Consider the following 55,928-nt stretch of genomic DNA (forward strand, 5'->3'; position numbering starts at 1 on the left):
ACGCCGCATCGCGCATCAGGTCGCGGCTGACGGAAAATGGTGAACACGGGGCAAGGCCAACGCGGCACATGGACCCCTCCGACGGGTCGTGAAACGCGTCCACGACACGTACCATGTCGTCCAGAATAGCGGCTTCGTTTTCCACCAGGTGATCCGGCGGCAAGCCCCCGTCGCTCTCGCCGATGCTCATCGCGCCGCGTGTCGGATGAAACCGCATCCCCAACTCGGACGCGGCCGCGATCGTATCCTCAAGCCGCGCGCCGTTGGGATAGAGGTAAAGGTGATCGGAACTGAGCGTGCACCCCGACAGCGCCAGTTCGGCCAAACCGATCTGAGCCGAGGTGAACATTTCCTCCGGCCCGAAACGCGACCAGATCGGATAGAGCGTTTGCAGCCACCCAAACAGCAGCGCATCCTGCCCGCCCGGCACCGCCCGTGTCAGGGTTTGGTAAAGATGGTGGTGGGTATTCACCAGGCCAGGCGTCACCAGACAACCTGAAACATCATGCACCTCACCCTGTGTTTCCAGTCGCTGCCCGATCCGGGCAATCTGCCCGTCGCGGACCAGAATATCGGCCTTGGACAATTCCTGCCGGGACTCGTCCATCGTCAGGATCAGATCAGCATTCTTGAGTAGGGTTTCCGTCATTTCGCGCTCCTGCATCTGCCCGTCTCATGCAAGAAGTGCGTCGGCCGGTGGAAAACGGGCGCAAGAACCGGCCATCACCGGTGTAGTTGCCTTTGATGCGCCGGGCAACAGAATTCAGAATTGGCGGAGTATCTCAAGCGCTGCGGCGTGAAGGTCAGCGTTTGCTGCAGCCAGGGCCCGGCCGCCTTGATGTGCGGGGCCGCCCTGCCAATCGGTCACAATACCGCCGGCCGCCTGAATAACGGCAATCGGCGCTTGGATATCATAGGAATTCAAGCCCGCCTCGATCACCAAATCCGCCTGCCCGGCAGCCAGAAGCGCATAGGCATAGCAATCCATTCCATAGCGCGTCAGCTGTACCTGCTCGGACACCGCCTGAAACCCTGCGCGGTCCTTCGGGGTTCCAACCTCAGGGAACGTGGTAAACAAAGTCGCCTGATCCAGCGCCCTGGTATCGCGCGTTTGCATTCTTCTGGTGCCCTGCGGACCGGTCATGTGAGCACCGGAAGACGATCCGACAAAGCGCTCTCCGATATACGGCTGATCGATTACACCCATAAAAGGCCCGTCCTGATCACTCAGCGCAATCAGAACACCCCAGGTTGGCGTGCCGCTGATAAACCCGCGGGTCCCATCGATGGGGTCCAGTACCCAGGTGCGGCCACTGGTGCCCGTATGCGCGCCGAACTCCTCGCCCAGCACACCGTCATCCGGGCGCCGCCGCGCCAGAACGTCCCGCATCGCCTGTTCAGCCGCACGATCAGCCACTGTGACCGGGTCGAACCCATCGGCCAGCTTGTTCGTAGTTTCCAGATTTGTTTGACGAAAAAAGGGGAGTATGGCCTCACGCGCAGCTTCGGCCATTTCTTCGGCAATTTCGATATCGCTCTGTGTCGTCGGTTGCATGACCCTGAGGTGCGAGCAATCCGCGACAAAGTCAAGTCAGTCAGGCAACGTCGCTGAGAACCCGCGCCAGCTCGAACAGGCGGCGACGCTGATTTTCCGGAATCGCATAGTAAGAGCGCACCAGATCCAAAGCCTCTTTGTCACCCATCAAGTCGGCAGGGACGGATTTCTTGTCCGCATCGCCTTTCTGGGCTTCTTCCAGACCTTCGAAGAAAAAGCTGACCGGAACATCCAGCGCCTCGGCGATGTCCCACAGGCGGGATGCGCTGATTCGGTTGGCACCGGTCTCATATTTCTGGATTTGCTGAAACTTGATACCAACTTGCTGCGCCAACTGCTGCTGGGTCATCCCAATCAGCCAGCGGCGATGCCGAACGCGCTTGCCCACATGGACATCGACGTGATGAGTCATTGGTATTCTCCTATACTACACAAACATCTGCACGGGATTTTGCGACGTCCGATATCGCAGTTTTAGAGAGCTCCCCTTAACCGCTCCCTAATACGGACTGTACCGCCCCCCGTTTACAGCACTGATTATCTATAATGCCGGTTTTGAGATTTTTTTCAAGCTGGTTGAATCGAACGCCCCTGACAGGGATTTGTGGTTGTATTACCCAAAGCCTTTTCAGAACCGTGTTCCTGCAACTGAATCCTCCTTCAAAATCGGGTGCCTTTTGCGCCCGCGCAGCAAACGGATTGACTTTTCTGACGGCACACGCGCCTATGTCGGAAACTCTTGAGGAACAATATGCGGGCCTATTGCATTCCATCCGACGGGGCGCCTGCCCAGCTTTGTGACGTGAAAATACCCGAGCCGGGCGAAGGCCAGGTGCGAGTCGCGATAAAAGCTTGCGGCCTGAATTTCGCCGATCTACTGATGCAGACGGGGGCATATCAGGACACGCCACCTGCCCCATTCACCCTGGGCATGGAGATCGCCGGTATCGTGGATACAGTCGGACCCGGCGTTTCAACACTCAGCCCAGGCGACCGGATCGCAGTCTATTCCGGTCAGGGTGGGTTGGCCGAGTACGGTGTATTCGACGCGGATCGTGCGATCGTGCTGCCGGACGACACCGGATTCGAAGACGCCGCCGCCATCCAGATCGCATATGCCACCAGTCACATGGCCCTTGATCACAGGGCACGCCTGCAACCGGGTGAAACCCTTCTGGTCACCGGCGCAGCGGGAGGCGTCGGCCTGACTGCCGTCGAAATCGGCAAGCTCATGGGCGCCACGGTCATCGCGCAGGCGCGCGGCGAGAACAAGCTTGCCGTTGCCCTTGCCGCTGGTGCCGATCATCTGATCGATGCTTCCGAAGACCTGCGCGAGCGGGTCAAATCGCTGGGTGGCGCAGATGTCGTCTATGACGTCATCGGCGGGGATGTTTTCAAGGCCGCATTCAGGGCCACCAATCCCGAAGGGCGTTTGCTGCCCATCGGATTCGCCGGGGGCGATATCCCGCAGATTCCGGCCAATCATCTGCTGGTCAAAAACCTGACCGTGATCGGGGTGTATATCGGCGGCTATCTGAAGTTCCGCCCCGAAGCTGTGCGCAACAGTTTTGACACCCTGTTCAAGTGGCATTCTGAGGGCAGGATAAAACCGCATATCAGTCATGTTCTGCCCCTTGAAGATGTCGCACATGCAATGCAGTTGCTGAAAGAGCGCAAGTCGACGGGCAAGATTGTGATCACGCCCTGATCGCGATCATCCAACCACGGCCCGCAACTGGGTACCGCCCAGCAATCTGAAGTTCTGTCGCACCAACTGTGCCAGAGCTTCGACAACCGCATCCCGGCCCTGCTCGCCACCGTAGAGGTTGATCATGTGTGCAGGTAGATCCGGCAGGGCCCCACCCGAGTCGATCTGTTCAAGATGTGCGGCCTCGGTTCCGTCCAGCATTGCGTGAACCGCAAGATCGGCACTGACCGTGGCTTCTATGGTACGGTCGTTTTCGGTTTCCACGGACAGCTCCCACGGTATTCCGGCCGCATCCAGTGCCGATATGACCTGCGGTCTGAACAAGCAGCGCCGCCCCAGCGCCAGAGGCAACGGGCGCTTGCGCCATGCGGACCCGCCCGGCGCGCCGATCCAGCGCAACGGCAGCTCTGCGATGGTCTCTGCGCCATCGGCCGAAGACGGTTCGGTCGTCAGGATCACATCACATTCGCCCCGCTTGAACATGTCTTTCAATTGCAGTGAATAGGACGACACCAACTGCACCCTGACGCGGGGAAAGTCGGCATTGAACCGTTGCAGGACCCGGGGAATCGCGGGGTAGACGATGTCATGGGGAACGCCCAGAACCACTTCGCCCTCAAAGGCCTGATCGGTGAGTTTTGAGATTACCTCGTCATTCAGGGCAATCATGCGGCGCGCGTAGGCCAGCAGCTGCTCACCGGATGCGGTCAATGCAATTGTCCTGCCGCTTCGGTCCAGCAACTCCAGGCCCAGCAGCTCCTCCAGCCGCTTCAGCTGCATGGACACCGCAGACTGCGTCAGGTGCAGAAATCCGGCGGCGCGGGTTACACCGCCCTGATCCGCCACCGCCACAAAAGATCGCAGGGTTGTAATGTCCAGATTTCGCATCTTCACGATTCCTTATGCGTTCCATCAATAATATTCGTTTTAAAAATATGTCATACTCACCCATATCAATCAAGGAAATTGATGACACCCATCGAAACCATCAAAAATTCGGAAAGGACACGTTATGACTCAACTCGCAATCCATAATCCCTGCAAACCAGCCAAACGTTCTTTGGTGTCCCTGATCTCACAAGCGTTCGAACTGTCCAGACAGCGGCGAAAGCTGGCAACGCTGGATGCTGCCGTGCTGGACGACATCGGTGTCACCCGCGAGGAAGCATCCGCAGAAGCAAAACGCTTTTTCTGGGATGCACCTCAATTCTGGAAAAGGTAACTGTGACTCTCATATTTTTATGGCGATGGGCGACCGTGAGTCGCCTGTTGGCATTTTTGTTGCGTGTTTTAGTCGGTTTTCGCCCGGAATCTCTTGAAACACAGCCCCTTGTTGCCGATATTTAGAGGGAAAACCGCCCCGCTCTGCCGGGGCGCTCTAACTTGACGACTAGGGAGACCCTTTGATGGCACAATTCGACACGATCCGGACGGCATCCGGCGCGCGCGCCGCCGAGATTGATCAGGGCCTGCGCGCCCACATGAACAAAGTCTACGGCACGATGTCCGTCGGCATGCTGATCACCTTTGCAGCGGCCTGGGCAATTGCCGGTCTGGCAACCACAACCGATCCGTCGGCAGCCGCCGCTCAACTGAGCGAAAGCAAGTATCTGACGTCGTTTGGTTACTCGCTGTTTGCGTCGCCTCTGAGATGGGTCATCATGTTTGCCCCGCTGCTGTTTGTCTTTGGCTTTAGCGCCGGGATCAATCGTATGTCGGCCTCGGCTGCTCAGTTGGTGTTTTACACCTTTGCTGCGGTCATGGGTGTCTCGATCAGCTGGATTTTCCTTGTGTTCACCGGTGAATCGATCATTCAGGTGTTCCTGATCACTGCAATCGCCTTTGCCGGTCTGTCGCTTTATGGCTACACGACCAAGAAAGACCTGTCGGCAATGGGCACATTCCTGATCATGGGTGTGATCGGCCTGATTGTCGCCTCGATCGTGAATATCTTCATCGCCTCGTCGGCGATGGCGTTTGCGATCTCGGTTCTGGGCGTACTGATCTTTGCCGGCCTGACAGCCTATGACACGCAGAACATCAAAAACACCTATCTGCAAATGGCCCATTCGGGCGATCAAGAATGGTTGGGCAAAGCCGCGATCATGGGCGCGCTGAGCCTGTATCTGGACTTTATCAACATGTTCATGTTCCTGCTGCAACTGTTTGGCAATCGAGAATAAGCGACCGGAATAGCCGACTTCCAAGGGCGGGCCTTACGGGTCCGCCTTTTTGTTTGCCGTAAACCAAACAAAAACCCCCGCCGAATTCGGCGGGGGTTTTGGACTTGAGAGAGAAATCTGTTAGCTGCAATTCAGCGGAACGGCAAAGCCCGAGCTCTTTTCCGAGGTGCCTTTGCGGTAGACCTGACCAGCCGGCAGACAGCCGGTAAAACGCTCTGCTTCTTCCGCAAAGCCTACACCGACCGAATTGTCGACCTTCACACTGTTAGAGCGCGTACGCAGCACACCAAATAAGGTGCCGTTGACGCTGACAGTGCTGAGGAACAGGTTTGTGTCGCTTCCTTGCAGTTGAACAGCAGTGTTTGGCGTCTGCCCGCCATTGTCTATTGCAACCGAAGCCACCTTGGACGGGTCAACCTCATCACTCAAAAGCGTGACTGTCCGCAGTTCCGCCAGCTCTGCCGGAACGTTGGTCGCGTCTGGCAGAAAGGCGACGGCCCCGGGTACGTCCGAAATCGTGCGCGGTTCGCCATCGATTCCAGTAAACCCGACACCTTCGCGGTTAAACGGGTCTTCACAGGCCGCTAGGGTCAGAACGGCAATTGTGGATAACAAGATTTTTTTCATGGCGGTCAACATTTTGTGGCGGTTTGCTGAAGCGTACTTGCAGGTTCCCATAAAAAGCAAGCCGCAGGGGATGCGATTGTCCCAAACGCTGATGCGCCACTGCAACGGACCGTCGCAGCCTGCCATCCGCCGAAATCAGGAAACCGGAACTGAAAAAGGGCTCTGTGCAACAGAGCCCTTTTTCGGAATTTCCAAATGGAATGGCAGATTACTTGATCTTGCCTTCCTTATACTCGACATGCTTGCGAACGACCGGGTCGTATTTACGAATGGTCATTTTCTCAGTCATGGTGCGCGCGTTCTTCTTGGTCACATAGAAGTGGCCCGTGCCCGCGGTCGAGTTCAGACGGATCTTGATTGTCGTCGGCTTCGCCATGGTTATCTCCTGCGTCCGAAAAGGCAGGGGCCTTTCGGTTGAATTCCTATGAGCGTGCGCTTTTACGCGCTGCACCGCCTATGTCAAGGCCAATCGGATGATACAGGCACAGGAATCTGATGCAGGTTCAACTAGGCAAGGTTGGCGCGCCCATATACGTGTGAATCTGGTCCCTTTCCGCGTCGGAAAGACCCAGAGCGGTGGACAATTGCCGCAGGTAAGACGCCTCGCGCGCATTGTCCAGACGGATCGCAGCCAGGGAAGTTGCATAGATCTGCGTCTTGAGCGGCGCACCAGAATCAGCCGCCAATCCCATGACGTCAATCGGTGCGTTCAGCTGCTCTTGCACGAATGCGCGCTCTTCCTCGCTGACATCGTCGCCCAATTCACCCAGGATGATTTCCTTTTCCTGTTCGTCAAGTTCACCATCTGCCTTGGCAGCCTGAATCATTGCGCGCAGCATGAGTTTTGCCTGCTCTTCCATCGCTGCACCCGCGGGCGTGCCGCCGAACACGGTTTCCATCATGTCACCTGTGTGTTGATTGGCAGTTTTGGCAGCCCCTTGCATGGCGTTCAACAACCCACCCAAACCAGCGGCTCCGGCTGTGCTGCCGCCAACCCCCATCTTGCTCATCATGTCCTGCAAGCCTGACGCGCCACCGGGCAGACCAAATTGTTCTGCCATTTTGCCCAACTGATCCATGCCCAAACCACCGCCGGCACCTTGCATCATGTCTTGCAGTCCGGCCATGCCGCCCATCTTCTGATATTTTTCCATGCCCTTGGCCGCAGCAAATCCAATGGCCACGGACGCCAGCGTTTTCATAAAGCTCATAATCAACCTCCCATATCTTCAAATTGGTTCCGAAAGTCTAACAGCCGAATGCAATCCCGAATACCGTGCTCAACCTGAACGCGACCGGCCCTTAGCCCGGCGCACGATAAAGCCCAAAGAAGGCATGTAATTTGCGGTCTTGTTTGTACATATCACGGATTCGTGATAGGTTCGCCCATCCAAGAAGCCGAATTCAGGCTCGAAGGCCGAGGCAGCGTGAATGCGTTAAACCTGCAACGAGCAGAGTTGTTTTAGGCGACTTTTCTTGGGGGGCTATCATGACAGAATGGGCTATTCAGGCCGAAGAACTGGCCAATTGCAATTGCAACTTTGGTTGCCCGTGTCAGTTCAGCGTACTGCCGTCACACGGCAATTGCGAAGCGGTTGTGGTCTTTGACATTCAAAGCGGTCACTACGGTGAAACTGATCTGGGCGGTCTTCGGGCGGCAGGGGTCTATCATTGGCCGGGACCAATTCATGAGGGCAACGGTCAGATGCAGCTGATCATTGATGACAGCGCGACAGCTGAACAGCGGGCTGCGTTGCAAGCAATCATGACCGGTCAGGATACTGATGAAATGGCCACGTTCTGGTATGTCTTCAGCGCCATGGCGCCTTTGAAACATGAAACTCTGTTTGTTCCGATTGAACTGGACTGGAACCGCGAAGAGCGCAGCGGATACGCCAAAGTTACCGGAGTTTTCGATGTTGAGGTCAATCCGATCCCTCATATCGTATCGGGCGCACCTCACCGCGCGTCGATACAGTTGCCGAACGGCTTTGAATACCGCCATGCCGAGGCGGCATCGGGCAGTGCGACTACAACGGGTGGTCAGATCCGGCTGACCTTTGACGCAACCCATGCTCATCTGGCGCATCTGAACATCTCGGGCCATGGCGTCTTGGGCGCATAATCAGAGAATACCCATGACCAAACAGAACGCATCGCCCCGGGGCGGGACGGTTGAGTGGTTGCTGAGACAGGACAGCGCGATTGTTCTGGGAAGCGTTCTTCTGATCATCCTCGGTGCAACCTGGTACACGATAGCTGGCGTCGGGATGAACATGTCCGCGGTCGAGATGACCCGGATGGCCGGCCCTGTCGGAGACCCGATGCAAATGGGCCCGGCAGCAGCGTGGAGCGCAAGCTATGCCTTGCTGATTTTTCTGATGTGGTGGGTCATGATGATCGCCATGATGACCCCAAGCGCTGCGCCTGCCGTTCTTCTGTTCATCGCGGTCAAGCGGACAGGGCCTGAAAAGCACCGGACGGTTGCGTTCAGCCTGTGGTTTTTATCCGGCTATCTGGTGGCCTGGGGGGCGTTCAGCCTGATTGCAACCGCATTGCAATGGGGGTTGGAACAAATCGGGTTGTCCGACGGGCCGATGATGACGATTAGTTCAGGCGTCTTCGCAGGGGGTGTTCTGCTGGCGGCTGGCGCCTATCAGTTTTCAGCTTTGAAAAACGCATGCCTGCGCCACTGTCAGAGCCCCGCACGTTTTCTGGCCGATCACAACCGACCCGGAACATTCGGTGCATTCCGCACCGGTATCCTGCACGGCACGTATTGTCTGGGATGCTGCTGGGCACTGATGCTGCTGCTTTTCGTCGGAGGGATCATGAACCTCTACTGGATTGTCGGAATTGCCGCGTACGTCGCGCTGGAAAAACTTTTGCCCGGGGCCCGGTGGCTTGTGCCGGTGACAGGTTTTGCGCTGATCGGCGCTGGCCTTTGGTTCATCACGGCACTGTTGTTTTCTGGCACCTGATTTTGAACGGCCCTGGGGTCGGCTGACTTGAAGACCCTAAAACGATTTGATGTAACAGGAGGTATCAATGCCCATTTTCATTACTTACGCATCTTACTCGCAAGCCGGTGTCAAAGGCATGTTGCAGAAACCCGAGAACCGCACCGGCCCAGTAAAAGCCTTGCTGGAAAAAGTAGGTGGCAGGCTGCTGTCCTTCTACATGACAACCGGCAGCAACGACGTGGTTGTGATCAGCGAAGCCCCAGATGGGACAGACGCCGTGGCCGTTGGCATGGCTGTCGCCGCGTCGGGTGCAGTGACGAACATCGAAACCGTTCGCGCCTGGACCGCAGACGAGTTCACGTCGATAACCGAGAAAGCGGCGGCGCTGACCGGTTCCTACACACCTCCCGGAGGATAGGCGGATACGCGCGGAGGGCCTGTAAGCCGGATCTTGTTCCGGGGTTGCCCCCTTCGATGACCATTCCTCTAGGCCGTGCATTGCTGCGCGGCTCAAGCTGCCAACCCGGTCCCTCTCGGCCAAGACGCGCTTAGCGGCGGTATCGGCTTGCGCCGACCGGCCCGCGCGGGGACCCTATTTGGCATTGCTCCCGGTGGGGCTTGCCGTGCCGCCCCTGTTGCCAGAGGCGCGGTGGGCTCTTACCCCACCGTTTCACCCTTACCCTGAACCTAGGTTCCGGGCGGTCTGATTTCTGTGGCGCTTTCCGTCGGGTTGCCCCGCCCGGGCGTTACCCGGCACCGTTGTCTTGTGGAGTCCGGACTTTCCTCTCGGGCCTTGCGACCCCAGCGGCCATCCGGCCCTCCGCGCGTGGGTTGGGTAGGCTCTGCGGTCGGCGGCGTCAAGGGTGGATGGTTCAGAGAAGGGGCCAGCCCCTTCTTGGCCTGCGGCCAATTCAACCCCGGGATATTTTCAGCCAGATGAAGTGCGGATCAGGTGTGCGGGATCAACGGTGCAAGGTCGGCTTGCTGCAAAGGCCCCCTGCCCCATGGGCGGTATCGAAGGCGGACGGCATGCAACAGCGTATCATCGTCTACGTCAGCGCTGAAACCGGCGGCCCGAGCCAGGCTTCGGAACTGGCCCTTTGATGCAGTTTGCGGACCAGCGGCATATCCGCGGGGCGCGGCCAGCAGGTTGCGCTCGAGCCGCAACCAGTCAAATCGCGGACCGGGGTCAAATTTGCGCCCGGGCGCCATGTCCGAATGGCCGATAACACCGTTTGGCAAGATGGCCCAACGGTGCATTATCTGGCGCAACAGCTGTTCCAGCCGGTGCATCTGGCGTTCAGGGAACGGATGCTTGCCGGTGTTGTCCAGCTCGATGCCTATGGAACGAGAGTTGATGTCGGTCTGACCGTGCCACTCCCCTGCCCCAGCATGCCAGGCACGTTCTTCTTCGCGCACCATCTGCCACAGCGTGCCATCATTGCCGATCAGGTAATGGGCCGAGACCTCGGCCTTTGGGTCGCACAGACGATCCAGAGCCGCCTGCGCGCTGTCCATCGCCGTGTAATGGATCACGATCAAGGATGGTGTCAGACCATCTCGGCGTTCACCAAAATTGGGTGACGGATGCCAGATTGGGTTCAGGGGGTCAGTTGCTGACGGCACTGCGGAACGGGCTCGGGTCCCAGCCACACGCATAACCATCCCCATCCGGGTCCAGACCTTTGCGGTCGCGCTGGGGGCCGCCATTGGACAGAAACTCGATCTGAGCCTGATCAGGGGATGGGAATTGCGCGCAGTTCCTCTGAGCCTTGGCCTGAAGGTTGAAACCGGACCGACTGTAAAGTTGCACACCTACCGGATTGGACGTGCTCAGCGCATATTGCACAATGTTTGTCTGGCCGCTCGCCGTGCGCTCGGGCACTGCCGTCGGGGCCACGATTTCGTAGGTCTGGCGGTTCTGCTCGATCCGGGCGGCGTCGGATTCGATGCTGCGGCGTTCGGACACGGCGGCAAAGTCCTGTTCATCCGAAATCGCGCCAGTGTTCGCCACGGGAACCGCCGTAACCGCGGCTGGGTTTTGGCCAGATGTGCTGGCCAATGCCGCCGCGGTCTGGTTGGCGATATCCGCGTTTTCACCCGTGGCAACAGGCGCCGTACCAGGGGCGCCCAGCGGTTGTTGTGAAACTTCGACCGGGGCCAGCAGAGGGTTGCCGGCCGCACCCTGACCTGCCAATTGAGCCTCGCGCTGCGCCTGGTATTCAGGCGTGTTGAAACCCGTGCTGGTCAGCGGTGCGACATCCGTGCACGCCGCTGCCAGTGCAAGAGCGGGGACCAAAAGCAAAACGCGCATAGTTTGGCTCCGTGTCTAGTGCTTCAGTTGCCCGAGGCTTACCACCATTTCCCGGGCTTGGCCACAAAACCGGCCGCGTTTTCCAGCGCATAGGCGGTATTGAGCAGGTCGCCTTCTTCCCAGGGACGTCCGATCAGCTGCAATCCCAGCGGAAGACCTTGTGTGTCCAGCCCTGCGGGGACCGAGACACCGGGCAGTCCGGCCAGGTTCACGGTCACGGTGAAGACATCGTTCAAATACATTTGAACAGGATCTGCTTCGGTCATTTCGCCCAGACCGAAGGCCGCCGATGGGGTTGCCGGGGTCAGGATGGCGTCGACACCGGCCGCGAACACGTCTTCGAAGTCTTTCTTGATCAGCGTGCGCACCTTGCGGGCACGGTTGTAATAGGCGTCATAGAAACCAGCCGACAGAACATAGGTGCCAACCATGACCCGGCGCTGCACTTCGTGGCCAAAGCCCTCGGCGCGGGTTTTTTCGTACATCTCGGTGATGCCATCACCCTGCGCCATCTGTGCACGATGCCCATAGCGGACACCGTCATAGCGGGCGAGGTTCGAAGACGCCTCGGCCGGGGCGATCACATAGTAGGCAGGCAGCGCATACTTGGTGTGCGGCAGCGAGATATCGACAATCTCGGCCCCCGCATCCTTCAGCATCGCGGCACCATCGGCCCAGAGCTTTTCGATCTCGGTGGGCATTCCGTCCATGCGGTATTCCTTGGGGATACCGATCTTCTTGCCCTTGATGTCGCCAGTCAACATCGCTTCGAAATTCGGGACGGCCAGGTCCGCACTGGTCGAATCCTTGGCGTCATGGCCGCACATGGTTTCCAGCATGATCGCGGCGTCGCGGACGTTCTTGGTCATCGGACCGGCCTGATCCAGCGAGGACGCAAACGCCACAATGCCCCAGCGCGAGCATCGGCCATAGGTCGGCTTGATGCCGGTGATCCCGACAAAAGCCGCGGGCTGGCGGATGGAACCGCCGGTATCAGTGCCCGTTGCCGCAAGGCACAGGTCGGCGGCCACAGCGGCCGCGGACCCGCCCGACGAACCGCCCGGTGTCAGCTGCGCATCATCGTTGCCACGACGCCACGGGCTGACCGCGTTGCCATAGACCGATGTTTCGTTGGACGAGCCCATGGCGAATTCGTCCATGTTCAGCTTGCCCAGCATGACTGCGCCTGCGTCGGCCAGTTGCTGTGACACGGTGGATTCGTATTCCGGCTTGAAGCCTTCAAGAATGCCCGACGCGGCTTGTGACGGCACGCCCTTGGTGCAGAACAGGTCCTTGATGCCGATCGGCAGGCCACACATTGACGGAGCGTCCCCGCCCTTGATCCGTTCATCCGCAGCCTTGGCGCGCTCCATCGCGATCTCGGGCGTCTTGTGGACGAATGCGTTCAGCGCATCTGCTTCATCAATGGCTTTCAAGCAGGCTTCTGTCAGCTCAACAGAGGTGACGTCGCCGGCTCGCAACGCGTCGCGGGCCTCGGCCAGGCCCAATTTGTTCAGATCGCTCATGTCTTACTCCACCACTTTGGGGACTGCGAAGAACCCTTCGCGGGCGTCGGGGGCGTTGGCCAGAATCTTGTCCTGCTGATTGCCATCGGTGACTTCGTCCTGACGACGCTTGAGGCGCATGGGTGTGACCGAAACCATCGGCTCGACACCTTCCACATCCACTTCGTTCAGCTGTTCGATGAACCCAAGGATGGTGTTGAACTCGGATGCCAGCGCCGGCAGCGCGTCATCCTCGACCTTGATCCGGGCCAGTTTGGCCACTTTGGCGGCGGTGCTTTGGTCAATCGACATCGGCTTCCCTCATCTACGTTAGGGGGCGTTTACCCGTCTGCAGCGGCAGTCGCAAGACCGGGGTGCCTTGGGCAGGTCCGAGTTTGGAATCCCCCCTCTTATGAGGCTATTCAAAACTGAATGACTGGTATGCAAAAAAGTAAACCGAATAGTTCATTATCGATCTTGAAAACTGTACTGTACTGTTCATTTTATTTATGCGACATAACGCAAACCGGAGAAAAACATGAAACCCCTGATAACAGCCGCGGTCTTGTCCGCCACGATTTTGGCCGCACCGGCCATGGCTTTGGGTATCGACACAAGCAACCTGACACGCACGTTGACCTTCCCGTCCCCTATCGCGGAACCGGTCACGCAGGATCAGGTTAAACCTGCCAAGTAACGCGCAGGTCCAAGCCGGGTCAGATATCCCCTCTCTGACCCGGCTGTTTTGCATTTTCGAGGATGCACATCCCTGAGCAAGCCGCTAGCATGACGTCGAATACAGAACAGAACTGCGCCGAGGTTTCGTAGTTCAGGCAAGCCAGTGGAGCAGATGATGAGCGCGCAAAAACAAGCGGTTCTGGACGCAATCGACGCAGCCAATGCAAATGACCCCAACCAAGACGAGGGCCGCCCCGCGGCACTGTTGTATGGCGAACGCATGAGTGCCGAGCTGGGCCGCCTGTTTCCGGATGCTTCCGACGCCCTTCAAATCGCCGCGCGCGGTCAGCATGTGGAACGTTGGAAACTTGCCCGCAGTGAATACCCCGAAGGCCGGGTTGGATATCTGTCATGGCGCAAGGCGCAGGGCGAACACCATTCCGACGTGGTCATGGGGTTGATGGCCCGCGAAGGTTACGATTCAGAACAGATCGAGGCCGCAGGGCGCATGTTGCGCAAACAAGGCATCAAGCGCGACGCGGAAGTGCAGGCGTTGGAAGACGTGATCTGCTTTGTGTTTCTGAAATGGTATTTCCAGCCCTTTGCCGCAAAACACTCGGCCGAGAAAATCCAGAGCATCGTTGAAAAAACGGCCCGCAAGATGTCGCCCGAAGGCCGCGCTCGGGTGTTGAGCGAATTTGATCTGCCCGACCATCTGGCCGCAGCCTTTCAGAACTAGAATCGGACCGGGGCGGTTTCGTTGGCTTCTTGCCATGAGGCTCGGAAGACACACGCGATCCTTCCGCGCCTCAAGGCGCCGGGCCTTTGCTAAAACGGCCCCTGACAAGAGCTGCGCGATACACCTCGATCATCCATCCCAGCATGATGGCATTCAGGATATGCCACATGAAATGCGTCCCCACCGGCCATTGCCCGCAAAATGGCAAATCCAGCGCCCGGAACGTGATCGACAGAATCAGGATCAAGGCCCCGATTGTCATCCCTTTGGCCAGGATCATGTCTTGGCCCCGCAGCAGGAACGCATAGATCAGGATCAACAAAGGAACCGGCGCGTAAACCGCCGACCCGCCAAACCCCGGCACAAGCTGGAACAAAGGCGCAACAAGTGCCGCAAAAGGAAGAAACAGAAGCGTACCGCAGATCGCCATTCCGGACGACATGCGACAGATGTTCCGGTTCACCGCAAATATATAGACCAATATGAACAGCAGGATCGGCGCCACATCCGCCAATGCCGCCCAAACCCGGGCATGGGTGTGAAACAGATAGCTTCCAACCCCGATCATGGCCAAAATCACGACCAGACCTTTGGCCAGCGGCATGTCCTGATCGCGCACGCGCTGCCACATGACCCATGCGGAAATCAGAAAAGCCGCATTTGTGATCGCGTTGATCGGCTCGGCCCAATACTCCGGGGACACGCGTTCGCAATAGCCATCAATTTCTCGAATCCAGTCCATGGAAATTTACATAGCCAATGCTAGGCTGGAGCCAAGACAAGACTTGAGAGGAATTCCGGAATGAACATTATCTGGCTGGGCCATGGCAGTTTTCGCATAGAAACTCAGGGGCAGGTTCTGTTGATCGACCCGTGGCTGACCGGCAACCCGGTCTTGCCCGAAGATCGGCATGATGCCGTGCTGGAAGGGGCGACCCACATTCTTTTGACCCATACGCATTTTGACCACGTGGCCGATGTACTTCCTCTGGCAAAGCACCTGAAAATCCCCGTTGTCGGACAGTATGACCTGATGGGATACTGGAGCGAAGCGGAAGGCATTGAGACCATCGGTTTCAACAAAGGCGGCACCGTCGACCTGAACGGCGTCATGGTGACAATGGTACCGGCCTCTCACAGCTCGACTTTTTCAACACCGGACGGTCTGCGCACTGGTGGCAGTGAGGTCGGCTTCATGATCGCGGCCGAGGGGCGTATGCTCTACGTCTCGGGCGATACCGACATCATGGCCGACATGGAATGGATGGGGGATTACTACAAGCCCGATATCGGAATCCTTTCCGCCGGCGGGCATTTCACCATGGATATGAAAGCCACCGCTTATGCCGCGAAACGGTACTTTGACTTCAAGACGGTCATCCCATGTCACTACCAGACGTTCCCCATTCTGGAACAATCCGCACAGGCATTGATCGACGGGTTGCCCGGGGTCGACGTGATCGAACCTGAGGTCATGAAAGCCATCACCGTCTGACGACAGCGCAGCGCGTCAGCCCGGCTTGTCCTGGCGGCGCGCTTCGAAGAAGGCCTTCAAAAGCGCGGCAGCCTCTTCGCCTGCAATTCCGTCATAGACTTCGGGCACGTGATGCGCCTGTGCATGCGAAAACACGCGCGCGCCATGCGCCACGCCCCCGGATTTGGGGTCTGCCGCACCGTAATAGATCCGCCGGATGCGCGTGGCCGCCAAGGCCGCGGCGCACATCGCGCAAGGCTCCAACGTGACGTAGAGATCATGATCCGGCAGCCGTTCAGAGCCCGCCTGCGCACAGGCGACACGCAAGGCCATGATTTCCGCATGGGCCGTGGGGTCATTCAATTCGCGCGTCCGGTTCCCAGCCGCGGCCACGACCGTTCCGTCCGGTCCGACGACAACGGCCCCCACGGGCACCTCGCCGCGGTCAGCGGCTGCGCGCGCCTCGGCCAGGGCCTGTTGCATATGCGATTTGAACACCATGCCCCCTGACTGCCGCAGAAACCCGCCTTTCGCAAGCGCCCGGGATGCGGTATGGCCCTGACATGAACAAGACCCCACCCCCCGGCGATCGGATCGCCAAAGTCCTGGCCCGCGCTGGCGTAGCATCCCGGCGCGAGGCTGAACGCATGATAGAAGCAGGCCGCGTGGCAGTGAATGGCAAGACCATCGACAGCCCCGCCCTGAACGTGACCGCGAAAGACAAGATCGCAGTCGACGGCAAGCCGGTCTCGGAACCGGAACCGTCGCGTCTGTGGCTGTATCACAAGCCCGCCGGGTTGGTGACGACGACCCGCGACGAAAAAGGACGAGATACAATATTCGACAAGCTGCCTGACGACATGCCACGAGTGATGAGCGTTGGTCGGTTGGACCTGAATTCCGAAGGATTGCTGCTGTTGACCAACGATGGCGGCATCAAGCGCAAGCTGGAACTGCCCTCGACCGGGTGGTTGCGGAAGTACCGCGTGCGGGTGAACGGTCGCCCGAAGGACGAGGATTTCGAACCGCTACGCAAGGGGCTGGTGATCGAGGGAGAACGGTTCCAGCCAATGACCGTCACACTGGATCGCCAGCAGGGCGCAAATGCATGGCTGACGATCGGCTTGCGCGAAGGCAAGAACCGCGAAATCCGCCGCGCGATGGAAGATATCGGTTTCACCGTGAATCGTCTGTTGCGCGTGTCCTACGGCCCCTTCCAGCTTGGGACGCTGAAACAGGGCGAGGTCGAAGAAGTCCGTCGCCGGGTTATGCGGGACCAGCTGGGGCTGGACGCCGAAGACAAACCCGGCAACGCGCCCAAGCGCCCGTCACGGCCCAAAAGAAAACGGCCTCTGATCGGCAAGAATCCCCGTAAGTGATGTGGGTTCGGCAACCTTCCCCCTAGCGCTAAGCCCGCGCATACCCTAAATTTTCAGTGAAAGCTGCTATTTGGGGGGCGTGATGTCCGGAAGCGGAGTGCAAAAACTGGCCTACGCTGTGCTGTTGGTGCTGTTGTTTGGCGTCTGCACTGGTTTGCTCGGAGGTCTGTAAGCCATGGCAAAGCGGTTCGGCGGCAAATACAGCCCACAGGGGGATGAATCGGAAAACACCCCACTGCCGAGGGGTCAGTTTGACGGCGCACGGGTCGAGCCCGCTGGCGCACGTGCGAATATTCTGTTTCTACCCGCCATTCCATTGGTGTTTCTGTCCCTGAACGACGGCGCGATTGGCATGACACTGGGGCTGGTCGCCGCTGGTTTTCTGACGGCGGCCGCATTTTTGCTGCGAGAAGGTCTGAGAGCTGAGGCCGCGTACAATGCCCGCAAAACCGCCCGACGTCCTGCTTTTCCGCGGAAGATATTTGCCAGTGTTCTCACCGGCCTTGGCGCTGGCCTTGCGTCTTACAGGTCCGAGTTTCTGGACGCTGAAGCGGCAGCGCAGGTCAGTTTGTTGGCCCCCGTGCTGTTTGGTGTTGCAGCGACCGTTCTGCATTCTGTCTCATTCGGGCTTGATCCGATGAAGAACAAGGGCATGGAAGGGGTCGACACTTTTCAGCAGGACCGCGTGGCCCGCGTGGTCGATGATGCCGAGAAACATCTGTCGGAAATGACGAATGCCATAAAACGCGCTGGTGACCGCAGGGTCGAAGCCCGCGTCGAACGGTTTCAGAACACCGCGCGGGATTTGTTTCGCACGGTCGAGGAAGACCCGCGAGATCTGGCCGGTGCTAGAAAGTACCTGACCGTGTACTTGCAGGGCGCACGCGACGCGACCGTTAAGTTTGCTGATGTCTACGCCCGAACCCGCGATGCGCAGGCGCTTGCGGATTACTCTGCTTTGCTGGACGATCTGGAACAGAATTTCGCCGCGCGAACGCGGAAAATGCTTTTGGATGACCGCAGTGATCTGACGGTCGAAATTGACGTGTTGCGTGAAAGACTGCAGCGCGAAGGCGTCCGGCTGGACTGACCGGCCATTATTTGAGCGAGGAACATACCCATGTCCGATGAGATCAAGAACAAGGCAGTTCAGGCCGAAACACTGGTACAGGAAGTCACCGCAGTTGCCCTGCCCGAACCGCAGGCCGAGGTCGTGTCGTTGGAGGAAGCCGACGAACCCGTCAGCGCCGAAATCCGCAAGCGGATGGATGAAATCGACATGGGCAACACCAATTCGATTGTCGCGTTCGGCTCGTCCGCGCAGGCCGAGTTGCAGGAGATAAGCCAGGCCATGCTTGCGGATGTGCGCAACAAGGATGTCGGCCCGGCCGGTGACAGCCTGCGCAATATCGTAACTACGATCCGCGGTTTCTCGGTCAGTGAACTTGACGTGCGGCGCGAGCGCAGCTGGTGGGAGAAACTGTTGGGCAGGGCTGCGCCTTTTGCCAAATTTACCGCCCAGTACGAAGAGGTTCAGGGCCAGATCGATCGCATTACCGACGATCTTCTGGGACATGAGCATACGCTGCTCAAGGATATCAAATCTCTGGATCTGCTGTATGAGAAGACCTTGGGCTTTTATGACGAACTGGCGCTGTACATCGCTGCGGGCGAAGAGAAGCTGACCGAGCTGGACAGCCACGACATCCCTGAAAAGGAAGCCGAAGTTCAGGCCGCTCCGGAAGACCAGCAAGTGATGAAGGCACAGGAACTGCGTGACATCCGTGCGGCGCGTGACGACCTAGAACGCCGGGTTCATGACCTGAAACTGACACGACAGGTCACGATGCAGTCGCTGCCGTCGATCCGTTTGGTTCAGGAAAACGACAAATCGCTGGTCACCAAGATCAACTCGACGCTGGTGAACACGGTACCGCTGTGGGAAACGCAGCTGGCCCAGGCGGTTACGATACAACGCAGCGCCGAAGCCGCCGCCGCGGTGCGGGATGCGAACGACCTGACGAACGAGCTTTTGACTTCGAATGCGGCCAACCTGCGCGAATCGAACAAGATGATCCGCCAAGAGATGGAGCGCGGCGTGTTCGACATCGAAGCGGTCAAGCAGGCCAATGCCGACCTGATTGGCACCATCAACGAAAGCCTTGCCATTGCGGACGAAGGCAAAGCCAAACGCGCCGCAGCCGAGGCTGAGTTGCAGAAGATGGAAAAGGAACTGCGCGACACTTTGGCGGCCGCCAAAGCGCGCCGCGACGGAACCGGCGACAATGCCGGTACGGCGGTTCCCGGCTGAGGGCGGGATCGGCGTGCGGGCCTTCGGTTACTTGAAAGGAACCTTGGGGATGGTGTCGCTCTTGGCTCTGGCCAATTGCGATGAAACCCTGACGTCATCTGTTGTTCCGCAACCTCGCCCGACACCCGCACCCGTGGCAGCCAATGCCTATGTGCCACCGTCAGCCGCAAGTCAGGATCTGGCGCGTTTTTATCAGCGGGTTGAACGGGATTTGCTGGTGCGAGGGCTTTTACGCACCGATGGGGGCGGTCCGGACACTCCCTATGATGCCGATGATCTAGCGCGGAATTTCGAAGCGATTGCGTTCTACAGCGAATATCCGACGCAAAGCGTCTCGGCTGGCTCGCGTCAGACCGACGGGCAACTCAGCCGGTGGTCCGGCTCTGTCCGAATACAGACCGAGTTCGGGCCCTCCGTGCTTCCTTCTGCACGGCAGCATGATGCGGATCAGGTTCGGTCCTTTGCCACCCGACTGGCCAGATTGACGGATCATCCGGTTTCCGTCGTCTCTCGCAACGCCAATTTCCATGTCTTTATTGCAGGCAAGGACGACAGCGCCTATATCGTATCCCGCCTGAAACAGCTGATCCCGAATATCAGTCAGGACTCGCTGAATCTGGTGGCCAATCCACGCGCCAATTTCGATTGCCTGGTGATTGCATCGGCAACGACGTCTTCACCACACAGATACGTGCGTGCCGTTTCCCTTATCCGGGCCGAATTGACGGATCTGGGCCGCCAAAGCTGCATTCACGAAGAAATAGCTCAGGGTCTTGGCCTGTCCAATGACAGCCCGGCAGCGCGGCCTTCGATTTTCAATGATGATGACGAATTTGCCCTGCTGACCAGTCACGACGAAAAGCTGCTGACGATGTTGTATGACCCACGGTTGCAGCCCGGCATAGACGTTGATGAAGCGCGACCCATTGTACGAATAATCGCACATGAATTGATGGGGCAGCCGCTCTGACCCCGATGACAGGAGAACCCAGATGGGAATTTTCGATTTTCTGACCGGAGAATTCATTGATGTCATTCATTGGGTGGACGACACCCGTGACACGATGGTCTGGCGGTTCGAACGTGAGGGCCACGAGATCAAGTATGGCGCCAAGCTGACCGTGCGCGAGGGCCAGGCGGCCGTATTCGTGCATGAAGGCCAGCTGGCCGACGTGTTCACGCCGGGCCTCTACATGCTTGAAACCAACAACATGCCGATCATGACGACGCTGCAACATTGGGATCACGGGTTCCAGTCGCCGTTCAAGTCCGAGATCTATTTCGTCAACACGACCCGGTTCAACGACCTGAAATGGGGCACCAAGAACCCGATCATGCTGCGCGATCCCGAATTCGGCCCCACCCGGATCCGCGCCTATGGCACCTACACGATCCGGGTGAAGGACCCGGCCCGTTTCCTGGTCGAGATCGTGGGCACCGACGGTGAGTTCACCATGGACGAGATTAGCTTTCAGATCCGCAACATCATCGTGCAGGAATTCAGCCGAGTGATCGCGGGCTCGGGCATCCCGGTTCTGGACATGGCTGCAAACACCGCCGATCTGGGCAAGCTGATCGCGGCCGAGGTCTCGCCCGTACTGGACGGCTATGGGCTGGAGATGCCGGAATTCTACATCGAGAACATCTCGTTGCCGCCGGCGGTCGAGGCGGCGCTGGACAAGCGCACCTCGATGGGTCTGGCGGGGGATCTGGGCAAGTTCACCCAGTATTCCGCGGCCGAGGCGATGACGGCGGCAGCCAGTTCCCCGGGCGGAGGCGGCGGCATGGGCGCTGGCCTTGGTATGGGAATGGGCATGGCGATGGCGAACCAGATGTCGAACATGGCAGCGGGTCAGTCGTCAGGCCCGTGGGGCGCGCCCGCGCCCGCTGCCCCGCAACAGGCCGCACATGTGGCCCCGCCGCCTCCGCCGCCGGTCGAGCATGTCTGGCACATTGCGGTGGACGGACAGACCAGCGGCCCGTTCTCGAAGGCCAAGATGGGCCGCATGGCCAGTGAGGGCGAGATCACGCGCGACACCTACGTGTGGACGCCCGGTCAGGACGGCTGGAAGAAGGCGGGTGAGGTGCAGGAACTGGCGCAGCTGTTCACCATTCTGCCTCCGCCCCCGCCCGGCGCATGAGGGCACCGCATGGCCGGCCTTGGAAAGCGTTCGAAAAAGGGCAGGCGCAGAACGCGGCCCGAACCGCATTTCGTCTGCCCCTGCTGCGACTATGTCACCCTTTCGGAACGTGGACAGTACCTGATCTGCCCGATCTGTTTCTGGGAGGACGAGGACATCCAATATGACACGAACCTGCGCGAGCCTTCGGCGGCCAATCACGGCCTGACATTGGCTGAGGGGCGTAAAAACTTCAAGACGATCGGGGCCTGCGAGGCCGCGATGCTGCCGCATGTCCTGCCTGCGGAAGACCGCGCGGACTATCTCTACTTCCCTCTCAAGGACTGAGCGTAGCATGACGGATGCCCCTGCCCCATCGCCTGATTTCGCGGAACATCGTTTCCCGTGTGACCAGTGCGGCGCCGATTATCGGTTCGATCCAAAATCCGGCACGCTGATCTGCGATCACTGTGGCCATTCCGAACCGATCGGTGCCGGCCCCTGGGGCGGCGCCAGCCTGCGCGAGCTGGATTTCGACGCTGCCATCGCCGACCGCCTGCCCGACAGCGAAATCGAAGAGACGCGGGTTCTGTCCTGCCCGAACTGTGCAGCGCAGGTTGAATTCGATCCCAACACCCATGCTTCGGAATGCCCGTTCTGCGCCACCCCGGTCGTGACGGACACCGGGATGAACCGGCATATCAAACCGAAGGGCGTTCTGCCTTTTGCGCTGGACGAACGCGCCGCCCACAAAGCCATGAGCGACTGGCTGGGGCGGCTGTGGTTCGCGCCGAACGGGTTGAAGGATTATGCCCGCAAGGGCCGCAGGATGCAGGGCATCTATGTGCCGTACTGGACCTTCGACGCCGATACGAAGTCGGCCTATCGCGGAGAGCGCGGAATAGTCTACTATGAAACCCGCACCGTCATGCGGGATGGCAAACGGGTGCAACAACAGGTGCCCAAGGTTCGCTGGACGCCCAAGTCCGGCCGGGTGGCGCGGTTTTTTGACGACGTGTTGGTGTTGGCCTCAAGGTCCCTGCCCAAGGCTTACACGGATGCTCTGGAGCCTTGGGATCTCCCGGCTCTGGAACCCTACCAGCCAGAGTACCTCGCCGGTTTTCGGGCCGAGGCCTATACGGTCGAGCTGAAAGATGGATATGCCGAGGCACGCGCTTATATGGCCCGCGTGATCGAGCGGGACGTGCGGTTTGATATTGGGGGCGACAGGCAACGCATCCATGCAGTGGACACCGATGTGCGCGATGTCACGTTCAAGCATATCCTGCTGCCGGTCTGGTTGGCGGCGTACAAGTATCGCGGTCAGACCTATCGTTTCGTGGTGAACGGCCGGACCGGCCGGGTTCAGGGAGAACGCCCCTGGTCGGCAATCAAGGTCACGATCGCCGTTGTGCTTGGCCTGCTGGTTGCGGCAGGCATCGGATACCTCATGGCGACCGGACAGCAATGACCTTCGGGGGCCGCAGCCAAAATCTGTGCGGCGGAACCCCTTGAACATCCCCGGCTTCTCACCCATCCTGCCGCCGGCTGCCCCGGAGGAGAAGACGACGTGACCCTGGCCGATCTGAACACTCTTCTGACTGCGCGCCATTCCTGCCGCGCCTTTCGGCCTGACCCGGTTCCACGTGGTGACATCGAACAGATCGTGACCAGCGCGTCCCGGGTGCCGAGCTGGTGCAATGCGCAACCTTGGCAATTGGTCATCACCAGCGGAGACGAAACCGACAGGTTCCGCGACGCGATGTCAAACGAAGCCAGGAACGGCACGCCGGCCCCCGATCTTCCTTTTCCCGTTTCCTACTCCGGCGTGTATCAAGACCGCCGCCGGACGTGCGGCTGGGCGCTCTACCGCGCGGTTGGCGTAGAACGGGGGGACCGTAAAGGATCGGCGCAGCAAATGATGCAGAACTTCGCCCTTTTTGGCGCACCACATTGTGCCATCATCTCAAGCCCGGCAGAGCTGGGACCTTATGGTGCAATGGATTGCGGCGGCTTTGTCACGGCTTTTGCGCTCGCCGCTCAGGCTTTGGGCGTGGCGACCATCCCGCAAGCGGCATTGGCGGCGTACAGCCCGTTTTTGCATCAGTATTTTCAGATCCCCGATGACCGGTTGATCCTGTGCGCAATTTCCTTTGGCTATTCGGATATGGATCATCCTGCAAACAGCTTCCGTACGGAACGCGCGGCATTGGGTGACTTTGTGGACTGGCGCGGCTAAACCGTCGCTCAGGCAGGCTCAACGTTTCGGGGGAGGAACCAAGTGCGCGCATTGCTGCAAAGGGTGACACAGGCCAAAGTGTCGGTCGAAGGCACCGTCATCGGCAAAACTGGTCCCGGGCTCATGATTCTTGTCTGCGCCATGCAGGGCGATAGCAAGGCACAGGCAGAAAAATTGGCCGAGAAAGCCGCAAAACTGCGGATTTTCAAGGATGACGCCGGCAAGATGAACCGCTCGCTTCTGGATGTTGAAGGCTCTGCTTTGGTGGTAAGCCAGTTCACACTGGCGGCGGACACCTCCAGCGGCAATCGTCCCGGATTTTCAAACGCGGCCCCGCCCGAGTTGGGAGAGCAATTGTACAAGGTCTTCGCAGAGCACCTTGCCGCGCAGGGGATCGCGGTGGAAACCGGACAGTTCGGCGCGGACATGGCGGTTGAGCTTGTAAATGACGGGCCGGTCACGATCTGGGTGGAGAATTGATGGATATTGAAAAGCAAGCTGTCAGGTTGTGGCAGGCCGGTGTTGATGCCGTCGGCGGGTATAAGGCCACCCTGGCCGCCTTGCCTGATGTCCCGAAACCAGACCGTATTCTGGCCGTGGGCAAACCCGCCGCAGCCATGGCGCGGGCTGCGCTGGAACATTTCGGCGCCATCCCCACGCTTGTGGTCACCAAAGACGGGCATGGCCACGACCTGCCGGCTGGGGTCGAGGTGATCGAAGCATCACACCCCGTTCCGGACGACCGCAGCGTGGCGGGCGGGCGGGCGCTGCGCCTGGCCATGGATCAGATGGGGCCCGGATCACATGTTCTGCTGCTGGTCTCGGGCGGCGCGTCATCCCTGGCCGAAGACCTGCTTCCCGGAACATCGCTGGCGGATCTCGAGGCGTTGAACCGCGAACTGCTGTCCAAAGGGCTGGATATCCGCGCAATGAATGCCGAGCGGCGCAAGCTGTCGCGCATCAAGGGCGGCGGCCTGCTGTCCCATTTCGCCGGAGACCGCGCCACTGTTCTGGCGATATCGGATGTGCCCGGAGACGATCTGAACGTCATCGGTTCGGGAATCGGAGCATTGCCCGACAATCATTCCTTTGCCGCCAGCACCCGGATCGTTGCTTCGAACGCGCATGCCCGCAGTGCCGCTGCCAAAGCAGCGGAAACAATGGGGCTGAGGGTCTTGATCAATGATGAGGCTCTGCACGACGACTATTTGCAGGTCGCGGCGCGTCTTGGGCCCTTGCTGCGTGGAATGGAAAAGGGCGTGATGATCTTTGGCGGAGAACCGACCGTGGTCTTGCCTGATCACCCGGGACGTGGCGGCAGAAATCAAGCCCTTGCGCTTGCTTTGGCAAAAGAGATCGCGGGGCAGACGGATCTCGCGGTGATCGTGGGCGGCACCGACGGCACGGATGGCCCGACAAATGCGGCGGGTGGAATCATAACAGGAAAGACTTGGAGTGATGGCGCCGAACGCGCTCTTCACAAAGCCGACAGCGGATCATTCCTGGAAAAAGCGCACGGCCTGCTGACAACCGGACCAACCGGCACCAACGTCATGGACCTGGTTGTCGCGATACGTGGATGATTTGACGCTTATCATGCCGCTTTGGCCCGCAATCGACCGGAAACTACCCGAAAATGCAGAATGTACCTGAACACCCATTCAGCAATTGCCGCACACCGGACAACAAAGCGATGGCTTTGGCCTTCGGTATTTAAGAGAAATAACCTTGCCCGGTTCGCGGAAATAAGCCAACGTTGACTCATGCGTCAACAAAAAGCCCCCAAAGGGGCTGGAACCACTCAATAGGGAGAACACTCAATGAATGAACAAATAACGCATATGGCCGGTCAGGTCACAGCCGGGAAGATGACTCGCCGCGAATTCATGGGGAAAGCCGCGGCCCTGGGCGTTTCGGCTGCCGTGGCCAGCACGATGTTCGCGGACGCAGCACGCGCAGCAGGCCCGAAAAAGGGTGGTGATCTGAAGTTCGGTCTGCAAGGCGGTGAGTCGACCAACTCGCTGGATCCGGCGACCTATGCCAGCTCGGTTCCGTTCCAGAACGGCAAGCAGTTTGGCGACCAGCTTGTAGAAGTTGCACCCGATGGGTCCATCGAACCGCGCCTGGCGGAAAGCGTCGAAGGCAGCGCGGATGCCAAGGTCTGGACCTTCAAACTGCGTCAGGGTGTCGAATTCCACAACGGCAAAACCATGACCAGCGAGGACGTGCTGAAGACAATGCAGCGCCACTCGAACGAAGACTCCAAGTCCGGTGCCCTTGGTATCATGAAGGGCATCGAGTCAATGAAAGCCGATGGCGACAATTTCCAGGTCACTCTGTCCGAGCCTAACGCTGACCTTCCGTATCTGATGGCCGACTACCACCTGATCATTCAGCCCGATGGCGGCATGGACAATCCCGGAGCAGGTATCGGAACCGGACCGTACAAGGTGGAAGTGGACGAACCCGGTGTGCGCCACTTGTTCACAAAATACGAGAACCACTGGAACTCTGATTTTGGTAACTTCGACAGTGTTGAAGTTGTGGTTATCAATGACGCAACTGCGCGTACCGCTGCATTGCAATCGGGTCAGGTCCACGCCATCAACCGTGTTGAACCAAAGGTCGCGGACCTGCTGGGGCGCGCACCCAATCTGACCGTGCACTCGACCGCTGGCCGCGGCCACTATGTCTTTATCATGCACTGCGATACCGCACCGTTCGACAACAACGAACTGCGCACGGCCCTGAAGTATGCCATCAACCGTGCGGATCTGGTGGACAAAGTACTGCGCGGTTATGGCTCGATCGGTAACGACATGCCGATTAACGCAGCCTATCCACTGTTTGATGAGACAATCGAACAGCGCGAGTTCAGCGTGGAAAAAGCAGCCGAGCACTACAAGAAGTCCGGTCATGACGGCTCGCCGATTGTCCTTCGTGTTGCAGACGGCGCCTTCCCGGGCGCGGTGGATGCTGCAGCCCTGTTCCAACAGACAGCCGCCCAGGCTGGAATTCCGCTGGAAATCAAGCGCGAGCCGAATGACGGCTACTGGTCCGAGGTTTGGAATGTGCAGCCCTTCTGCGCCTCTTACTGGGGCGGTCGTCCGGTACAGGACCAGATGTACTCGACCGCGTATCTGTCGACGGCGGACTGGAACGATACACGTTTCAAAGTTCAGGCATTTGACGACCTGCTGTTCGCGGCTCGTGCAGAACTGGATGTCGAGAAACGCAAGGGCATCTATAGCCAGATGGGCCGCATGGTCCGTGATGAAGGCGGTCTGATTTGCCCGATGTTCAACGATTTTGTTGAAGGTGTCAGCAACCAACTGGATGGTTGGGAAAGCGACCCGACACAGGAAATGATGAACGGCAACATGTCCCGCAAAATGTGGTTCGTCTGATACGGGCATCGGATAATGCATCCTATCATAAAACTGGTTTCCCAGCGCCTCGCGCTGGGAATTCTATTGCTGTTCGGCGCTTCGGCCTTGATTTTTGGCCTGACCGAAGCTCTTCCCGGAGACGCCGCGCAAGCCGTCCTGGGGCAGTCCGCAACCCCCGAGGCCTTGGCCAACCTTCGCGAAGAAATGGGCCTGAACCGCCCGGCCCTGACCCGTTATTTTGAATGGCTGGGCGGCATCGTTCAGGGCGACCTTGGCCAATCGCTGACCAACAAGCTTGATATTGCCGAGAGCATCGGAAAACGCCTCGGAAACACGTTGTTCCTGGCTTGTGTCGCGGCAATCGTATCCGTCCCGCTTGCGATCTTTCTGGGTCTGCTGGCTGTCCGGTTCCGCAATCGCTGGCCCGACAAACTGATTTCCGCCGTCACGCTGACAACGGTTTCCATCCCCGAGTTCCTGATCGGATACGTCGTGATCTACTACATCTCGGTCAAGCTGGGATGGTTTTCCTCGCTTGCGATGATCAACGACTCGATGTCGTTCTGGCAAAAGCTGAACGCGATTGCGCTTCCGGCCTTCGTTCTGACACTGGTGGTCCTCGCGCAGATGATGCGGATGACCCGCGCTGCAATTCTGAACCTCATGCAATCAGCCTATATCGAAACGGCCGAACTCAAGGGCCTGAGCACATTTCAGGTCATCGCGCGGCATGCCTTTCCCAACGCAATCTCACCCATCGTGAACGTTGTCATGCTGAACCTCGCCTACCTCGTTGTTGGCGTCGTCGTGGTTGAAGTCGTGTTCGTCTATCCCGGCATGGGGCAGTACCTTGTGGACGCAGTGACCAAGCGTGACGTGCCGGTTGTTCTGGCCTGCGGCGTGGTATTCGCGGCTGTTTACATCGGCCTGAACATGGTCGCGGATATCGTCTCGATCCTCGCCAACCCAAGACTGAGGCATCCGAAATGAAAAACATCCCTCTTTCGGCTCTGATTGGCCTCATATTCACCGGCGCCTATTTCTTCGTGGCCATTGCTGCCCCGTTGATCGCGCCTTACGGGATGGCAGAAGTGGTCGGCGATGTATGGGAGCCGGCCAGCGCCGAACACCTGCTGGGCACCGACAATATCGGCCGCGACCTGCTGACCCGCATGATCTATGGCGGGCGCACGACGATCTTCATTGCCGCCGCCGCGACATTGCTCAGCTTCTTGACCGGTACATCGCTTGGTCTTCTGGCCGCCGTTCTGGGCGGTTGGGCGGATCAGGCGCTAAGCCGGACGGTCGATCTGATCATGTCGATCCCAACCCTGATCCTTGCGCTGGTCATTCTGGCCATCGTTCCGGTAACTGTCCCGATCCTGATCCTCGTCATGGGCCTTCTGGATGCGACACGCCCTTATCGCCTTTCGCGCTCCGTCGCCGTGGACATCAACGTGATGGATTATGTCGAAGCCGCGAAACTGCGTGGTGAGGGGCGGACATGGATCATCTTCCGGGAAATCCTGCCGAACGCATTGTCACCGCTGGTGGCCGAGTTCGGCCTGCGGTTCATCTTCATGGTGCTGTTCATCTCTACCCTGTCTTTCTTGGGTCTTGGCGTTCAACCGCCGCTGGCCGACTGGGGTGGCATCGTGAAGGAAAACAAGGACGGCATCGTGTATGGCATTGGCGCGGCCCTGTACCCCGCGGTGGCCATCGCGACGCTCGCGATCTCGGTCAACCTTGTGGCTGACTGGATCCTGAACCGTACTACATCGCTGAAAGGAGGTCGGGGATGAGTGATTCCCTTCTCAAGGTCCGTGACCTCAAGATCGGTGCAACCGTTTACCCACCGGGTGAGAAACCCCATGACATCGAAATCGTGCACGGGGTCAGCTTTGACCTCGAGCGCGGCAAGGTATTGGGTCTGATCGGTGAATCCGGCGCTGGGAAATCCACCATCGGTCTTGCCTCGATGGCCTATGGCCGGGGTGGCGTTGAAATCACCGGCGGCGAAGTCTGGGTTAACGGGCGCGACATCCTGAAATCATCGCATGGCGATATTCGGAATCTGCGCGGGGGCGAGGTTGCCTATGTCTCGCAATCTGCCGCCGCGTCGTTCAACCCGGCCAAGAAGATCATGGATCAGGTTGTCGAAGCGGCTGTCGAGCACAAGAAGTTTTCGCGCAAAGAGGCCGAGGCCCGCGCGCGCGAGCTGTTCGCAAAGCTGGGTTTGCCTGACCCTGACAACATCGGCAACCGTTATCCGCACCAGGTTTCGGGCGGTCAGTTGCAGCGTTGTATGACCGCATTGGCACTGTGTCCTGAACCCGATCTGGTGGTGTTCGACGAACCGACCACGGCGCTGGATGTTACCACCCAGATCGATGTTCTTATGGCGATCAAGGATGCCATACGCGACACCGGCGTTGCCGCTTTGTACATCACCCATGACCTGGCCGTGGTTGCGCAGGTCAGCGACGATATCATGGTTTTGCGGATGGGTGACACAGTCGAATACGGCAGCACCGATCAGATCATCAACAACCCACAGGAAGAATATACTCAGGCTTTGGTCTCGGTGCGTTCGATCGAGCACGAAGAAAAGCAGCCCACACCGGAACCGCTGCTTACCGTTGACGGGATCACCGCGCGCTACAAGGGGCTGAACTTCGACGTGCTGCACAACGTCAATGTCGAGCTTCATCCGGGGCAAACGCTGGCGGTCGTGGGCGAATCCGGTTCGGGCAAATCCACGCTGGCCCGGGTGATCACCGGCCTGTTGCCGCCGCGCGATGGCGAGATCCGTTTTGCCGGTCGCACGCTGTCGCCGGACCTTGCGGGGCGTTCTCGGGAGGATCTGCGCGAGTTGCAGATGATCTATCAGATGGCAGACGTGGCAATGAACCCACGTCAGACCGTCGGCACCATCATCGGCCGCCCGTTGGAGTTCTATTTCAACATGCGTGGCGCTGAAAAGCGCAAGCGGATCATCGAGCTGTTGGATGAGATCGAGTTGGGCGAAAAGTTCATCGACCGCTATCCTGCGGAACTGTCCGGAGGTCAGAAACAGCGTGTCTGTATCGCCCGGTCACTGGCAGCCAAGCCCAAGATGATCATCTGTGACGAGGTCACTTCGGCTCTGGATCCGCTGGTGGCAGACGGGATCCTCAAGCTGCTGCTGGACCTGCAAAAGATCGAAGATGTGGCCTATCTGTTCATCACCCATGATCTGGCGACGGTCCGCGCGATCAGCGACAGCATCGCGGTGATGTATCAGGGTCGCGTGGCCCGTTATGGCTCGAAGAGCCAGGTGCTGAGCCCGCCCTTCGACGATTATACCGACCTGCTGCTCAGTTCGGTGCCTGAAATGCACCTGGGCTGGCTGGAAGAGGTTGTCGCCCATCGCAAGATGGAAAGCGCCGGCAACTGATCCGGTTCGTGACATTTCGATGAAGGTTTGAAATCCCGGCACCTTGTGTGAAGACAGGTGTCGGGATTTTGCTATTGGGGGCGCAAAGTGGCAGCCCGAGGACGTCAAATCTCTTAGGGTCGCCGGAATGCAATGTCTCTCAAAGGGCCTCGACATGGACCGCAAGCTACTCCTTATCATTCTGGACGGTGTCCCCTATCGCAACTTTCGCCGCCTGTTCGGCAATCTCGAAGGCTGGGTCGACAGCGGAGAAGCACGCGTCTGGAAACTGCATGCCGTGCTGCCCTCGACATCGGCCAGTTGCTATGCGTCGATCCACACCGGCGTGACGCCGCAAGAGCATGGCTGCACCGGAAATGGAAACGTCTTCCGGCTGAACCACAAGGACGTGTTCAGCCAGGTGCGTGAAGCCGGTGGTGTGACCGGGGCGGTCACACACAGCTATTGGTCGCAATTCTTCAACCGTCATCCCTTCGATTACGTCCGCGACATCGAATATGACGAACCCGAAAGCGCGACGATCAACCATGGCCGTTTTCACAGCATGACGGGCTATGGCAAAGCCAACCAGATGACGCCATCCGATGTCGACCTGTATGCCACTCTGACCAATCTGTGCCTGCGTTTCGGGCTGGACTATGGCATTCTGCACACCTGCACGCTGGACAGTATGGGCCACCGTTTCTTCCACGATTGTGAAGAAATGGATCACGCTTGCTTTGTCGCCGACGAAATGCTCGCCCCTTTCATCCCCCGCTGGCGCCAGTTGGGATATGAAGTGATCGTCACCGCGGATCACGGCCAGGACGAGCGTGGGCACCACGGCGGGCGCGGCACGCTGCAACAGGAAACGGCGCTGTACTATTTCGGCGACGCCGAAGGGCCAGACGCAGATACCGTCATAAGCCAGTTGCAATTGGCCCCGACCATCCTGAGCCGAATGGGTGCCCCCATTGCTGAGACAATGAAGGCCGAACCGTTTCTGCGGTAATGCGCACGCAGCTTCGGGGTCACTTATGCGGCCTTCGCAGCCACCACTGTCGCAAACACCTGATATCCATAAAGTGACCCGTTTCGAGCACGTCTTTCGTGCTCGGCTACGAGCCCCTCTGCCAGTTCTTTTCCGATATCACCCCGCTCGTACATTTGCTTGGTGGTCAGGTCGACCCAAGGCAACATCTGCTCGGGTGTCGAGACAACTCTGCTCTGCACGTCGAAATGTTGCACGGAAAGTCCGGCATCGGAAATCATTGACCTGAGTTTTGCGACGACAAAAGGATCGGTCACAAACTCGCGTACAAATTCCTTTGCACACATATCCAGTGGATCATTCGGAAAAGCACTGAAGGTCGCTTTTGAGAAATCAGCGTCACAGACGATCAAGATCCCATCGGGTTTCAGCACTCTGAAGGCCTCGGCAACCAACGATTTGGGGTCTTCTACATGCGTGAGCACCGTGTGCATGATGACCGCATCGACGGCATCATCCTCCAGCGGAAGCGCGGCACCGTCGGCAACCTTGAAAGTCAGGTTCGAATGCTCTTTGGCCCGAGTGCTGGCTTCCGAGACAAATCCTTGCGAAGGCTCGAAACCTATGACGTTCGCCGGGTGGCAGTGTGATGCGATGCGACGTGTAACGGCGCCTGCACCGGCGCCAACCTCAACAACCGTCGATGCATCCGTGACGTTCAGGTGACCCAGATACGCGGCAACGATCTGTTCCATCGTCGGGTCCGCTTGCCGCTGGTCCATCGAATCCGCAAACAGCTTGATGAATTCAGGCCCTGCGGCATCGACGTTCTGAAAGGGGTCGGCCATAAGGTAAGATCTCCTCGGAAAATTTGAGTGAGCTTACCACAGCCAGCCGGTTTTCGGCATACAGGCCCCAAAAGGACCTGAGCCTTCAATTCACTGCATCAGTCGTAGGACCAGATCCCCTGCCCCAGCGCTTCTATCGCAACCGAAATACGCTCAAAACTGTCGGCCGCACGTTTCACCGCAGTTCGTGCGCGCAGATATCCGTGCACAAGACCGAATTCATTGATCCAGTGGGCCTGCCCGCCCGCCGCATTGATCCGACTGCAATAAACTTGCCCGTCGTCACGCAGCGGATCGCAATCAGCCGTTACAACCACGGTCGGTGGCAGGTTTGAATAGTCACTGTCCTGCAATGGCGCATAGGTCGGATCGCCCTGGGGCGGATCGCCCGCGCATCGGATGGTTTCATAGAACCTGATTTCGTCCAGCGTCAGCAAGGGGGCCTGGGCATGTTCCTGGTAGGACCCCTGACTGCGGTCCCCTCCGAGGCCCGGATAGATCAGAACCTGCCCAAGAATCCCGTCCAAACGCCCGCGCGCGTAGTGGGATACAGCAGCAGCCAGATTTCCACCGGCGCTATCACCGGCCAAAATCAAAGGGTCTCCGAATTCGTTTGCGACCCAGTTCGCAGCGCTCCAACAGTCGTCAAACTGTGCCGGGTGCACATCTTCAGGGCACAGCCGGTAATCGACGGCGACGACCCGATACCCGGTTTGGGCGCATAATTCAGCGCAAACATCGTCGTGACTTTCCAGACCACCAACAACGAAACCGCCACCATGAAAATAGATGACGGTTCGGGTTGGTTGCCCGGCAGAGTAAATTCGAACCGGAACACCATCGGCCGCCCGGTCCTGAGTTTCCACGCCAGCCGGGCGTGGTTGGCGAAAGTCCTGACACATGGTGTCATAGACACGGCGCTGATCCTCGATCGACAGCTCGACCGCGTCATCGGGATAGCTTTCGGCCGTGCGACGTATGAACGCCCAGGTTTCTTCGTCGATCAGGCGTTCATAGTCCATTGTCCCTCCGGCTTATTCAGACCACTCCCATGGCCGGGTGTATACGCCCAGCACTTTTGCAACATCGTCTTCCGAAGATCCGTTCGCGTCAAGCTGCGCGACGAGGCCGCGTTTCTTATCATCAATGACAGAAACTACTCGCGCCGCCAAACCGGCATCCTCGAGGGCACCGTTGTAGATACGAGTGATGGCCTGTTTCCGAAGATCAGGCTTGAACACCTTGCCAACGGCCGTTTTGGGCAGCTCATCCAGAATGGTCATGTGCTTGGGTTGCGCTGCGCGTTCATGCACGTGAACCTTGCAGTAATCCATCAGCTCTTTCTCGGTGACAGACGCGCCCTCGACCAGCTCGACAAAGGCGCAGGGAACTTCACCGGAATGCGCATCCGGCTGGCCGATGGCACCGGCAAAAGCAACGGCCTCGTGACCCAGCAAAGCCTCTTCGATCTCGGCAGGGTCGATGTTGTGACCGCCACGAATGATCAGGTCCTTGGCGCGACCGGTGATCCACAGATATCCATCTTCGTCGAAGCGCCCCAGATCGCCCGTGCGCAGGTACTTGTCGAAGTGATACAGGTTAACGTTCTTGTCGGCCTCAGTGTAAGTATTGCCCGCATAGACACCAGGGTTCGAGATGCAGATCTCACCGATTTGATCAGTGTCGCACTCGGTCGGTCCATCTGGCCCATCCTGCAAGATCTTGACGTCTGTATAGGGGAACGGAATACCGATCGATCCGATCTTTTTCTCACCATCCACCGGGTTGCACGAAACCAGACACGTGGCCTCTGTCAGACCGTACCCTTCGACAATGGTGACGCCGGTCGCTTCTTCAAAGCGGCGGAACAGTTCCACGGGCAGCGGGGCCGAGCCCGAGAAGGCCGTTTTTACGCTTGAGATATCGGCATCGACCGGGCGCTGCATCTTGGCTGAAATCGCGGTTGGCACGGTGATGATGAAGCTCACCTTCCAACGCTCGATCAGCTTCCAGAAATTGTCGAACACCCCGTCGCCGCGATATCCCTGTGGCGTCGGGAAAACCACATGGGCACCGGATGATACGGCCGCCATCACAATCACATGCACCGCAAAAACGTGGAACATGGGCAGCGGGCACATGATGACGTCGTTTTCGTCAAACAGAAGCGTGTTCCCCAACCAGCCGTTGTAGATCAGGCCGGAATACTTGTGCTGCGCCACCTTCGGCATACCCGTGGTACCGCCGGTATGGAAATAACAGGCGACACGATCTTCCTTGCTGTCTTCAAACGTCAGCTTCGTCGGTTGCTTGGCCAGTTCCATGTGGAAGTTCTTGTAATCCGCATGGGCAAGCTTTTCCTTGTCGCCCATCTTGGGGCGCAGGAACGGCACCAGCCATGATTTGGGCGGGGTCAGATACCGATTCAGGTCGATTTCCAGAATGGTATTGACCTTGGGTGCGTGGCGCACCGCCTCTTCGACCTTCTGCGCGACATCTGTTTTCGGAAAAGATTTCAGCGTCACCACGACCTTGGCACCGGTCTCGCGCAGGATCGCGGCAATCTGTTCCGGTTCAAGCAAGGGGTTGATCGGGTTCACGATCCCCGCAACCGCGCCGCCCATCATCGTGACCAGTGTCTCGTTGCAGTTGGGCAGCACATAGGCGACCACGTCCTTTTCACCCACACCCAGCGAGCGGAACAGGTTCGCCGCCTGGTTGACCTGAGCCAGAAGTTGCGACCAGGTCAGGGTCTCGGCCTTGTCCGTCGGGCCCGAGAACAGTTGGAAGCTCATGGCATTGTGGTTGGGGAACTTCCCTGCGGTGCGCGACAAAAGCTGGTGGAAGGTGACAGGCAAATCCCGATCCTCCCACGGCATTTCCTGTTCCATGCGCTTCTTGTCTTCCAAACCCACAAAGGCCATGTGGTTCCTCCCGTATTATTCTCCCGCGTTTTGCGCGGGCTTGTTGTTCGCAACCAAGATGGAAGCAAAACGAACCTCGCGCAAGCGAGGCCTTAGCCTTCAAGGGGAGTAAAATGTAGAATGACGCTACGGCGAATTCGCAAGTGCCGGAGCGTCACTCTTATTCTGCGGCGACACCATCGGTGAACTGCAACCGGGCAAGGCGTGCATACAGCCCGTCCTGAGACACCAGATCCTCATGGCGGCCTTGTGCCACGATGCGGCCTTCCTCCAGCACGACGATGCGGTCGGCTTTCTTAACCGTCGCCAATCTGTGCGCGACGATTAGGGTCGTGCGGCCGGCGCGCATCTTGTCCACCGCGCCCTGCACTGCGCGTTCGCTTTCCGCATCCAGCGCCGAAGTCGCCTCGTCCAGCAGTAGAACCGGCGCGTCGCGCAGGATTGCGCGGGCAATGGCAATACGCTGCTTCTGCCCCCCAGACAGCATGACACCGCGTTCGCCGACAAAGCTGTCATATCCTTGCGGCAAAGCCGCGATAAAATCATGCGCGGCAGCGGCCCGCGCGGCGGCCTCAACTTCTGCATCCGAGGCGTCCAGACGGCCAAAGCGGATGTTTTCCCGCGCGGATGCGGCAAAGATCACAGGATCCTGAGGCACCAGAGCCATGTGGCGGCGGAAATCAGACCGGTTGATGTCGCGCAGATCAAGACCGTCCAGCGTCACGCGGCCCGAGTTCGGATCATAGAACCGTTGGATCAGTTGGATCACGGTTGTTTTTCCCGCCCCGGATGGCCCGACGAATGCGACCGTCTCGCCAGGTTTCACCAGAAGCGACAGATGATCCAGTGCAACCGTATCGGGCCGCGCGGGATAGCGGAAGCTGACATCTTCAAACCGGATTTCGCCCTGAATGTTCTTGGGAAGCGCTTTGGGATTGGCAGGGTCGGTCACGGTATCTTCTGCATGCAGTAGCTCGACCAGACGTTCGGTGGCCCCCGCGGCACGCTGAAGTTCGCTCCAGATTTCGGACAGGGCGGCGACCGAACCCGCCATGATGATCGAATAGATGACGAACTGGATCAGAACACCTTCGGTCATCACGCCATTGCGTACGTCATTGGCACCCATCCACAGAACGCCGACAATGCCGGAAAAGACCAGAAAAATTACGATGACGGTCAGCACCGCGCGGGTTTGAATACGGCGCAGAGAAACTCTGTACGAGGTTTCCGTCATCTCGCCGAATTGCCTCCGGCTGGCCTGTTCATGGGTAAAGGCCTGCACGGTCTGTACCGCCCCCAGCGCCTCGCCCGCATTGCCCGAGGACGCCGCGATCCAGTCCTGATTCTCGCGGCTGATCACGCGCAGACGGCGACCAAGTACAAGGATCGGCACGATGACCACTGGGATCAGCAACAACACCAGCCCGGTCAGCTTGGCGGATGTCAGCAGCATCAGAACCAGTCCGCCAATGAACATCAGCATGTTTCGCAGGGCAATGGACACGGACGAGCCGAGAACAGATTGGATCAGCGTCGTGTCAGTGGTGATCCGGCTTAGCACCTCTCCGGTCATGATTCGCTCATAGAATTCCGGGCTCATACCGATGACCCGATCAAACACCGCCTTGCGGATATCGGCCACCACCCGTTCGCCCAGACGGGTCACAAGCGCATACCGAATACCGGTGCCCACGGCCAGAACGGCAGCGATGACCAGCGCGGCCAGAAAATACCAATCCAGAAGCTCTCCATCCTGAATTCGGAAATTGTCGACCACGCGCCGCACCGCCAATGGCAGCGTGAGGGTCATGCTGGCCGTCAGAATCAACGCCAGCGTCGCGCCGATCATCAGGAATTTGTAGGGTTTCATGAACGGCCAAAGCGAGGCCAGAACCCCAATCTTCTTTGAACGGGCGCGTTCCTCGGAAGCTCCGGGCGCGGTGGTATGCGTTGGCTTGCTGGCGGCTTGTCTTGCCATGTCTGGCCCTTGTGTCCTGAACCGTACTGAGTGACCGCTTTCTTGGAGGTAGCGGCAGGTATGGTCAAGCATCACAACCGCAATCGGCAGGTCGAAAGGGCCATTTGACGCAGAATTTCAGGGAAGGCGTGGAGCGGGTAGACGGAATCGAACCGACATAGCCTGCTTGGAAGGCAGGGGCTTTACCATTAAGCTATACCCGCAAATGGTTTGCGCTGGTTAAGTCATGCTTTCGGGATCGTCAAGCCGGAAGTGGCAAATTTAGTGGCGCAATTTTTCCGACACGGCTCGGCCCGTCAGTCCTGATTGCGAAATATCCGGGTCGAGGAAAAGAACCGCTCCAGTTCTTCGATCCGCTCCTTGCTTTCTTCCCAACGCGCCTCCTGCACTTCGGCAATCAGCGTTTCCGAGATCAACTGCAAGGCAATGGTCGAATCCCAACTGGATGGCGCCTCGACCAATGCGTGGAAGGAATAATTGGCGGTCTTTCCGATCGGCGATCCCCATTGGTCCGTAAACAGAACAACGGTGACGCCGCGGCCCGAGGCAACCTGTGCCAGCTTCTCCAGATGCGCCTCGTAGCGGCGGATGTCGAAGATCACCAGAACGGATGATTTATCCATATCCAAAAGGTATTGCGGCCAGACATTCGCCGAATTGCCCAGCATCGTCACGTTGGGCCGGATGATCTGCATGTGATTGAACAGATAATCCGCATTTGACCGTGTGATGCGGCCACCAACGACATAAAGATGGCGCTCTGTCTCGGCCAAAAGACGCGCGACGGCATCGAACATCTCTTTGTCCAAACGTTCCAGCGTGTGGCGCATGTTGGTCCATACGGCCTGGGCAAAGCGCGTTGTCGGATGTTCTGCCTCATCATCCACAACCCAGGCGTCCCGTTTCGAGATCGGCTTTTTGATCTGCGCCGCAACCTCTTCGCGCAGCGCATCCTGCAAGTCGGGGAACCCGTCAAACCCAAGCTTGCGCGCCATGCGAATGACGGTCGGGGTCGAAACCTGCGCCGCAGCGGCCAGCTTGGTGATCGATTGCAAACCGGCCATGGGATAATCCTGCAACAGGACCGAGGCCAATTGACGTTCAGACCGTGTCAGATCGTCCAGTTCATCCTGAATCCGCTGTTTGACAAGTTTGGCAACGGTGGCCATCGGCGCCCTCGTTTCTTGAATTTGTTACAGAATATGTTCGTTTGAAATTTTGTCTACAGAAATTTTCTTGACAGGTGAGAAGTTGCTGTAACAAATGCTACCTATGTGTCACGAGACCGAGTCATCATTGCTTTTGCCGACCGAAGCCCCGGCAGCCCGCGTGCTCAATGCGCACGGTTGCGCGCCTGCCGTGCTGATATGCGAACATGCAAGCCGGTTTATTCCGGCCGCGCTGGATGGATTGGGGCTGGATGAGGCGGCGGCCAGCTCACACGCGGCCTGGGACATCGGCGCGCTGGACCTGTCGGTGGAGCTGATGGGCGCTTTGGATGCGCCGCTGGTCCACTCGCGCGTCAGTCGCCTTGTTTATGACTGCAACCGCCCGCCCGAACGCGACGATGCCATGCCGCAGGTCAGCGAAGTGTTTTCCATTCCCGGAAACATGAACCTGACAGATGCTCAGCGCGCCCAGCGGGTTCGCGACGTGTATGAACCTTTCAAAACACTGGTTTCATCCACTTTGGACGAACGGCCCAAACCTCCGGTTGTCATCACGATCCACAGTTTCACGCCCGTCTACAAGGGAACCCCCCGAACGGTAGAGCTGGGGATTCTTCATGACGAAGACGACCGCGCCGCGCAGCTGATGCTGAGCCACGCGGAAAGCTCGGGATTGCGCGTGGCTTTGAACGAACCTTACTCGGCCACGGATGGCGTCACGCACACGTTGCGCGAACACGCGGTCCGGCGCGGGCTTCCAAATGTCATGATCGAAGTTCGAAACGATCTGATCGACACAGTAGACGGCGTGAACCGCATTGCGGGATTGCTGACGCCAATTCTGCAATCGGTCATCCAAGACTTATCGCACGCAGAGGCGAAACCATGAGAGCAGAGGTATCGGGATGAATTTCATGCGGGGATATGTGGCGGTCATTGACCGCACGAACCGCTGGATCGGACGCTTCGTCATGTACGGCATCTTCGTCATGATGGGCATTCTGCTCTGGTCCTCGATTTCAAAAACCTTTTTCCTGCCATCGCTTTGGACCCTGGAAATGGCCCAGTTCGCAATGGTCGCCTATTACATTCTGGGCGGCCCCTATTCGATCCAGATGGGGTCCAACGTCCGCATGGACCTTCTGTACGGCGAATGGTCCGACCGTCGTCGCGCGTGGACGGATGCGATCACCGTCCTTTTTCTAATCATCTACCTGGGCGTGATGATCTACGGCGGATACGACTCTCTGAGCTATTCGCTGCAATATGGCGAACGCAGCCCGACCGCGTGGCGTCCATATCTGTGGCCAATCAAGGTCATCATGGTCGTGGGTCTGTTCCTGATGTTGCTTCAGGCGATCTCGGAACTGTTCAAAGATATTCTGCGCCTCAGGGGCGATGACATCCCGCGCGAGGTGATCTGATGTCTTACGAATTGATCGCCATCCTGATGTTTTCGACCATGATGTTGATGCTGCTGACCGGGCAGCGCGTTTTTGGCGCGATTGGATTTGTCGCCGTGATGGCCGCCCTGTTTCTGTGGGGGGATCGCGGCGGCTATGACATTGGCTTTTCGGCCGCCATGAAGCTGATGAAATGGTACCCGCTGCTGACCCTGCCGATGTTCATCTTCATGGGCTATGTTCTGGCCGAATCCAAAATTGCAGACGATCTGTACAAGATGTTCCACGTCTGGATGGGCGGCCTGAACGGTGGGCTCGCGATTGGCACGATCGGTCTTATGGTGCTGATCTCGGCCATGAACGGGCTGAGTGTCGCAGGCATGGCCATCGGCGCGACCATTGCGCTGCCGGAACTGCTGAAACGCGGCTATGACAAGAAAATGGTGACCGGGGTAATACAAGCCGGATCGTCATTGGGTATCCTTGTGCCACCCTCCGTCGTGCTGGTTCTTTACGCGATGATCGCGCGCCAGCCTGTCGGGCAGCTCTGGCTTGCAGGGCTGCTTCCCGGGCTAATGATGGCCGCAATGTTCATCCTTTACATCGTGATCCGCTGCCGCATCAACCCGGCGTTAGGGCCCGCCTTGTCAGCCGAGGAGCGCGACGTGCCCATGACAGAGAAACTGCGCCTGTTGCGCGCAGGCCTTCTGCCCTTGGGTATTTTTGCCGCGATGATGGTGCCCTTCGTCAACGGCTGGACCTCGCTGGTTGAAAGCTCGGCCATCGGTGCGTTGACGGCGTTCGCCGCAGCCATCCTCAAGGGCCGTATGACACGTGAGGTTTTCGAGACGTCTGTACGGTCAACGCTGGGCATCACCTGTATGTTCATGTGGATCATCCTGGCTGCGCTTGCCTTTGGCGCTGTTTTCGACGGTTTGGGCGCCGTTCGGGCAATCGAGAACCTGTTTACCGAGCGGCTGGGCCTCAACCCGTGGGTGATCCTGATCTTGATGCAGCTCAGCTTTATTCTGATGGGCACGTTTCTGGACGATACGGCCATGTTGGTGATCGTCGCGCCTTTGTACGTGCCGCTCGTGGGTGCATTGGGGTTCGACCTGATCTGGTATGGGGTTCTGTACACGATCACCACCCAGATCGCCTATATGACGCCACCCTTCGGCTACAACCTGTTCCTGATGCGCGCGATGGCGCCGCCAGAGATATCGCTGCGCGACATCTACGGTTCGATCCTGCCCTTCGTGATGGTGATGACGCTGGCGCTGGCGATCATCATGACATTCCCGCAGATCGCGCTGTGGCTGCCTGAATACATCTACAACAAATGATCCCGGATCAAACCGGGGCTTCGCGGGCAATCCCCGCACAATCGAAACTGACCAACGGAGAGAGAGAATGACGAACAGACGTACATTTCTGAAAGGTGCTGCGGCCGCTCCCGCCGCTGCTCTGGCGACGCCTGCACTGGCGCAATCGACCATCAGATGGCGGATGCAGACCTATGCCGGCCCGGCGCTGGCCGAACACGTGATCGACCCGGCCATCAAGATGTTCAACACGATCGCCGGAGACCGGATGCAGATCGAGCTGTTCTATGCCGACCAGCTGGTTCCGACGGGCGAGCTGTTCCGTGCCATGCAGCGCGGCACGATTGATGCCGTGCAGTCGGATGATGACTCGATGGCGTCGCCCACCGAGGTCACCGTGTTCGGCGGCTATTTCCCCTTTGCCTCGCGCTACTCGCTGGACGTGCCGGTTCTGTTCAACCAGTACGGGCTGAACGAGATCTGGGACGAGGAATACTCGAAAGTCGGCGTCAAGCACATCTCGGCCGGTGCCTGGGACCCGTGCCACTTTGCAACGAAGGACCCGATCAACAGCCTGGCAGACCTTCAGGGCAAACGTGTGTTTACCTTCCCGACCGCGGGCCGCTTCCTGTCTCAGTTCGGCGTTGTGCCGGTCACCCTGCCCTGGGAAGACATCGAAGTCGCGGTTCAAACCGGAGAGCTGGACGGCATCGCGTGGTCCGGCATTACCGAAGACTACACTGTCGGCTGGGCGGATGTGACCAACTACTTCCTGACTAACAACATCTCGGGCGCCTGGGCCGGTTCGTTCTTTGCCAACATGGACCGCTGGAACGAGCTGCCCGAAGATTTGCAGACCCTGTTCCGCGTCTGCACCGATCAGTCACACTATTATCGTCAGTGGTGGTACTGGGGCGGCGAAGCCAGCCTGCGCGTCAACGGAGACAAGATGCAGCTGACGTCGATTCCGGACGAAGAATGGGCAACCGTCGAAGCCGCGGCCGTTGCCTTCTGGGACGAGATCGCAGCCGAATCCGAAACCAAGGCGAAGGTTGTTGAAATCTTCAAACAGTACAACGCCGACATGCTCAAGGCTGGACGGCCCTACCGCTACGGCTAAGAATTGGCCAAACGACCCGCCCCTTGCGTGGGGGCGGGTCTGAAAGAACGAAAGGCCGATGAAGGATTTCGGCAAAGACAAAGGTGGCACATGCTCACGTTCGAACATCTGAAAACGCAGGTATCCGAAGGTTCGGTTGATACGGTTTTGGTCTGCATGGTGGACATGCAGGGCCGGTTGATGGGCAAGCGTTTTCACGCGGGCCATTTCGTGGCTGGCGCATGGGAAGAGACCCATTGCTGCAACTACCTTCTGGCCACCGATCTGGAGATGGCGACACCCGATGGCTACGCCTCGACCAGTTGGGAACGGGGCTATGGCGATTATGTCATGAAACCGGACCTCAGCACCCTGCGCCCGGTGCCGTGGCTTGAAGGCACGGTGATGGTGATGTGTGACGTGCTGGATCATCACACGCACGAGGAAGTGCCGCACGCGCCGCGTTCAATCCTGAAAAAACAGGTCAGCCGTTTGAAAGCCATGGGTTATGACGCCATGACGGCGACCGAGCTTGAGTTTTTCCTGTTCGAGAAAAGCTTTGACCAGATCCGCAAGGAAGGATTCCGGGATCTGGAGCCGATCTCGGGCTATAACGAAGACTATCACATCCTTCAGACCACCAAGGAAGAGCATGTGATGCGTCCGATCCGCAACCATCTGTGGGATGCGGGCATTCCGGTTGAGAACTCCAAAGGTGAGGCCGAGACCGGACAGGAAGAGCTGAACATCAAATACGCGCCCGCGATGGAAACGGCCGAGTATCATTCGATCGCCAAGAACGCTGTGAAAGAGATCGCGTGGCAACATGGTCACGCAGCGACGTTCCTGCCGAAATGGCACCATGAGAAAGTCGGCAGCTCGTCCCACGTGCACCAGTCACTGTGGGCGGATGGACAGCCTGCCTTCTATGACGCCGGGGACGATCTGGGCATGTCGGCGCTGATGAAAAGCTATATGGCTGGGCTGCTGAAATATGCCCCTGATTACACTTATTTCATGGCACCTTACATCAACAGTTACAAACGCTTCATGAAAGGCACCTTCGCGCCAACGCGGATCATCTGGTCTGTGGACAACCGCACCGCCGGGTTCCGCCTGTGCGGTGACGGCACCAAGGCCGTACGCGTCGAGTGCCGAATTCCGGGCTCAGATATGAACCCCTATCTGGCGATGGCTGGCATGCTGGCGGCAGGGATCGCGGGCATCGAGGAAGGGCTGGATCTGCAACCGCCGACCAAGGGCGACGTTTATCAGGGTGAGACTGCCATGATCCCGGGCAACCTTCGTGCGGCGCGGGATGCGCTGCACGGATCGGTCATGTTGCGCGCGGCCATGGGCGATGACGTCGTCGACCACTATACCCGTGCCGCAGAGGTCGAGATCGAGGAGTTCGAACGCGTGGTCACGGATTGGGAAATTGCCCGCGGGTTCGAGCGGGCGTGAGGTCGGGTCACGCTGGGGGCTCTGCCCCCAGACCCCCGGGATATTTTGGGCCAGATGAAGCAGGGATCCTGTTTCTTTCGGAAATGGAGTGAAAATGGGGCAGATGTTGAAATGTGTCTCGCCGATCGACGGATCGGTTTTTGCCGAACGTGAAGTGTTGTCGCGAGAGGCCGCGTTCGGGGCCGCGGCGCGTGCTCGGGCTGCTCAGGCGGAATGGGCAGCCCGTCCGTTGCAGGAGCGGATCGATCTTGTGATGGCGGGTGTGGCCGCCGTTGGCGCCATGAACGATGAGATCGTGCCGGAACTGGCCCATATGATGGGACGCCCGGTGCGTTATGGCGGCGAGTTCGGTGGATTCAACGAACGCGCTAGCCATATGGCGGAGATTGCCGAGACGTCCATGGCAGATATCGCCGTCGGCGAAGACGAAACGTTCAAACGCTACATCAAGCGCATTCCTCATGGGGTGGTCTTTGTGGTGGCGCCCTGGAACTATCCCTATATGACGGCGATCAACACGGTCGCACCGGCGCTGATCGCGGGCAATACGGTCGTCCTGAAACACGCGACACAGACGTTGCTGGTGGGCGAGCGTATGGCGAAGGCATTCCATTCGGCAGGTGTGCCCGAGGACGTGTTCCAGAATGTGTTCCTAAGCCATGACGTGACCAACGACCTGATCGCGGGCAACGCATTTGACTTCGTGAACTTCACCGGATCAGTCGGCGGCGGTCAGGCGATGGAACGTGCCGCGGCGGGCACGTTTACCGGCGTCGGCACCGAGCTGGGCGGCAAGGATCCCGGCTATGTCATGGACGACGCCGACCTGAATGCCGCGGTCGACACGCTGATTGACGGTGCGATGTTCAATTCGGGCCAGTGTTGTTGCGGAATCGAGCGGATCTATGTTCACGAGAGCCTTTATGATGACTTCGTCGCCAAGGCAGTGGACATTGTGAAGGGTTACAAGCTGGGCAATCCGCTGGATGCCGAGACGACGATTGGCCCGATGGCCAATGTGCGGTTTGCCGATGAGGTGCGAGCCCAGATCGCCGAGGCGGTTGCAGCCGGTGCGGTTGCGCATATCGACACCTTCGCTGAAGACGACGGTGGCGCGTACCTGACACCGCAAATCCTGACCAATGTCACACATGACATGCGCGTGATGCGGGACGAAAGCTTTGGGCCCGTGGTGAGCATCATGAAAGTGTTCTCGGATGAGGAGGCCATCGCCTTGATGAATGACAGTGAGTTTGGCCTGACTGCCAGCCTGTGGACCCGCGATGTGGATCGTGCAGCGCGGGTAGGTGACCGGATCGAAACCGGGACCGTGTTCATGAACCGCGCCGATTATCTGGACCCCGGCCTGTGCTGGACGGGCTGCAAGAATACCGGGCGCGGCGGCGGTTTGTCCGTCATCGGATATCACAACCTGACACGTCCCAAATCCTACCACCTCAAAAAGGTAACGGGCTAAGGACGACGGCCTGCTTCGGACCCACCCCCTCGCCGAAGCAGGCCTTATTTTGCAAAGGAAACCTGACATGACACTTGTTGGAAACTGGTCCTATCCGACCTCCATCAAATTCGGAGCCGGGCGCATCAGGGAATTGCCCGAAGCCTGCGCCGCCGCCGGAATGAAGAAACCATTGCTGGTCACGGACAAGGGGCTGGCCGATCTGCCCATCACCAGCGCGACACTGGACATCATGGAAGCCGCGGGACTGGGCTGCGGCCTGTTCAGCGATGTGGACCCCAACCCGAATGAGAAGAACCTTGAAGCCGGAGTTGCGGCCTATAACGCAGGTGGTCATGACGGGGTGATCGCCTTTGGCGGCGGCTCTGGTCTGGATCTGGGCAAGATGGTCGCCTTCATGGCCGGTCAGACGCGCCCCGTTTGGGATTTCGAGGATATCGGCGACTGGTGGACACGAGCCGATGCCGACGTGATCGCGCCAATCATTGCCGTTCCGACCACCGCAGGGACAGGATCGGAAGTGGGCCGCGCGAGCGTCATCACCAATTCCGAGACCCATGCCAAGAAAATCATCTTTCATCCCAAGGTTCTGCCGACCGTGGTGATTTGCGACCCGGAGCTGACCGTCGGGATGCCCAAGTTCATCACGGCAGGAACTGGCCTGGACGCCTTCGCGCATTGTGTCGAAGCCTTCTCGAGCCCGCATTATCACCCGATGAGCCAGGGCATCGCGCTGGAGGGTATGCGACTGGTGAAGGAGTATTTGCCCCGTGCCTATGCAGACGGCACCGATATCGAGGCCCGCGCCCAGATGATGAGCGCCGCTGCCATGGGCGCAACGGCTTTCCAGAAGGGCCTTGGCGCGATCCACGCGATGAGCCACCCAATAGGTGCGGTATTCAACACCCATCACGGCACCACGAACGCCGTCTGCATGCCCGCGGTGCTGGACTTCAACGCCCCGGCCATTGCAGACCGGTTCCAGCAAGCTGCGGCATATCTGGGCATCGACGGCGGCTTCGATGGTTTCCGCGCCTTCGTGCAGAATTTCAACGACAGCCTTGGCATCCCCCGCACATTGTCCGAATTGGGTGTGACCGAAGCTTCTATCCCAGAGCTTGTCGAAGGGGCGATCATCGATCCGTCATGCGGCGGCAACCCGATTGAGTTGACGAAAGACAACCTGACGCAGCTGTTCAAAGCAGCGCTTTAAGAAACCAAAGGGCCCGGCGAAACTTGCCGGGCCCTTCGCGTTCGGATTGCCAAGATCAGATCAATGCCCGGTCAAAACCAGAGTGTTCACCGGCATCAGGATCAAACGCAGGCGCAGACCCGCGGCATGTACCACGCCGATCGTGTCGACCACGTGCAGAAAGGCCGCCTCCCAAAAGCCCAGATCCTCGTGCTCCAGCCGCTCGTGGTTGTCTGTGTAGACATTGGCCAGACAATTGCTGCCCGGCGGAATGTCATCGGCCATACCTTTGTATAGCGGCTCCATATAGACCAGAATCGAGCCCGGATTGTTGTTGGTCTGCACGTCCCGCAATTCGTCCGATGGGCGGATCTGGCCGGACGGGATGACATCCTGCACCTCGACCACCACGGTGGGGATCACGGTGAATGGCTTTGTCATGCAGCCCAATTCACCAATCATGCCCGGCTTGATAACCTGGGCAGAGAGCTGGTTGAAAGCGGCCTGAAAACGATCATGCCCTGTGTGCGATGGCACAAGAATGCCCGCGGGGCGCAACAATGGGCTTACGTAGTCACCGACCTGAAGGCCGAACTGTTCGACCCGCCCTGTGACGCCCGCGGTGATCACCGTCTTGTCCAACTCGGTCTGCGCAGCATCCAGTTGCGCAATGGCACTGGCCAGCTGCGCGGGGATCAGTTCTTCGATCTGCTGCTCAACCGCAGCACGTTTGGATTCCGCTGCAAGAACCTGGGCCTCTCGCTCGGCGACAAGGTTTTCCAGCCTCTCAATCTCGGCCAGTCTTACGGCGCTTGAACCCTCATCTCGCAAGGTTGTGTTGCGCTCAAGATCCTCCAGAGACTGCGCAAGCGCTGCCTTGGCACCTGCAATTCCAGCTTCCGCCTCGGCCAAATCGGTTTCCGCAACCTTAAGCGAGGCCTGCACCTGTGCAATCTGCGCATTTGCCGCCTGAACCTGAGCAGTCTGGCTGAAATCCTCGATCCGGAAGATCGGTTGTCCTGCGGTTACCAGTTCGTTGTTCTTGACGAAAACCTCGGAAACACGACCGCCCAATTGCGGCAGAATGGTCACCGTTCGGAAATAGGATGCCGCGGTTTTGCTGGCCGGATGAAAATAAAACAGTGTGGTAATGACGGTCAGCGCCAGAATGGCACAGGTGGTCAAACCCCAGCGCAGTTCGTACCACATGGTGAACAAGGTAATCTCGTGACCGATCCGCTTGCCCTGTACAAAACGGCGGAACAGATAGTCGGGCAGCACCGTTATCAGGGCGCAGAGCATGGTCTCGATCATATGGCTTGCTCCTGCGCGTCGCTGGGTTCGGATTCTGACGATGCCGGCACCGTTGTTTCAGGCACTGGTTCCAGAACAGGTGACCGACCCAGAGAACGAATGGCATCGGCAATGTTTCGAAGCGGGGTGGCAAAATCCGGAAACTGAAACCCTGCGACCAATATTGCAGCAACCCAGAAAAGCCCATTATGGGTAAATAGCGCCAGCAGCGCCAGAATACCCACCAACTGAAATTGCGGGTGATTGTTTTCGTGGGCCATTTTTTCAGGAACCGAATGCAGCGTCAGGTATCCGACACCGATCAGCACCACCAGAACGACGAAAAAAACGACCATGGCGGAGAAAAGGTAATCGCTTCCGTCAGCTGCGACAACATATCCTGGAATATGCCCTGTGGCCATTGGATGAACGTCTGCTGCGGTCACCTTACCCTCCTGTTTATTTTGATACTTCTTTGACCGGGTTGAAGCACAATTTCAAGGCTGCTTATAGTCCGGAAAACCAAACGCGTGGCGAATGAGGAGCTTTGGCGTCAGCATGAAACTCAAGGAACCTGTAGCGTCTCTTTACAGGATGGATCGCAAGTCATGATTGATTTCCTGATAATCGGAGGCGGCATCGCCGGGCTGAGCGCCGGTGCGCGCCTGTCGCAGCACGGAACCGTGATGGTTCTGGAAGCGGAAGATGCCCTGGGCTATCACGCCTCGGGCCGGTCAGCGGCGTTGTTCGAAGAAAGCTATGGACCGCCTTCGGTCGTCGCATTGAACAAAGCGGGGGCTGCCTTTCTTCATACGCAGAATGGCGGTTACCTGACCCCGCGCGGATTGATGCTGGTCGGGGCAATTGACCAGCCCGACATGTTCGAAGCCGATTGCGCCGATCTGAACATGGTGAAAATACCGATGGATCAGGCGATATCGCGCGTTCCGATTCTGGATCCGGACAAGGTCGGGTTTGCAGCCATCAGCGAAGCGGCCTTTGACATCGATACGGATCGCCTGTTGCAGGATTTCGCCCGGACCATCCGGCAAAACGATGGAACGGTTTCGACGAAAAGCAGAGTCACCGGCATTCGAAAAGAAAAGCACTGGGTGGTTGAGGCCGGTGAGATCTTTGAAGCCCGCACTCTGATCAACGCAGCAGGGGCCTGGGTGGATGAGGTTGCACAGCTTGCGGGGCTGCCCGGTATCGACCTCACACCTCGCCGTCGGTCGATGGCGCGTCTACCCGCCCCCGGAGGGCATGACGTTTCCATCTGGCCGATGATGCTGGGCGCCGGCGAAACATGGTACGCCAAACCGGATGCGGGCAAGTTGCTGGTTTCACCATCCGAAGCCGATCCAGTTCCGCCACAGGATGCTTATGCCGATGATATGGTGCTGGCAGAAGGTCTGGCACGGTATGAGGAACTGATGACCGAGCCTGTCACAAGGGTGGAAACGAATTGGGCGGGCTTGCGCAGTTTTGCCCCGGACGGGACCTTGGTGCTTGGGCGCGACCCGCTGGACCCTTCGTTTGTCTGGTGTGGCGGTCAGGGCGGGTATGGTTTTCAAACCTCACCGGCGGCCTCGCAACTGCTGTGCGATCTTGTTGTCGGAAACACACCCGAGCTAGAACCTGACATAATAGGCATGTTGACCCCTGACAGGCTGGAACGATGATCAAACGCAGCCTCCCCTCGTCTGCAAGCGTCGCCAATGCGTCTGAAGATGGCAAGCTGGTGGCCCCGGCAGCATCCCGGAACACGGACGCCCTGTGTGCTGTGTTGCAAGAATGGGGCCCGCCCCAGGGCCACGCATTGGAAATCGCAAGCGGGACTGGTCAGCATGTCAGGGCCTTCGCCGAAGTGCTGCCCGGGCTGACCTGGCAGCCTTCGGAAGTTGACCCTGAGCGGCGCGTGAGCATCGATGCCTATACCCGCAACCTGCCCAATGTCGCGCGGGTCGCAGAACTGGATGCAGCGACATCAGGCTGGCACAGGCGGTTTTTCGGCCAGGATCTGATCGTTTTGATAAACTTGATTCACTTGATCAGTTGGCAGGAAACCAGAACCATCATTTCAGAGGTCGCACAATCCCTGTCACCAATGGGCCGGTTCATCTTGTACGGCCCGTTCAAACGTTCGGGCAAACTCATCAGTGACGGGGATGTCCACTTTCATAAGGCTTTGATCCAGCAAGACCCGCAAATCGGCTATAAAAACGACGTGGACATTCTGAACCTGTTCGAAAACGTCGGCCTGCTCGCGTTGGCACCGGTCGAAATGCCTGCCAACAATCTAGCGTTCATTGCCGAACGCCCTGACGTCTGATCGAGATCAAAGTCAAACAGCCGCAACCCAATTCATATTCCAGTTGCTAGATATGAAGAAGGGCACTCAGCAATGGCATGGCAAGAAAAACTCTCGGCAACACGAAAGAGTTTGCGAAACCTGAACGGATCCATTCCCGATACGTCACGCGCATTCGGAGCGCTTGGCAAAGCCGTCAAAGAGGGCGGAACGCTCGACTACAAGACCAAGGAATTCATTGCGTTGGGCATGTCAGTCACCCTGCGATGCGAACCCTGCATCACCCTGCACACCGAAGCTTTGATCAAGGCCGGTGCGACACGGGAAGAAGTGTCCGACGTGTTGGCCATGGCGATCCAGATGGGCGGCGGCCCAGCCATGATGTACGCGGCCAAGGCGCTGGAATGCTTCGACGAACTGTCTGGATGACAAAAAGAAAAGGCCCCGAAGGTTTCCGGGGCCTTTCTTCGATCAACCGTCCTTGCGGATGGTTTCGTTTTTCGGATCGTAGGGGCTGTCGCAGGTGACGACCGCATCCCACAGCTTGTCCTGAATTTTGACCTGCAGCTTGGTGCCTTCGACCGCCATTTCGGGCTTCACGTAACCCATGCCAATGGATTTCTCGAACGCCACCGAGTAGCCGCCCGAGGTCAATCGACCCACGCGCTCACCTTCCGGTGTGTACAGCGCCTCGCGGCCCCACGGATCTGCATCGTCCGGCCCGTCGATCAGCAGGGTGCAGCATTTGACGCGCACGCCGGTCTCTTCCAGCTTGGCCTTACCGTAGAAGTCCTTGGACAGGTCGACAAAACGCGGCAGGTCGGCTTCCAGCGGTGTCGCGTCGCGGCCCAGTTCGGTGCCGAATGCGCGATAGGATTTCTCCTGACGCAGCCAGTTCTGGGCTCGCGCGCCAACCAGCTTCATACCATGCTTCTCACCGGCCTTTTCAAGCAGGTCGAACAGGTAGTTCTGCATCTCGATCGGGTGGTGCAGTTCCCAGCCCAGCTCACCGGTATAGGCCACGCGGATCGCGTTGACCGGGCACATGCCCAGTTCGATCTGGCGCGCCGAAAGCCAAGGGAAGCGCTTGTTGGACAGTGCGGTTTCCGGATCGGCATCTTTGATGACCTCTTTCAGAACGTCACGCGACTTGGGTCCGGCGATGGCGAAAACACCCCATTGCGTGGTCACGTCCTGGATCTCGATGTAACCGAACTCTTCCATCTTGTCCTCGGCCGCCTTGCGCAGATAATCGGCGTCGTACTCGGTCCAGGCACCGGCAGAGACGAGGTAATAGTTGTTCTCGCCATTGCGGACGATGGTGTATTCGGTGCGGGTGGTGCCGTGCGATGTCAGCGCGTAGGTCAGGTTGATACGACCAACCTTGGGCAGCTTGTTGCAGGTGAACCAATCCAGGAACTGAGTCGCACCGGGGCCTTTGACGACGTGCTTGGTGAAGGCCGATGCGTCGATCAGGCCGACGCCTTCGCGGATCGCCTTGGCTTCTTCGACGGCATATTGCCACCAGCCGCCACGACGGAACGAGCGTGCTTCTTTGTCGAAGTTCTCGGGCGCATCGACAGGGCCGAAGTAGTTCGGACGTTCCCAGCCGTTGACCCAGCCGAACTGGGCACCGCGCGCTTTCTGACGGTCGTAGGCCGGAACGGTCCGCAGCGGACGGCAGGCTTCACGCTCTTCGTCCGGGTGGTGCAGGATATAGACGTGCTCATAGCACTCTTCGTTCTTGCGGGCCGCGAACTCGGTGGTCATCCAGTTGCTGGAATAGCGTTTGGGGTCCAGCGAGGCCATATCGATTTCGGCTTCGCCATCGACCATCATCTGCGCCAGATAATAGCCGGTGCCGCCTGCGGCAGTGATACCAAAGCTGAAACCTTCGGCCAGCCACATGTTGCGCAGGCCCGGCGCAGGACCGACCAGCGGGTTGCCGTCAGGCGTATAGCAGATCGGGCCGTTGAAATCGTCTTTCAGGCCGGATTCAGCACAGGACGGCACACGTTCGGCCATCGCCATGTACTGATCCGCAATCCGATCCAAATCCAGCGGGAACAGATCCGCGCGGAAGCTGTCCGGTACACCGTGTTCAAACCGCGCGGGGGCGCCATGTTCATAGATACCCAGAATCCAGCCGCCGCGTTCTTCACGGGCGTAGGATTCATTGTCGGCGTCGCGCACGACGGGGTGTTCCGGGTTGCCTGCTTCGCGCCATTTGACCAGTTCAGGGTCCTTGTCCATGACGATAAACGTGTGTTCGACCGGGATCGCCGGCATCTTGATGCCCAGCATCTTGGCGGTGCGCTGTGCGTGGTTGCCCGATGCAGTGACGACATGTTCGGCAGTGATCACAACCTTTTCGTCGCTTTCGACAAGGTTGCCGCCTTTTTCCACCATTTTGGTGCAGGTGACTTCCCAATGGGTGCCGTTCCAGTGGAAGGCATCCGCCTGCATCTTGCGCACGATCTCGACGCCACGCTGACGGGCCCCCTTGGCCATCGCCTGCGTCACATCAGCCGGGTTAATATACCCGTCTTCGGTATGGTAGATTGCGCCCTTCAGATCCGATGTCTCGATCAACGGCCAACGTTCCTTGATCTGCTCGGGGGTCAGCCACTCATAGGCAACATCGCAGGTTTCGGCGGTGGAGGCGTAGAGCATGTACTCATCCATGCGCTCCTGCGTCTGTGCCATGCGCAGGTTGCCGACGACGGCAAAGCCCGCGTTCAGCCCGGTTTCTTCTTCCAGCGTCTTGTAGAAGTCGACCGAGTACTTGTGGATGTGAGTTGTCGCATAGGACATGTTGAACAATGGCAGCAGACCAGCCGCGTGCCAGGTGGACCCGGACGTCAGCTCGTCCCGTTCGATCAACATCACATCATCCCAGCCCGCTTTGGCCAGATGGTAGGCAATCGAGGTCCCAACGGCGCCGCCGCCAACAACCAGTGCTTTGACTTGGGTTTTCATAACCGGGCGTCTCCCCTTGAAATCAGTTGACACCATATGGCGCACTTGAGGGGGATCGCGCGACATTCATCCGACCAGTGATATGAAAAAAACGACCCGATGATCGAATGCGGGTCGCAGATCTGACATGAAACCCGTGATCTCAACCGCTGGAGCGACAGCGCTTGCTTGTCCCGATCGTGGTGCAGACAAGTTTCCGAACTTCCTCTGACGGTGTCTTCGCCGCAGGTTCCTCGGGCTGTGAAGGTTGGGCATCAGCTTCAAGCCGACTTTCCGAAATCCCGACACGCGCGGATACCGAGGTAACATAACCTTTGAAGCCCAGCCCGTTTTCGGATGCCTTGGCCTGCTGATAATAGTCCAGCCCAACAACGGCGATCCCGCAGATCGCTGCAAACCCTGCCAGATATTTTGCGCTCATGTCGGCCACCTGTTCCTAACCGAGTCGGTGAGACCAGAACATGTGGACGATTTGAAGGCGCAATGCCGGCCAGAACGCGAAAACCGCTAGGATTGGCCCGCCAAAACCTTGCCGGGGTTCATGATGTTCTCGGGGTCCAAAGCAGCCTTGATTGCGGCCATATACTGCGTGGCGGCGCCCAGTTCCTTGATGAGGTATGGCCGCTTGCCCTGACCGATTCCGTGTTCACCTGTACAGGTGCCCTCCATTGAAATTGCCAGGTCGTTCAACCACCCGACAAACTCTTCGGCCTTGGCGACTTCTTCGGCGTTCTGCATGTCGATCAAAAGAAGCGAGTGAAAGTTCCCATCCCCCACATGCCCCACCATTGGCGCGAGCAAGCCAAGATCAGCTGCCTTCTGCTGAGTGCTTGTCACACACTCCGCCAGGCGCGAGATCGGCACGCAGACATCCGTTGAAATACCACGCGCGCCGGGGCGCAGTTGCAGACATGCCCAATACATATCATGGCGCGCCTGCCAAAGCTTGTTCCGTTCTTCGGTGGTCGAGGTCGCAGCAAAATCTGTACCGCCGAATTCCCGGGCGATCTGACCAAAGGTTTCAGCCTGTTCCGCCGCACCGCTTTCAGAGCCATGGAATTCCAGCAGCAGCAATGGCGTTTCCGGCAGGCTCAGCCCGGAATAGGCGTTTGCCGCCTGAACCGACATTTCATCCAGCAACTCTATTCGGGCGACCGGAATGCCATACTGAATGGTCATCATCACCGCGCGGCACGCGGCATCGACCGAAGGAAAGGAACACCTGGCCGAGCTGATCGCTTCGGGGATGCCCTGCAAGCGCAGAGTCAGCTCGGTGATGATACCCAACGTGCCTTCCGCCCCAATCAGAAGGCGTGCCAGATCATACCCGGCCGATGACTTCTTGGCCCTGTGACCGGTACGGATGATCTGGCCGTCCGGCATCACCGCCTCGAGGCTGAGAACGTTGTCCCGCATCGTTCCGTATCGCACCGCATTGGTGCCCGACGCGCGGGTCGCGGCCATACCGCCCAGCGAGGCATTCGCCCCCGGGTCAATCGGAAAGAACAAACCCTGATCCCGCAAATGGGTGTTCAGCGCCTCGCGCGTGACGCCGGGCTGCACGACACAATCCAGATCTTCGGCGTGGACAGCCAGCACCTTGTCCATCTGCATCAGATCGACCGAGATCCCCCCTGCTGGCGCATTCACATGCCCTTCCAGCGACGTTCCCGCGCCAAAGGGAATCACCGGCACCCGGTGCGCGGCACAGGTTTTGACAATTTCCGACACGTCCTGCGTAGTATGCGGGAAAACCACAGCATCCGGGCTCTGGTTTTCGATCCAGGTCGTGGTGTGCCCGTGCTGTTCACGGATCGCGGTACCCGTTTGCAACCTGTCGCCAAAACGTTGTTTCAGAACGCCTATGACGGTTTCAATACCTGTTTCATTCCGAGGCAAAGCGGTCGCCTGCACCATCGTCATCCTCCCCTGTCCCAGCACGTTGCGGGCCGTTCAGTCCATGACTAAAGGGCCCGCCAAGTGCCGGCAATCCCCACAAATACCGAGGCCCTATTCGCCCAGCGCAATACCTTCGCGACGGGGGTCGGCACCACCGCTCAGCCCGTCTCCGATTTCGATGGCGTGAAGGCCAGATGTCAGGTCACGCGGGTTTACCTCGAACCCAAACTGGGTCAGCCCGTCGGAAAAGCCTTCGGCAGCGGTCCCGGCCTCGACATCATATGTTCCGAAACGATTGACAAGATGCGGCAGCGACACGGCTTGTTGCACATCCATGCCCCAGTCGGCCCATGCGATGATCGATTTGGCCACATAGCCGATGATCCGACTGCCGCCCGGCGAGCCAATCGCCAGAACCGGCGCGTCATCCTGCATCACGATGGTCGGGCTCATGGACGAACGCGGGCGTTTTCCGGGTTCCAGCCGGTTGGCGATCGGCACACCATCGCTGTGGGTCTTGAACGAAAAATCCGTCAGTTCGTTGTTCAGAAGGAACCCGTTCGTCATCAGACGTGAGCCAAAGCCGTTTTCGATGGTCGTGGTCATCGACAGCACGTTGCCATAGCTGTCTACAATCGAGATATGCGAGGTCGAAGGCAGCTCCAGCGACACATCATCCGCCCAGTTCAGCGCGTGGTCGAACTCCGGCTGACCGGGCCCGACATCTGCCAGCGCGCCTTCGGTGTTCAGCAATTCCGCTCGTTGCGACAGGTAGGCCGGATCAACCAGCCCCTTGGTCGGCATGGGCACGAAATCGCTGTCAGCCATGTACCGGCCCCGGTCCGCAAAGGCGAGGCGCGAAGCGTCCCCGATCAACCGCCAGGCCTCGGCGCTTTCCGGCCCCATAGCCGCCAGATCATAGCCGTTCAGCATCCCCAGAATTTGCCCCACGGTCAGCGCACCCGACGACGGCG

Annotated in this window: 58 protein-coding genes, 1 tRNA gene and 1 other RNA gene (2 of these 60 only partly in view); 34 read left to right on the forward strand and 26 right to left on the reverse strand. The window is 58.7% G+C overall.

Annotated elements, in window-relative coordinates:
- The 3 genes from ACR0I0_RS07015 to ACR0I0_RS07025 form a co-directional block, all read right to left on the reverse strand.
- Positions 1-649 carry the 5' end (the start) of an 8-oxoguanine deaminase gene (locus tag ACR0I0_RS07015; protein ID WP_480490695.1) on the reverse strand. The gene continues 686 nt to the left of window position 1, outside the view, so only the first 649 of its 1,335 coding nucleotides appear in the window; it begins with the start codon at positions 647-649; its stop codon lies off the left edge, out of view.
- A gap of 114 nt (positions 650-763) precedes the next feature.
- Entirely contained in the window at positions 764-1,555 is a 792-nt protein-coding gene (gene hisN / locus ACR0I0_RS07020) for a histidinol-phosphatase (RefSeq protein ID WP_171205361.1), read from the reverse strand.
- A 40-nt stretch (positions 1,556-1,595) separates the two neighbouring features.
- On the reverse strand, positions 1,596-1,967 hold the full coding sequence (locus ACR0I0_RS07025) for a helix-turn-helix domain-containing protein (protein WP_152458749.1): 372 nt from the start codon (positions 1,965-1,967) through the stop codon (positions 1,596-1,598).
- Between the two features lie 339 nt (positions 1,968-2,306).
- Here ACR0I0_RS07025 and ACR0I0_RS07030 point away from each other — a divergent pair, with 339 nt between their 5' ends.
- A complete protein-coding gene (locus ACR0I0_RS07030; RefSeq protein WP_480490697.1) occupies positions 2,307-3,263 on the forward strand; it encodes an NADPH:quinone oxidoreductase family protein in 957 nt (318 codons plus the stop codon).
- 6 nt (positions 3,264-3,269) lie between these two features.
- Here ACR0I0_RS07030 and ACR0I0_RS07035 read toward each other — a convergent pair whose 3' ends face one another.
- Positions 3,270-4,151: a LysR family transcriptional regulator gene (locus tag ACR0I0_RS07035; protein WP_171630835.1), complete on the reverse strand. Its 882-nt coding sequence runs from the start codon at positions 4,149-4,151 to the stop codon at positions 3,270-3,272.
- A gap of 124 nt (positions 4,152-4,275) precedes the next feature.
- Between ACR0I0_RS07035 and ACR0I0_RS07040 the strand changes: the two genes are divergently transcribed.
- Together ACR0I0_RS07040 and ACR0I0_RS07045 are read left to right on the forward strand one after the other, a co-directional pair.
- A complete protein-coding gene (locus ACR0I0_RS07040) occupies positions 4,276-4,485 on the forward strand; it encodes a DUF1127 domain-containing protein (protein ID WP_210092662.1) in 210 nt (69 codons plus the stop codon).
- Positions 4,486-4,669: 184 nt separating this feature from the next.
- Complete coding sequence (locus tag ACR0I0_RS07045) at positions 4,670-5,446, forward strand: Bax inhibitor-1/YccA family protein (protein WP_171722863.1); 777 nt, start codon at positions 4,670-4,672, stop codon at positions 5,444-5,446.
- A gap of 120 nt (positions 5,447-5,566) precedes the next feature.
- Here the strand turns inward: ACR0I0_RS07045 and ACR0I0_RS07050 are convergent, their stop codons facing one another.
- From ACR0I0_RS07050 to ACR0I0_RS07060, 3 genes are all read right to left on the reverse strand, one after another.
- On the reverse strand, positions 5,567-6,073 hold the full coding sequence (locus tag ACR0I0_RS07050; RefSeq protein WP_171630828.1) for a hypothetical protein: 507 nt from the start codon (positions 6,071-6,073) through the stop codon (positions 5,567-5,569).
- A gap of 208 nt (positions 6,074-6,281) precedes the next feature.
- Positions 6,282-6,449, reverse strand: coding sequence for a 50S ribosomal protein L33 (gene rpmG / locus ACR0I0_RS07055; protein ID WP_037309480.1), 168 nt, complete (start codon positions 6,447-6,449; stop codon positions 6,282-6,284).
- Positions 6,450-6,576: 127 nt separating this feature from the next.
- Entirely contained in the window at positions 6,577-7,284 is a 708-nt protein-coding gene (locus ACR0I0_RS07060; RefSeq protein WP_171630826.1) for a DUF533 domain-containing protein, read from the reverse strand.
- 278 nt (positions 7,285-7,562) lie between these two features.
- On the opposite strand from ACR0I0_RS07060, the gene ACR0I0_RS07065 reads away from it, so the two are divergent.
- The 3 genes from ACR0I0_RS07065 to ACR0I0_RS07075 all read left to right on the forward strand — a co-directional run bounded on the left by ACR0I0_RS07065 (position 7,563) and on the right by ACR0I0_RS07075 (position 9,454).
- Entirely contained in the window at positions 7,563-8,198 is a 636-nt protein-coding gene (locus tag ACR0I0_RS07065; protein ID WP_480490700.1) for a DUF1326 domain-containing protein, read from the forward strand.
- 13 nt (positions 8,199-8,211) lie between these two features.
- Complete coding sequence (locus ACR0I0_RS07070; protein WP_480490702.1) at positions 8,212-9,054, forward strand: DUF2182 domain-containing protein; 843 nt, start codon at positions 8,212-8,214, stop codon at positions 9,052-9,054.
- Positions 9,055-9,121: 67 nt separating this feature from the next.
- Positions 9,122-9,454, forward strand: coding sequence for a GYD domain-containing protein (locus tag ACR0I0_RS07075; protein WP_152458759.1), 333 nt, complete (start codon positions 9,122-9,124; stop codon positions 9,452-9,454).
- 6 nt (positions 9,455-9,460) lie between these two features.
- Here the strand turns inward: ACR0I0_RS07075 and rnpB are convergent.
- The 5 genes from rnpB to gatC form a co-directional block, all read right to left on the reverse strand.
- Positions 9,461-9,860, reverse strand: an RNA gene (gene rnpB, locus ACR0I0_RS07080) — RNase P RNA component class A.
- A 124-nt stretch (positions 9,861-9,984) separates the two neighbouring features.
- Positions 9,985-10,695 (reverse strand): N-acetylmuramoyl-L-alanine amidase, encoded by a 711-nt coding sequence (locus ACR0I0_RS07085; RefSeq protein ID WP_480490703.1) that lies wholly within the window; start codon positions 10,693-10,695, stop codon positions 9,985-9,987.
- A complete protein-coding gene (locus ACR0I0_RS07090) occupies positions 10,646-11,350 on the reverse strand; it encodes a hypothetical protein (RefSeq protein WP_480490705.1) in 705 nt (234 codons plus the stop codon). Before ACR0I0_RS07090 ends, ACR0I0_RS07085 begins: the two co-directional genes overlap by 50 nt.
- 38 nt (positions 11,351-11,388) lie before the next feature.
- Positions 11,389-12,876: an Asp-tRNA(Asn)/Glu-tRNA(Gln) amidotransferase subunit GatA gene (gatA, locus tag ACR0I0_RS07095; protein WP_171630817.1), complete on the reverse strand. Its 1,488-nt coding sequence runs from the start codon at positions 12,874-12,876 to the stop codon at positions 11,389-11,391.
- 3 nt (positions 12,877-12,879) lie between these two features.
- Complete coding sequence (gatC, locus tag ACR0I0_RS07100; RefSeq protein ID WP_117868236.1) at positions 12,880-13,167, reverse strand: Asp-tRNA(Asn)/Glu-tRNA(Gln) amidotransferase subunit GatC; 288 nt, start codon at positions 13,165-13,167, stop codon at positions 12,880-12,882.
- A 226-nt stretch (positions 13,168-13,393) separates the two neighbouring features.
- On the opposite strand from gatC, the gene ACR0I0_RS07105 reads away from it, so the two are divergent.
- Together ACR0I0_RS07105 and ACR0I0_RS07110 are read left to right on the forward strand one after the other, a co-directional pair.
- A complete protein-coding gene (locus tag ACR0I0_RS07105) occupies positions 13,394-13,552 on the forward strand; it encodes a hypothetical protein (RefSeq protein WP_170343617.1) in 159 nt (52 codons plus the stop codon).
- A 156-nt stretch (positions 13,553-13,708) separates the two neighbouring features.
- On the forward strand, positions 13,709-14,272 hold the full coding sequence (locus ACR0I0_RS07110; RefSeq protein ID WP_171630815.1) for a DUF4202 domain-containing protein: 564 nt from the start codon (positions 13,709-13,711) through the stop codon (positions 14,270-14,272).
- 70 nt (positions 14,273-14,342) lie between these two features.
- Here ACR0I0_RS07110 and ACR0I0_RS07115 read toward each other — a convergent pair whose 3' ends face one another.
- The gene (locus ACR0I0_RS07115) at positions 14,343-15,014 is read right to left on the reverse strand and encodes a ceramidase domain-containing protein (protein WP_480490708.1); all 672 of its coding nucleotides are present in this window, start codon (positions 15,012-15,014) and stop codon (positions 14,343-14,345) included.
- Between the two features lie 60 nt (positions 15,015-15,074).
- On the opposite strand from ACR0I0_RS07115, the gene ACR0I0_RS07120 reads away from it, so the two are divergent.
- Positions 15,075-15,767, forward strand: coding sequence for a metal-dependent hydrolase (locus ACR0I0_RS07120; protein WP_171630810.1), 693 nt, complete (start codon positions 15,075-15,077; stop codon positions 15,765-15,767).
- Positions 15,768-15,782: 15 nt separating this feature from the next.
- Here the strand turns inward: ACR0I0_RS07120 and ACR0I0_RS07125 are convergent, their stop codons facing one another.
- A complete protein-coding gene (locus tag ACR0I0_RS07125; protein ID WP_171722858.1) occupies positions 15,783-16,247 on the reverse strand; it encodes a nucleoside deaminase in 465 nt (154 codons plus the stop codon).
- A 62-nt stretch (positions 16,248-16,309) separates the two neighbouring features.
- Between ACR0I0_RS07125 and ACR0I0_RS07130 the strand changes: the two genes are divergently transcribed.
- The 15 genes from ACR0I0_RS07130 (at position 16,310) to ACR0I0_RS07200 (ending at position 31,611) form a co-directional block, all read left to right on the forward strand.
- Positions 16,310-17,125 (forward strand): pseudouridine synthase, encoded by an 816-nt coding sequence (locus ACR0I0_RS07130; protein ID WP_171630806.1) that lies wholly within the window; start codon positions 16,310-16,312, stop codon positions 17,123-17,125.
- Positions 17,126-17,300: 175 nt separating this feature from the next.
- A complete protein-coding gene (locus ACR0I0_RS07135) occupies positions 17,301-18,215 on the forward strand; it encodes a 5-bromo-4-chloroindolyl phosphate hydrolysis family protein (protein ID WP_171630804.1) in 915 nt (304 codons plus the stop codon).
- 30 nt (positions 18,216-18,245) lie between these two features.
- Positions 18,246-19,436: a toxic anion resistance protein gene (locus ACR0I0_RS07140; protein WP_171630802.1), complete on the forward strand. Its 1,191-nt coding sequence runs from the start codon at positions 18,246-18,248 to the stop codon at positions 19,434-19,436.
- 49 nt (positions 19,437-19,485) lie between these two features.
- The gene (locus tag ACR0I0_RS07145; protein ID WP_480485372.1) at positions 19,486-20,406 is read left to right on the forward strand and encodes a DUF2927 domain-containing protein; all 921 of its coding nucleotides are present in this window, start codon (positions 19,486-19,488) and stop codon (positions 20,404-20,406) included.
- A gap of 22 nt (positions 20,407-20,428) precedes the next feature.
- Positions 20,429-21,577 carry an SPFH domain-containing protein gene (locus ACR0I0_RS07150; protein ID WP_480490709.1) on the forward strand — a complete coding sequence of 383 codons (1,149 nt, stop codon included), beginning with the start codon at positions 20,429-20,431 and terminating at the stop codon, positions 21,575-21,577.
- Between the two features lie 9 nt (positions 21,578-21,586).
- Positions 21,587-21,904, forward strand: a complete 318-nt coding sequence (locus ACR0I0_RS07155) for a CPCC family cysteine-rich protein (protein WP_171722854.1) — start codon at positions 21,587-21,589, stop codon at positions 21,902-21,904.
- Positions 21,905-21,911: 7 nt separating this feature from the next.
- Positions 21,912-23,027, forward strand: coding sequence for a TFIIB-type zinc finger domain-containing protein (locus ACR0I0_RS07160; protein ID WP_480490711.1), 1,116 nt, complete (start codon positions 21,912-21,914; stop codon positions 23,025-23,027).
- 99 nt (positions 23,028-23,126) lie between these two features.
- Entirely contained in the window at positions 23,127-23,795 is a 669-nt protein-coding gene (locus ACR0I0_RS07165) for a nitroreductase (RefSeq protein WP_171630793.1), read from the forward strand.
- Positions 23,796-23,837: 42 nt separating this feature from the next.
- A complete protein-coding gene (gene dtd, locus ACR0I0_RS07170) occupies positions 23,838-24,275 on the forward strand; it encodes a D-aminoacyl-tRNA deacylase (protein WP_209832422.1) in 438 nt (145 codons plus the stop codon).
- Positions 24,275-25,378, forward strand: a complete 1,104-nt coding sequence (locus ACR0I0_RS07175; protein WP_480490713.1) for a glycerate kinase type-2 family protein — start codon at positions 24,275-24,277, stop codon at positions 25,376-25,378. The genes dtd and ACR0I0_RS07175 overlap by 1 nt, the downstream gene beginning before the upstream one ends.
- 237 nt (positions 25,379-25,615) lie before the next feature.
- Complete coding sequence (locus tag ACR0I0_RS07180; protein WP_171167064.1) at positions 25,616-27,202, forward strand: ABC transporter substrate-binding protein; 1,587 nt, start codon at positions 25,616-25,618, stop codon at positions 27,200-27,202.
- 15 nt (positions 27,203-27,217) lie between these two features.
- Positions 27,218-28,174 carry an ABC transporter permease gene (locus tag ACR0I0_RS07185; protein ID WP_152458791.1) on the forward strand — a complete coding sequence of 319 codons (957 nt, stop codon included), beginning with the start codon at positions 27,218-27,220 and terminating at the stop codon, positions 28,172-28,174.
- On the forward strand, positions 28,171-28,986 hold the full coding sequence (locus ACR0I0_RS07190) for an ABC transporter permease (protein ID WP_171630787.1): 816 nt from the start codon (positions 28,171-28,173) through the stop codon (positions 28,984-28,986). The genes ACR0I0_RS07185 and ACR0I0_RS07190 overlap by 4 nt, the downstream gene beginning before the upstream one ends.
- Positions 28,983-30,620, forward strand: coding sequence for an ABC transporter ATP-binding protein (locus ACR0I0_RS07195; RefSeq protein WP_171630785.1), 1,638 nt, complete (start codon positions 28,983-28,985; stop codon positions 30,618-30,620). The genes ACR0I0_RS07190 and ACR0I0_RS07195 overlap by 4 nt, the downstream gene beginning before the upstream one ends.
- Before the next feature lie 154 nt (positions 30,621-30,774).
- Entirely contained in the window at positions 30,775-31,611 is an 837-nt protein-coding gene (locus ACR0I0_RS07200) for an alkaline phosphatase family protein (RefSeq protein ID WP_480490716.1), read from the forward strand.
- Between the two features lie 23 nt (positions 31,612-31,634).
- Here ACR0I0_RS07200 and ACR0I0_RS07205 read toward each other — a convergent pair whose 3' ends face one another.
- The 6 genes from ACR0I0_RS07205 to ACR0I0_RS07230 form a co-directional block, all read right to left on the reverse strand.
- Positions 31,635-32,438 (reverse strand): class I SAM-dependent methyltransferase, encoded by an 804-nt coding sequence (locus ACR0I0_RS07205; RefSeq protein ID WP_171722848.1) that lies wholly within the window; start codon positions 32,436-32,438, stop codon positions 31,635-31,637.
- 98 nt (positions 32,439-32,536) lie between these two features.
- Complete coding sequence (locus ACR0I0_RS07210) at positions 32,537-33,460, reverse strand: alpha/beta hydrolase (RefSeq protein WP_480490719.1); 924 nt, start codon at positions 33,458-33,460, stop codon at positions 32,537-32,539.
- 12 nt (positions 33,461-33,472) lie between these two features.
- Positions 33,473-35,362 (reverse strand): acyl-CoA synthetase, encoded by a 1,890-nt coding sequence (locus ACR0I0_RS07215; protein WP_480490721.1) that lies wholly within the window; start codon positions 35,360-35,362, stop codon positions 33,473-33,475.
- 160 nt (positions 35,363-35,522) lie between these two features.
- Positions 35,523-37,343, reverse strand: coding sequence for an ABC transporter transmembrane domain-containing protein (locus ACR0I0_RS07220; protein ID WP_480490722.1), 1,821 nt, complete (start codon positions 37,341-37,343; stop codon positions 35,523-35,525).
- Positions 37,344-37,472: 129 nt separating this feature from the next.
- Positions 37,473-37,546: transfer RNA gene (locus tag ACR0I0_RS07225), tRNA-Gly, on the reverse strand.
- Positions 37,547-37,639: 93 nt separating this feature from the next.
- Complete coding sequence (locus ACR0I0_RS07230; protein ID WP_171630773.1) at positions 37,640-38,512, reverse strand: MurR/RpiR family transcriptional regulator; 873 nt, start codon at positions 38,510-38,512, stop codon at positions 37,640-37,642.
- Positions 38,513-38,639: 127 nt separating this feature from the next.
- Between ACR0I0_RS07230 and ACR0I0_RS07235 the strand changes: the two genes are divergently transcribed.
- The 7 genes from ACR0I0_RS07235 (at position 38,640) to ACR0I0_RS07265 (ending at position 46,493) form a co-directional block, all read left to right on the forward strand.
- A complete protein-coding gene (locus ACR0I0_RS07235) occupies positions 38,640-39,401 on the forward strand; it encodes an N-formylglutamate amidohydrolase (RefSeq protein ID WP_480490724.1) in 762 nt (253 codons plus the stop codon).
- A gap of 16 nt (positions 39,402-39,417) precedes the next feature.
- The gene (locus ACR0I0_RS07240; RefSeq protein WP_152458809.1) at positions 39,418-39,936 is read left to right on the forward strand and encodes a TRAP transporter small permease subunit; all 519 of its coding nucleotides are present in this window, start codon (positions 39,418-39,420) and stop codon (positions 39,934-39,936) included.
- Complete coding sequence (locus ACR0I0_RS07245; RefSeq protein ID WP_171114700.1) at positions 39,936-41,261, forward strand: TRAP transporter large permease; 1,326 nt, start codon at positions 39,936-39,938, stop codon at positions 41,259-41,261. The genes ACR0I0_RS07240 and ACR0I0_RS07245 overlap by 1 nt, the downstream gene beginning before the upstream one ends.
- 67 nt (positions 41,262-41,328) lie before the next feature.
- Positions 41,329-42,360, forward strand: coding sequence for a TRAP transporter substrate-binding protein (locus ACR0I0_RS07250; protein ID WP_170343589.1), 1,032 nt, complete (start codon positions 41,329-41,331; stop codon positions 42,358-42,360).
- Between the two features lie 90 nt (positions 42,361-42,450).
- Positions 42,451-43,803: a glutamine synthetase family protein gene (locus ACR0I0_RS07255; RefSeq protein WP_171205338.1), complete on the forward strand. Its 1,353-nt coding sequence runs from the start codon at positions 42,451-42,453 to the stop codon at positions 43,801-43,803.
- A 94-nt stretch (positions 43,804-43,897) separates the two neighbouring features.
- Positions 43,898-45,280: an aldehyde dehydrogenase family protein gene (locus ACR0I0_RS07260; protein WP_480490727.1), complete on the forward strand. Its 1,383-nt coding sequence runs from the start codon at positions 43,898-43,900 to the stop codon at positions 45,278-45,280.
- Between the two features lie 67 nt (positions 45,281-45,347).
- Complete coding sequence (locus ACR0I0_RS07265) at positions 45,348-46,493, forward strand: iron-containing alcohol dehydrogenase (protein ID WP_480490729.1); 1,146 nt, start codon at positions 45,348-45,350, stop codon at positions 46,491-46,493.
- A 60-nt stretch (positions 46,494-46,553) separates the two neighbouring features.
- On the opposite strand, the gene ACR0I0_RS07270 is transcribed toward ACR0I0_RS07265, so the two are convergent.
- Both ACR0I0_RS07270 and ACR0I0_RS07275 read right to left on the reverse strand, forming a co-directional pair.
- Positions 46,554-47,786, reverse strand: a complete 1,233-nt coding sequence (locus ACR0I0_RS07270; protein ID WP_171630763.1) for an HlyD family secretion protein — start codon at positions 47,784-47,786, stop codon at positions 46,554-46,556.
- Positions 47,783-48,187, reverse strand: a complete 405-nt coding sequence (locus ACR0I0_RS07275) for a hypothetical protein (RefSeq protein WP_245217997.1) — start codon at positions 48,185-48,187, stop codon at positions 47,783-47,785. The genes ACR0I0_RS07270 and ACR0I0_RS07275 overlap by 4 nt, the downstream gene beginning before the upstream one ends.
- 186 nt (positions 48,188-48,373) lie before the next feature.
- Here ACR0I0_RS07275 and ACR0I0_RS07280 point away from each other — a divergent pair, with 186 nt between their 5' ends.
- The 3 genes from ACR0I0_RS07280 to ACR0I0_RS07290 all read left to right on the forward strand — a co-directional run bounded on the left by ACR0I0_RS07280 (position 48,374) and on the right by ACR0I0_RS07290 (position 50,505).
- The gene (locus tag ACR0I0_RS07280) at positions 48,374-49,447 is read left to right on the forward strand and encodes an NAD(P)/FAD-dependent oxidoreductase (protein WP_480490730.1); all 1,074 of its coding nucleotides are present in this window, start codon (positions 48,374-48,376) and stop codon (positions 49,445-49,447) included.
- Positions 49,444-50,097, forward strand: a complete 654-nt coding sequence (locus ACR0I0_RS07285) for a DUF938 domain-containing protein (protein WP_480485392.1) — start codon at positions 49,444-49,446, stop codon at positions 50,095-50,097. The genes ACR0I0_RS07280 and ACR0I0_RS07285 overlap by 4 nt, the downstream gene beginning before the upstream one ends.
- A 72-nt stretch (positions 50,098-50,169) precedes the next feature.
- Entirely contained in the window at positions 50,170-50,505 is a 336-nt protein-coding gene (locus tag ACR0I0_RS07290; protein ID WP_210092677.1) for a carboxymuconolactone decarboxylase family protein, read from the forward strand.
- Between the two features lie 42 nt (positions 50,506-50,547).
- On the opposite strand, the gene ACR0I0_RS07295 is transcribed toward ACR0I0_RS07290, so the two are convergent.
- The 4 genes from ACR0I0_RS07295 to ggt all read right to left on the reverse strand — a co-directional run.
- A complete protein-coding gene (locus ACR0I0_RS07295; protein ID WP_171630755.1) occupies positions 50,548-53,055 on the reverse strand; it encodes a GcvT family protein in 2,508 nt (835 codons plus the stop codon).
- A gap of 142 nt (positions 53,056-53,197) precedes the next feature.
- A complete protein-coding gene (locus ACR0I0_RS07300; protein WP_171630753.1) occupies positions 53,198-53,476 on the reverse strand; it encodes a hypothetical protein in 279 nt (92 codons plus the stop codon).
- 86 nt (positions 53,477-53,562) lie between these two features.
- Complete coding sequence (locus ACR0I0_RS07305) at positions 53,563-54,972, reverse strand: FAD-binding oxidoreductase (protein WP_480490733.1); 1,410 nt, start codon at positions 54,970-54,972, stop codon at positions 53,563-53,565.
- Between the two features lie 93 nt (positions 54,973-55,065).
- Positions 55,066-55,928, reverse strand: partial view of a gamma-glutamyltransferase gene (gene ggt, locus ACR0I0_RS07310; protein ID WP_480490735.1) — the end only. The gene runs 925 nt beyond the window's last position; the window shows 863 of its 1,788 coding nt (coding positions 926-1,788); its start codon lies beyond the right edge, outside the window — the gene reads right to left on this strand; it ends in the stop codon at positions 55,066-55,068.

It is taken from the genome of Ruegeria sp. AG6, assembly GCF_056541565.1.

Bases quoted from the DNA above. Each gene is read 5' to 3' on its own strand.
- ACR0I0_RS07300 (WP_171630753.1), bottom strand. From the start codon at position 53,476: ATGAGCGCAAAATATCTGGCAGGGTTTGCAGCGATCTGCGGGATCGCC.
- ACR0I0_RS07215 (WP_480490721.1), bottom strand. From the start codon at position 35,362: ATGGCCTTTGTGGGTTTGGAAGACAAGAAGCGCATGGAACAGGAAATG.
- ACR0I0_RS07115 (WP_480490708.1), bottom strand. From the start codon at position 15,014: ATGGACTGGATTCGAGAAATTGATGGCTATTGCGAACGCGTGTCCCCG.
- ACR0I0_RS07110 (WP_171630815.1), top strand. From the start codon at position 13,709: ATGAGCGCGCAAAAACAAGCGGTTCTGGACGCAATCGACGCAGCCAAT.
- ACR0I0_RS07105 (WP_170343617.1), top strand. From the start codon at position 13,394: ATGAAACCCCTGATAACAGCCGCGGTCTTGTCCGCCACGATTTTGGCC.
- ACR0I0_RS07060 (WP_171630826.1), bottom strand. From the start codon at position 7,284: ATGAGCTTTATGAAAACGCTGGCGTCCGTGGCCATTGGATTTGCTGCG.
- ACR0I0_RS07250 (WP_170343589.1), top strand. From the start codon at position 41,329: ATGACGAACAGACGTACATTTCTGAAAGGTGCTGCGGCCGCTCCCGCC.
- rpmG (WP_037309480.1), bottom strand. From the start codon at position 6,449: ATGGCGAAGCCGACGACAATCAAGATCCGTCTGAACTCGACCGCGGGC.
- ACR0I0_RS07035 (WP_171630835.1), bottom strand. From the start codon at position 4,151: ATGCGAAATCTGGACATTACAACCCTGCGATCTTTTGTGGCGGTGGCG.
- ACR0I0_RS07245 (WP_171114700.1), top strand. From the start codon at position 39,936: ATGTCTTACGAATTGATCGCCATCCTGATGTTTTCGACCATGATGTTG.
- ACR0I0_RS07265 (WP_480490729.1), top strand. From the start codon at position 45,348: ATGACACTTGTTGGAAACTGGTCCTATCCGACCTCCATCAAATTCGGA.
- ACR0I0_RS07160 (WP_480490711.1), top strand. From the start codon at position 21,912: ATGACGGATGCCCCTGCCCCATCGCCTGATTTCGCGGAACATCGTTTC.
- ACR0I0_RS07280 (WP_480490730.1), top strand. From the start codon at position 48,374: ATGATTGATTTCCTGATAATCGGAGGCGGCATCGCCGGGCTGAGCGCC.
- ACR0I0_RS07065 (WP_480490700.1), top strand. From the start codon at position 7,563: ATGACAGAATGGGCTATTCAGGCCGAAGAACTGGCCAATTGCAATTGC.
- ACR0I0_RS07135 (WP_171630804.1), top strand. From the start codon at position 17,301: ATGGCAAAGCGGTTCGGCGGCAAATACAGCCCACAGGGGGATGAATCG.
- ACR0I0_RS07175 (WP_480490713.1), top strand. From the start codon at position 24,275: ATGGATATTGAAAAGCAAGCTGTCAGGTTGTGGCAGGCCGGTGTTGAT.
- ACR0I0_RS07085 (WP_480490703.1), bottom strand. From the start codon at position 10,695: ATGCGTGTGGCTGGGACCCGAGCCCGTTCCGCAGTGCCGTCAGCAACT.
- ACR0I0_RS07200 (WP_480490716.1), top strand. From the start codon at position 30,775: ATGGACCGCAAGCTACTCCTTATCATTCTGGACGGTGTCCCCTATCGC.
- ACR0I0_RS07090 (WP_480490705.1), bottom strand. From the start codon at position 11,350: ATGCGCGTTTTGCTTTTGGTCCCCGCTCTTGCACTGGCAGCGGCGTGC.
- ACR0I0_RS07145 (WP_480485372.1), top strand. From the start codon at position 19,486: ATGGTGTCGCTCTTGGCTCTGGCCAATTGCGATGAAACCCTGACGTCA.
- ACR0I0_RS07255 (WP_171205338.1), top strand. From the start codon at position 42,451: ATGCTCACGTTCGAACATCTGAAAACGCAGGTATCCGAAGGTTCGGTT.
- ACR0I0_RS07120 (WP_171630810.1), top strand. From the start codon at position 15,075: ATGAACATTATCTGGCTGGGCCATGGCAGTTTTCGCATAGAAACTCAG.
- ACR0I0_RS07075 (WP_152458759.1), top strand. From the start codon at position 9,122: ATGCCCATTTTCATTACTTACGCATCTTACTCGCAAGCCGGTGTCAAA.
- ACR0I0_RS07125 (WP_171722858.1), bottom strand. From the start codon at position 16,247: ATGGTGTTCAAATCGCATATGCAACAGGCCCTGGCCGAGGCGCGCGCA.
- ACR0I0_RS07205 (WP_171722848.1), bottom strand. From the start codon at position 32,438: ATGGCCGACCCCTTTCAGAACGTCGATGCCGCAGGGCCTGAATTCATC.
- ACR0I0_RS07240 (WP_152458809.1), top strand. From the start codon at position 39,418: ATGAATTTCATGCGGGGATATGTGGCGGTCATTGACCGCACGAACCGC.
- ACR0I0_RS07030 (WP_480490697.1), top strand. From the start codon at position 2,307: ATGCGGGCCTATTGCATTCCATCCGACGGGGCGCCTGCCCAGCTTTGT.
- gatA (WP_171630817.1), bottom strand. From the start codon at position 12,876: ATGAGCGATCTGAACAAATTGGGCCTGGCCGAGGCCCGCGACGCGTTG.
- ACR0I0_RS07290 (WP_210092677.1), top strand. From the start codon at position 50,170: ATGGCATGGCAAGAAAAACTCTCGGCAACACGAAAGAGTTTGCGAAAC.
- ACR0I0_RS07295 (WP_171630755.1), bottom strand. From the start codon at position 53,055: ATGAAAACCCAAGTCAAAGCACTGGTTGTTGGCGGCGGCGCCGTTGGG.
- ACR0I0_RS07275 (WP_245217997.1), bottom strand. From the start codon at position 48,187: ATGGCCACAGGGCATATTCCAGGATATGTTGTCGCAGCTGACGGAAGC.
- ACR0I0_RS07190 (WP_171630787.1), top strand. From the start codon at position 28,171: ATGAAAAACATCCCTCTTTCGGCTCTGATTGGCCTCATATTCACCGGC.
- ACR0I0_RS07150 (WP_480490709.1), top strand. From the start codon at position 20,429: ATGGGAATTTTCGATTTTCTGACCGGAGAATTCATTGATGTCATTCAT.
- ACR0I0_RS07040 (WP_210092662.1), top strand. From the start codon at position 4,276: ATGACTCAACTCGCAATCCATAATCCCTGCAAACCAGCCAAACGTTCT.
- ACR0I0_RS07270 (WP_171630763.1), bottom strand. From the start codon at position 47,786: ATGATCGAGACCATGCTCTGCGCCCTGATAACGGTGCTGCCCGACTAT.
- ACR0I0_RS07130 (WP_171630806.1), top strand. From the start codon at position 16,310: ATGAACAAGACCCCACCCCCCGGCGATCGGATCGCCAAAGTCCTGGCC.
- ACR0I0_RS07220 (WP_480490722.1), bottom strand. From the start codon at position 37,343: ATGGCAAGACAAGCCGCCAGCAAGCCAACGCATACCACCGCGCCCGGA.
- ACR0I0_RS07180 (WP_171167064.1), top strand. From the start codon at position 25,616: ATGAATGAACAAATAACGCATATGGCCGGTCAGGTCACAGCCGGGAAG.
- hisN (WP_171205361.1), bottom strand. From the start codon at position 1,555: ATGCAACCGACGACACAGAGCGATATCGAAATTGCCGAAGAAATGGCC.
- gatC (WP_117868236.1), bottom strand. From the start codon at position 13,167: ATGTCGATTGACCAAAGCACCGCCGCCAAAGTGGCCAAACTGGCCCGG.
- ACR0I0_RS07210 (WP_480490719.1), bottom strand. From the start codon at position 33,460: ATGGACTATGAACGCCTGATCGACGAAGAAACCTGGGCGTTCATACGT.
- ACR0I0_RS07155 (WP_171722854.1), top strand. From the start codon at position 21,587: ATGGCCGGCCTTGGAAAGCGTTCGAAAAAGGGCAGGCGCAGAACGCGG.
- ACR0I0_RS07045 (WP_171722863.1), top strand. From the start codon at position 4,670: ATGGCACAATTCGACACGATCCGGACGGCATCCGGCGCGCGCGCCGCC.
- ACR0I0_RS07260 (WP_480490727.1), top strand. From the start codon at position 43,898: ATGGGGCAGATGTTGAAATGTGTCTCGCCGATCGACGGATCGGTTTTT.
- ACR0I0_RS07140 (WP_171630802.1), top strand. From the start codon at position 18,246: ATGTCCGATGAGATCAAGAACAAGGCAGTTCAGGCCGAAACACTGGTA.
- ACR0I0_RS07305 (WP_480490733.1), bottom strand. From the start codon at position 54,972: ATGGTGCAGGCGACCGCTTTGCCTCGGAATGAAACAGGTATTGAAACC.
- ACR0I0_RS07025 (WP_152458749.1), bottom strand. From the start codon at position 1,967: ATGACTCATCACGTCGATGTCCATGTGGGCAAGCGCGTTCGGCATCGC.
- ACR0I0_RS07050 (WP_171630828.1), bottom strand. From the start codon at position 6,073: ATGAAAAAAATCTTGTTATCCACAATTGCCGTTCTGACCCTAGCGGCC.
- ACR0I0_RS07070 (WP_480490702.1), top strand. From the start codon at position 8,212: ATGACCAAACAGAACGCATCGCCCCGGGGCGGGACGGTTGAGTGGTTG.
- ACR0I0_RS07230 (WP_171630773.1), bottom strand. From the start codon at position 38,512: ATGGCCACCGTTGCCAAACTTGTCAAACAGCGGATTCAGGATGAACTG.
- ACR0I0_RS07195 (WP_171630785.1), top strand. From the start codon at position 28,983: ATGAGTGATTCCCTTCTCAAGGTCCGTGACCTCAAGATCGGTGCAACC.
- ACR0I0_RS07285 (WP_480485392.1), top strand. From the start codon at position 49,444: ATGATCAAACGCAGCCTCCCCTCGTCTGCAAGCGTCGCCAATGCGTCT.
- ACR0I0_RS07185 (WP_152458791.1), top strand. From the start codon at position 27,218: ATGCATCCTATCATAAAACTGGTTTCCCAGCGCCTCGCGCTGGGAATT.